General features: G+C 50.1%; 49 protein-coding genes and 1 tRNA gene (1 of these 50 running past the window's edge). 30 read left to right on the plus strand and 20 right to left on the minus strand.

Features of this window, described 5'->3' with window-relative positions; all coding sequences use genetic code 11:
• The first annotated feature begins 364 nt into the window (after positions 1 to 364).
• The 4 genes from ABEA14_RS10740 to ABEA14_RS10755 all read left to right on the plus strand — a co-directional run bounded on the left by ABEA14_RS10740 (position 365) and on the right by ABEA14_RS10755 (position 3084).
• Complete coding sequence (locus tag ABEA14_RS10740) at positions 365 to 733, plus strand: 2Fe-2S iron-sulfur cluster-binding protein (RefSeq protein WP_345339999.1); 369 nt, start codon at positions 365 to 367, stop codon at positions 731 to 733.
• A gap of 173 nt (positions 734 to 906) precedes the next feature.
• Positions 907 to 2280, plus strand: coding sequence for a (Fe-S)-binding protein (locus ABEA14_RS10745; RefSeq protein ID WP_345340000.1), 1374 nt, complete (start codon positions 907 to 909; stop codon positions 2278 to 2280).
• Between the two features lie 50 nt (positions 2281 to 2330).
• The gene (gene hpt, locus ABEA14_RS10750; RefSeq protein WP_345340001.1) at positions 2331 to 2870 is read left to right on the plus strand and encodes a hypoxanthine phosphoribosyltransferase; all 540 of its coding nucleotides are present in this window, start codon (positions 2331 to 2333) and stop codon (positions 2868 to 2870) included.
• A gap of 137 nt (positions 2871 to 3007) precedes the next feature.
• Positions 3008 to 3084, plus strand: a tRNA-Trp gene (locus ABEA14_RS10755).
• A 38-nt stretch (positions 3085 to 3122) separates the two neighbouring features.
• Here ABEA14_RS10755 and ABEA14_RS10760 read toward each other — a convergent pair.
• Positions 3123 to 3518 carry a (deoxy)nucleoside triphosphate pyrophosphohydrolase gene (locus ABEA14_RS10760; RefSeq protein ID WP_345340002.1) on the minus strand — a complete coding sequence of 132 codons (396 nt, stop codon included), beginning with the start codon at positions 3516 to 3518 and terminating at the stop codon, positions 3123 to 3125.
• Between the two features lie 229 nt (positions 3519 to 3747).
• On the opposite strand from ABEA14_RS10760, the gene ABEA14_RS10765 reads away from it, so the two are divergent.
• The 4 genes from ABEA14_RS10765 to prfC all read left to right on the plus strand — a co-directional run bounded on the left by ABEA14_RS10765 (position 3748) and on the right by prfC (position 6959).
• Positions 3748 to 3993, plus strand: a complete 246-nt coding sequence (locus ABEA14_RS10765; protein ID WP_345340003.1) for a hypothetical protein — start codon at positions 3748 to 3750, stop codon at positions 3991 to 3993.
• A gap of 416 nt (positions 3994 to 4409) precedes the next feature.
• Positions 4410 to 4799, plus strand: coding sequence for a hypothetical protein (locus ABEA14_RS10770; RefSeq protein ID WP_345340004.1), 390 nt, complete (start codon positions 4410 to 4412; stop codon positions 4797 to 4799).
• Positions 4800 to 4808: 9 nt separating this feature from the next.
• Complete coding sequence (rimI, locus tag ABEA14_RS10775) at positions 4809 to 5252, plus strand: ribosomal protein S18-alanine N-acetyltransferase (protein WP_345340005.1); 444 nt, start codon at positions 4809 to 4811, stop codon at positions 5250 to 5252.
• A gap of 117 nt (positions 5253 to 5369) precedes the next feature.
• Complete coding sequence (gene prfC / locus ABEA14_RS10780) at positions 5370 to 6959, plus strand: peptide chain release factor 3 (RefSeq protein ID WP_345340006.1); 1590 nt, start codon at positions 5370 to 5372, stop codon at positions 6957 to 6959.
• Between the two features lie 67 nt (positions 6960 to 7026).
• On the opposite strand, the gene ABEA14_RS10785 is transcribed toward prfC, so the two are convergent.
• Entirely contained in the window at positions 7027 to 9144 is a 2118-nt protein-coding gene (locus tag ABEA14_RS10785; protein WP_345340007.1) for a methyl-accepting chemotaxis protein, read from the minus strand.
• Between the two features lie 459 nt (positions 9145 to 9603).
• A complete protein-coding gene (locus tag ABEA14_RS10790; RefSeq protein ID WP_345340008.1) occupies positions 9604 to 10695 on the minus strand; it encodes an alkene reductase in 1092 nt (363 codons plus the stop codon).
• Between the two features lie 297 nt (positions 10696 to 10992).
• On the opposite strand from ABEA14_RS10790, the gene ABEA14_RS10795 reads away from it, so the two are divergent.
• On the plus strand, positions 10993 to 15558 hold the full coding sequence (locus tag ABEA14_RS10795; RefSeq protein WP_345340009.1) for an EAL domain-containing protein: 4566 nt from the start codon (positions 10993 to 10995) through the stop codon (positions 15556 to 15558).
• Positions 15559 to 15630: 72 nt separating this feature from the next.
• Here ABEA14_RS10795 and ABEA14_RS10800 read toward each other — a convergent pair whose 3' ends face one another.
• Positions 15631 to 16185 carry a type II secretion system protein gene (locus ABEA14_RS10800; protein WP_425557249.1) on the minus strand — a complete coding sequence of 185 codons (555 nt, stop codon included), beginning with the start codon at positions 16183 to 16185 and terminating at the stop codon, positions 15631 to 15633.
• Between the two features lie 102 nt (positions 16186 to 16287).
• Here ABEA14_RS10800 and ABEA14_RS10805 point away from each other — a divergent pair, with 102 nt between their 5' ends.
• The 3 genes from ABEA14_RS10805 (at position 16288) to ABEA14_RS10815 (ending at position 19661) form a co-directional block, all read left to right on the plus strand.
• On the plus strand, positions 16288 to 17067 hold the full coding sequence (locus tag ABEA14_RS10805) for a TatD family hydrolase (protein WP_345340011.1): 780 nt from the start codon (positions 16288 to 16290) through the stop codon (positions 17065 to 17067).
• Between the two features lie 148 nt (positions 17068 to 17215).
• Positions 17216 to 18976 (plus strand): SufS family cysteine desulfurase, encoded by a 1761-nt coding sequence (locus tag ABEA14_RS10810; RefSeq protein WP_345340012.1) that lies wholly within the window; start codon positions 17216 to 17218, stop codon positions 18974 to 18976.
• A gap of 58 nt (positions 18977 to 19034) precedes the next feature.
• The gene (locus tag ABEA14_RS10815) at positions 19035 to 19661 is read left to right on the plus strand and encodes a fumarylacetoacetate hydrolase family protein (RefSeq protein WP_345340013.1); all 627 of its coding nucleotides are present in this window, start codon (positions 19035 to 19037) and stop codon (positions 19659 to 19661) included.
• Here the strand turns inward: ABEA14_RS10815 and tcdA are convergent.
• Positions 19658 to 20491, minus strand: a complete 834-nt coding sequence (tcdA, locus tag ABEA14_RS10820; RefSeq protein WP_345340014.1) for a tRNA cyclic N6-threonylcarbamoyladenosine(37) synthase TcdA — start codon at positions 20489 to 20491, stop codon at positions 19658 to 19660. The two genes, ABEA14_RS10815 and tcdA, sit on opposite strands and share 4 nt — an antisense overlap.
• A 199-nt stretch (positions 20492 to 20690) precedes the next feature.
• Between tcdA and ABEA14_RS10825 the strand changes: the two genes are divergently transcribed.
• A complete protein-coding gene (locus ABEA14_RS10825) occupies positions 20691 to 21638 on the plus strand; it encodes a hypothetical protein (protein WP_345340015.1) in 948 nt (315 codons plus the stop codon).
• 3 nt (positions 21639 to 21641) lie between these two features.
• Here the strand turns inward: ABEA14_RS10825 and ABEA14_RS10830 are convergent, their stop codons facing one another.
• Both ABEA14_RS10830 and ABEA14_RS10835 read right to left on the minus strand, forming a co-directional pair.
• Positions 21642 to 22451, minus strand: a complete 810-nt coding sequence (locus tag ABEA14_RS10830) for an ABC transporter permease (protein ID WP_345340016.1) — start codon at positions 22449 to 22451, stop codon at positions 21642 to 21644.
• A 15-nt stretch (positions 22452 to 22466) separates the two neighbouring features.
• Positions 22467 to 23111 (minus strand): AhpA/YtjB family protein, encoded by a 645-nt coding sequence (locus tag ABEA14_RS10835; protein WP_345340017.1) that lies wholly within the window; start codon positions 23109 to 23111, stop codon positions 22467 to 22469.
• Between the two features lie 117 nt (positions 23112 to 23228).
• Between ABEA14_RS10835 and serB the strand changes: the two genes are divergently transcribed.
• Positions 23229 to 24350, plus strand: a complete 1122-nt coding sequence (gene serB / locus ABEA14_RS10840) for a phosphoserine phosphatase SerB (RefSeq protein ID WP_345340018.1) — start codon at positions 23229 to 23231, stop codon at positions 24348 to 24350.
• 15 nt (positions 24351 to 24365) lie between these two features.
• The gene (locus tag ABEA14_RS10845; protein WP_345340019.1) at positions 24366 to 25382 is read left to right on the plus strand and encodes an alpha/beta fold hydrolase; all 1017 of its coding nucleotides are present in this window, start codon (positions 24366 to 24368) and stop codon (positions 25380 to 25382) included.
• A 16-nt stretch (positions 25383 to 25398) separates the two neighbouring features.
• On the opposite strand, the gene ABEA14_RS10850 is transcribed toward ABEA14_RS10845, so the two are convergent.
• From ABEA14_RS10850 to ABEA14_RS10875, 6 genes are all read right to left on the minus strand, one after another.
• Positions 25399 to 25830 (minus strand): DUF6746 family protein, encoded by a 432-nt coding sequence (locus tag ABEA14_RS10850; protein WP_345340020.1) that lies wholly within the window; start codon positions 25828 to 25830, stop codon positions 25399 to 25401.
• Between the two features lie 67 nt (positions 25831 to 25897).
• The gene (locus ABEA14_RS10855) at positions 25898 to 26395 is read right to left on the minus strand and encodes a TspO/MBR family protein (RefSeq protein WP_345340021.1); all 498 of its coding nucleotides are present in this window, start codon (positions 26393 to 26395) and stop codon (positions 25898 to 25900) included.
• A gap of 194 nt (positions 26396 to 26589) precedes the next feature.
• The gene (locus tag ABEA14_RS10860; protein ID WP_345340022.1) at positions 26590 to 26907 is read right to left on the minus strand and encodes a hypothetical protein; all 318 of its coding nucleotides are present in this window, start codon (positions 26905 to 26907) and stop codon (positions 26590 to 26592) included.
• Between the two features lie 114 nt (positions 26908 to 27021).
• Positions 27022 to 27240 carry a hypothetical protein gene (locus ABEA14_RS10865; protein ID WP_345340023.1) on the minus strand — a complete coding sequence of 73 codons (219 nt, stop codon included), beginning with the start codon at positions 27238 to 27240 and terminating at the stop codon, positions 27022 to 27024.
• A 1-nt stretch (position 27241) separates the two neighbouring features.
• Positions 27242 to 27709 carry a Tse2 family ADP-ribosyltransferase toxin gene (locus ABEA14_RS10870; protein ID WP_345340024.1) on the minus strand — a complete coding sequence of 156 codons (468 nt, stop codon included), beginning with the start codon at positions 27707 to 27709 and terminating at the stop codon, positions 27242 to 27244.
• A 129-nt stretch (positions 27710 to 27838) separates the two neighbouring features.
• Entirely contained in the window at positions 27839 to 28381 is a 543-nt protein-coding gene (locus ABEA14_RS10875; protein WP_345340025.1) for a hypothetical protein, read from the minus strand.
• Between the two features lie 238 nt (positions 28382 to 28619).
• Here ABEA14_RS10875 and ABEA14_RS10880 point away from each other — a divergent pair, with 238 nt between their 5' ends.
• Positions 28620 to 29042 (plus strand): GFA family protein, encoded by a 423-nt coding sequence (locus ABEA14_RS10880; protein WP_345340026.1) that lies wholly within the window; start codon positions 28620 to 28622, stop codon positions 29040 to 29042.
• Between the two features lie 29 nt (positions 29043 to 29071).
• Here the strand turns inward: ABEA14_RS10880 and ABEA14_RS10885 are convergent, their stop codons facing one another.
• Entirely contained in the window at positions 29072 to 31531 is a 2460-nt protein-coding gene (locus ABEA14_RS10885; RefSeq protein ID WP_345340027.1) for a PilZ domain-containing protein, read from the minus strand.
• A gap of 181 nt (positions 31532 to 31712) precedes the next feature.
• Here ABEA14_RS10885 and radA point away from each other — a divergent pair, with 181 nt between their 5' ends.
• A complete protein-coding gene (radA, locus tag ABEA14_RS10890; RefSeq protein WP_345340028.1) occupies positions 31713 to 33071 on the plus strand; it encodes a DNA repair protein RadA in 1359 nt (452 codons plus the stop codon).
• Here the strand turns inward: radA and ABEA14_RS10895 are convergent.
• A complete protein-coding gene (locus ABEA14_RS10895; protein WP_345340029.1) occupies positions 33068 to 33220 on the minus strand; it encodes a hypothetical protein in 153 nt (50 codons plus the stop codon). The genes radA and ABEA14_RS10895 overlap by 4 nt on opposite strands.
• A 49-nt stretch (positions 33221 to 33269) precedes the next feature.
• On the opposite strand from ABEA14_RS10895, the gene ABEA14_RS10900 reads away from it, so the two are divergent.
• Entirely contained in the window at positions 33270 to 35291 is a 2022-nt protein-coding gene (locus tag ABEA14_RS10900; RefSeq protein WP_345340031.1) for a DUF3857 domain-containing transglutaminase family protein, read from the plus strand.
• Positions 35292 to 35302: 11 nt separating this feature from the next.
• Positions 35303 to 36460 (plus strand): hypothetical protein, encoded by a 1158-nt coding sequence (locus ABEA14_RS10905; protein ID WP_345340032.1) that lies wholly within the window; start codon positions 35303 to 35305, stop codon positions 36458 to 36460.
• 73 nt (positions 36461 to 36533) lie between these two features.
• On the opposite strand, the gene ABEA14_RS10910 is transcribed toward ABEA14_RS10905, so the two are convergent.
• Both ABEA14_RS10910 and ettA read right to left on the minus strand, forming a co-directional pair.
• Positions 36534 to 36902, minus strand: a complete 369-nt coding sequence (locus ABEA14_RS10910) for a PilZ domain-containing protein (protein WP_345340033.1) — start codon at positions 36900 to 36902, stop codon at positions 36534 to 36536.
• Positions 36903 to 37103: 201 nt separating this feature from the next.
• Entirely contained in the window at positions 37104 to 38768 is a 1665-nt protein-coding gene (ettA, locus tag ABEA14_RS10915) for an energy-dependent translational throttle protein EttA (protein ID WP_345340034.1), read from the minus strand.
• Between the two features lie 233 nt (positions 38769 to 39001).
• Here ettA and ABEA14_RS10920 point away from each other — a divergent pair, with 233 nt between their 5' ends.
• Positions 39002 to 43945, plus strand: a complete 4944-nt coding sequence (locus ABEA14_RS10920) for a PDC sensor domain-containing protein (protein ID WP_345340035.1) — start codon at positions 39002 to 39004, stop codon at positions 43943 to 43945.
• Between the two features lie 56 nt (positions 43946 to 44001).
• Here the strand turns inward: ABEA14_RS10920 and ABEA14_RS10925 are convergent, their stop codons facing one another.
• Positions 44002 to 44142, minus strand: a complete 141-nt coding sequence (locus tag ABEA14_RS10925; protein WP_345340036.1) for a hypothetical protein — start codon at positions 44140 to 44142, stop codon at positions 44002 to 44004.
• A 234-nt stretch (positions 44143 to 44376) separates the two neighbouring features.
• On the opposite strand from ABEA14_RS10925, the gene ABEA14_RS10930 reads away from it, so the two are divergent.
• The 10 genes from ABEA14_RS10930 (at position 44377) to ABEA14_RS10975 (ending at position 52593) form a co-directional block, all read left to right on the plus strand.
• Complete coding sequence (locus ABEA14_RS10930) at positions 44377 to 44991, plus strand: LysE family translocator (RefSeq protein ID WP_345340037.1); 615 nt, start codon at positions 44377 to 44379, stop codon at positions 44989 to 44991.
• A 120-nt stretch (positions 44992 to 45111) separates the two neighbouring features.
• Positions 45112 to 46365, plus strand: coding sequence for a serine hydroxymethyltransferase (gene glyA / locus ABEA14_RS10935; protein WP_345340038.1), 1254 nt, complete (start codon positions 45112 to 45114; stop codon positions 46363 to 46365).
• 188 nt (positions 46366 to 46553) lie between these two features.
• Positions 46554 to 47015, plus strand: a complete 462-nt coding sequence (nrdR, locus tag ABEA14_RS10940; protein WP_345340039.1) for a transcriptional regulator NrdR — start codon at positions 46554 to 46556, stop codon at positions 47013 to 47015.
• Between the two features lie 45 nt (positions 47016 to 47060).
• The gene (gene ribD, locus ABEA14_RS10945) at positions 47061 to 48179 is read left to right on the plus strand and encodes a bifunctional diaminohydroxyphosphoribosylaminopyrimidine deaminase/5-amino-6-(5-phosphoribosylamino)uracil reductase RibD (RefSeq protein WP_345340040.1); all 1119 of its coding nucleotides are present in this window, start codon (positions 47061 to 47063) and stop codon (positions 48177 to 48179) included.
• Positions 48180 to 48203: 24 nt separating this feature from the next.
• Positions 48204 to 48869, plus strand: a complete 666-nt coding sequence (locus tag ABEA14_RS10950) for a riboflavin synthase (RefSeq protein WP_345340042.1) — start codon at positions 48204 to 48206, stop codon at positions 48867 to 48869.
• Positions 48870 to 49037: 168 nt separating this feature from the next.
• Entirely contained in the window at positions 49038 to 50147 is a 1110-nt protein-coding gene (gene ribBA, locus ABEA14_RS10955) for a bifunctional 3,4-dihydroxy-2-butanone-4-phosphate synthase/GTP cyclohydrolase II (RefSeq protein ID WP_345340043.1), read from the plus strand.
• Between the two features lie 85 nt (positions 50148 to 50232).
• Positions 50233 to 50697, plus strand: a complete 465-nt coding sequence (ribH, locus tag ABEA14_RS10960; protein WP_345340044.1) for a 6,7-dimethyl-8-ribityllumazine synthase — start codon at positions 50233 to 50235, stop codon at positions 50695 to 50697.
• 11 nt (positions 50698 to 50708) lie between these two features.
• Complete coding sequence (nusB, locus tag ABEA14_RS10965; RefSeq protein ID WP_345340045.1) at positions 50709 to 51125, plus strand: transcription antitermination factor NusB; 417 nt, start codon at positions 50709 to 50711, stop codon at positions 51123 to 51125.
• Between the two features lie 10 nt (positions 51126 to 51135).
• A complete protein-coding gene (thiL, locus tag ABEA14_RS10970) occupies positions 51136 to 52116 on the plus strand; it encodes a thiamine-phosphate kinase (protein WP_345340046.1) in 981 nt (326 codons plus the stop codon).
• A 3-nt stretch (positions 52117 to 52119) separates the two neighbouring features.
• Positions 52120 to 52593 (plus strand): phosphatidylglycerophosphatase A family protein, encoded by a 474-nt coding sequence (locus tag ABEA14_RS10975; protein WP_345340047.1) that lies wholly within the window; start codon positions 52120 to 52122, stop codon positions 52591 to 52593.
• A 66-nt stretch (positions 52594 to 52659) separates the two neighbouring features.
• On the opposite strand, the gene ABEA14_RS10980 is transcribed toward ABEA14_RS10975, so the two are convergent.
• Entirely contained in the window at positions 52660 to 52881 is a 222-nt protein-coding gene (locus ABEA14_RS10980) for a hypothetical protein (RefSeq protein ID WP_345340048.1), read from the minus strand.
• A gap of 72 nt (positions 52882 to 52953) precedes the next feature.
• A protein-coding gene (locus ABEA14_RS10985; RefSeq protein WP_345340049.1) for a response regulator crosses the window boundary here: on the minus strand, positions 52954 to 57671 show its 3' portion. It continues 514 nt past the right edge of the window; the window shows 4718 of its 5232 coding nt (coding positions 515–5232); the start codon falls outside the window, past its right edge; the stop codon is at positions 52954 to 52956.

The following is a 57671-nucleotide window of genomic DNA, read 5'->3' on the forward strand; positions in this document are numbered from 1 at the left end:
GCCTTCGGGCATAGCCCTCAGGCGTTCAGCCAGTGCACGAAGCGATGCTTCGTCAGCGCACTGTCTTCACCCCCATGTGAGCGGCGCTTCGCGCGGATAACCAAAATACAAACATGTTGCTTCTAACAGCCCTTTCAGGGGGAGATGCGTCTTTGCCCTTGGGCTGCCTCTTCCTTTGCAAAATCCTTTCAACTAGAAGCCCTTCAAAAATGTTTGTCTTCCAACAAACTCACAAACATTCTCCGAAAACCTGCAACAAAGTTAGTGTGCGAACCGCACTACAACAGTCCTTGCGAGTCTGGGTCACTATTTGCAATTGATTGGAATTAGTGACTATCCAATCAACTCAAAAAAGGAAAACGAAATGGCTATCGTATATTTCTCTTCGCCAACGATGACGAAGAATAAAAAAGTGGAGGCGGTTGCGGGTAAACGAACTGCTTTGCTGGGTCTGGCAGAAGAAAATGGCATTAAGATCCCTTGTGAATGCCGTGATGGCGAATGCGGCTCTTGCCTGGTTAAGGTGACTCACCTGGACGGAGACCGTATTAAAGGCGTGATGCTGACCGACAAAGAGCGTTCTGTGCTGAAATCCATCGGTAAGCTTCCCGCCAAAGAAGCTGAGCGTGCTGATTTGCAGGATCTACCACCCACACATCGACTCGCTTGTCAGATGATAGTGACTGATGAGGATCTACTTGTGGAATTCACTGGCGAGCCTGGAGGCGCTTAGCCACAGCTCCCATCTATCCAGTCAAGCCACCAATAATGGTGGCTTTTGCTTTTATTGCACCCCATCGTCCTTCGCCACTTCAACCTCTCGATACTGTTTCCACTCAAAGTGCCTATCCGGCATCGAATTTGAAAAGAGGTATTTATTCGTGGCAACCGTCTTGAGGAGTACAGATGGAGCACAAGTTAGATTGGCAAGCGTACCGTGACCAAGGCATGGGAGATGCTTATGCGGATATTCCTCGTCAGGGAGGGGATTTCGCAAAAGCGGTAGCAGTATGTATTCAAAGCGGTGTATGTGAGCAGCAAACCCGTGGCGTTATGTGTCCAAGTTACAGAGTGACCAATGATCCAGCGCTTTCACCTGGTGGTCGTGTTCGTTTACTGAAAAAACTACTGAATGCCGAACAGTCAGTTGAACTTTCAAGTGATCCAGAACTTAAGCGCGCGATGGATCTGTGCGTCGCCTGTAAAGGATGCAAGCGCGAGTGTGAGAACAACCTGGATATGTCTCAAATTAAAGTTGAGTTTGAAGCTCAGCAAAAACGGGGCCTAAGAAAGTCTTTACGTAATTGGTTGTTAGCCGAATGGGTTTCTCTGTTATATCGGTTTCCTGTTTTGGGTTGGCTTATTCTCCTTCACAATCGATATAGATGGTTTGCCAAGCTATCTGAGATCTTCGTCGGGTTATCCCCTAGCGTTAAATTGCCAGTGCCAGCTAAACAGCGGTTTAGCGCTGAACGTCGCGTTTACTCTCCCTTTTCTGGCAAGATCAGCAGTAAGTCTGTTGTTCTATGGGTCGACGCATTTACTGCGCTGTTTCACCCGCAACATGCCGATGATGCGTTGTCATTGCTGAGGCGTGCCGGGTACACGGTATGGGTCGTACATCCTTTTCAAAGTGGGGGAGATTTGCTCGACTCTGGCCGAAGCCTGATCTCACATGGGCGGGTACAAAGAACTAAACAGGAAGCGCAGCGTCTCCTGTCGATTCTGTTACCTCATGTGAGAAACGGATGGCAGGTCGTTGGACTTGAGCCTTCTAGCCTACTCATGCTTAGAGATGAGTATCTTGTGCTGGGGCTGGGTGATGAGGCAAAACAGGTTTCGGAGTCTGTTCTGCTGTTTGAAGAGTTTGTTGCGCGCGAGCATAAGCAGGGGCGATTCGATATTAAGTTTGACGCCGCAAAAGAAAAGGAAGAGGTGCTAGTTCATGGCCATTGTCACCAGAAGGCAGTCGGTGCGATGAAATCTGTGAGGCGAGTGCTGAGGTTGGTCCCTGAGTTGCGGTTCGACTTCATCGATTCAAGCTGTTGCGGAATGGCAGGATCTTTTGGCCTTCACGCTGAGTTTGCTGAAGTATCACGGGGCATGGCTGAACTGTCGCTGCTGCCACGGCTTTCAGAGAACAAAGAAGCAACCGTGCTGTGCAATGGGTTCTCCTGCTCACAGCAGATCGCGAATCTTGATGGTCGGAAACCACTGCACATTGCCAGCCTGTTAAAGAGTTACGTCCCACCAAGCGAAGATCCAAGTGAAGGAGCATAAGTCTAAGAAATCTATTAAAATCAGTATCAAATAATTTATTTGGTAAAGACATGAAACATCGCATTGATACCCTGTACAGCGAAGCTGAACTGAAGAAGACACTGAATCGCCTTGGTCAGCAGATAAGCCAGGACTACGAGAATACAGAACAGCTATTGATGATTGGCTTGCTGAAGGGCTCCGTCGTGTTTCTGGCAGATCTTTGCAGAGAGGTATCCAGCAGCGTTGAGCTGGATTTTATGGTGGTAAGCAGCTACGGCCATCGTATGCAAACCTCAGGTGATGTTCGGGTTTTGAAGGATATTGAAGTCGATATTAAGGGACGCGATGTCCTGATCGTGGAAGACATTATTGATAGCGGATTTACGTTGAGCAAAGTACGTCAAATGCTTCTGCTGCGCGAGCCGCGCTCATTGAAAATCTGTACCTTACTCGACAAGACGTCACGAAGAGAAGTTGATGTTCCGGTTGATTATGTGGGTTATGAAGTGCCCGATACCTTTGTTGTTGGTTATGGTATCGACTGGGCAGAGAAATATAGAAATCTGCCTTACATTGGTAAAGTCATTATCGAGGAAGAGCGCGGGTAAAGCGGTAGCTGGGCGATCCGGAGCACAGTTTTAATCCGTCGTTTGCGCAAATTGGTTAAACTGCATTCAATCGACTCAATAAGGCCCTTTTGGGCCTTTACCTTTGGCAAGGCTTAGGTATAATCGCGCCCTGCTTTAGGAGTGTAGTTCCAATTGGTAGAACAGCGGTCTCCAAAACCGATGGTTGGGGGTTCGAGTCCCTCCACTCCTGCCATATTCAGAAAGGCCCGCATCATGCGGGCCTTTTGCTTTTCAGCAGTCTATTTCATTCAACTTATCGACCGTGGCGCTATCCGCTGCAGAAATGTGGTAATCCCCGATTGTCTCTCTATCCACCCAAGCGATAGCTTGGTGTTCTTTTGGCTCAATATTTACTGCACCTACAACCAGACTGTAGCTGTGTAGCTTTAGATCTAAGTCTGAGTAGCTGTGGTCCACCGAACAAAGGTGAGTGAAGTGGTTGGTGATAGGCGTGAAGCCAAACTCTTCTTCGAGCTCCCTTATCAGGGCCTGCTCTGGCGTTTCTTCTTTTTCAACCTTGCCACCGGGAAACTCCCATAAACCTGCTCGGACTTTATGGGCTGGGCGCTGAGCAATTAACCATTTGCCTTGCTCGTTAATCAGCACGGCAGCAACGACTTCCAACATTGTTTTTCCTATCTGGCAACTTGATCTAAATCAATTGTGTGAGCCCCTTATCAACTTGGAATTAAACTTAGTTGTAAAAATTGCTGACATATAAGGGCTCTGCTATTGATAAGGGTAAGTGAGTTGCTGGCGGGCAGTCCACTTTGGGAGAAGCTTACCCCCCACGGTAGCTGTAATGGAGTACAACCGACGTATTAAAAAATAAAATTGAGTTGGTTGAGGTGAACTAATGAAGTTAGAAGTATTAGGCAAAGTAGGTTTAATGATTTTAGGTGTTGTGGCTCTGTATGGCGCGTCAGATGCCTTGATGCTGCATAGCTCCAATATGTACGGTTCCCAGTCTCACCAATCTGGCAATATGGTTGTGGGCCTATTATCTGTTCTATCTGCTGGCTTTTGTTTCTTCCTGGCAAAAATGAGTGGTATTGCCAAAGCAGATGAAGAGAGAAGTTACCTGAAGACTTTCACGTCCTGAGAGATAGCCTTTACACATTCCCTTGTGTTTTTGAGCGGTGCCTTGAGCACCGCTTTTTTATGTACAGGAAGTACGGTATGCCGCGGGCACATGGATGTGCAGGAGCGGCGATGTACAGAAAATACGGTCGAAAACTGCTCCATGCGTTTTCGACATTTCCACCATCCCTGGCGGTCGTATGCCGCGGGCACATGGTACCCAAAACACTTGGTGGTGCATGGCAATGTGCAAGAGCGGCGATACCCAAAGTGCACGCTGTGTACAGGAAGTAAGGTCGGAAACTGCTCCATGCGTTTTCGACATTTTCGCCATCCCTAGCGGCCGCACGCTTTTTACTAACAAACGAAATGCTAAGTGGTGTATCAATCGATCGTAATGCTACAATTTCCAACTCCTTTTATTCCAGCCGATAGCCGATGACTCTCACTGATTTACAACGTCAAGTTCTGGCAGAAATGCAGATAGACGAGACCGTTTATGTTAATCACAACGTTGATAGAGCAGACGTGAACTCGGCTGATCATTTGCTCATTATTGCCGATGATCCCAACTCTATCTCTGAGTCCAAACTGGTAAAAGGTGTAGCGGTAGCTTTGTCTCTCGTTGAGATCGATGTTGCTTCAAGCTCTGATGTCGAATCCGCTAATGCCGGCCTGCTATGGCGCATGGATGGTACTGATATTGGTTTGAGTGACAGAGAATTAGTGACGCCTTCATTGGACGTACTTTCAGAGTCAAAAGCTTTGAAGCAAAAACTATGGCAAACACTTTCAACCTCGGCTTTTTACCCTTCAAGTGCTGAATGAGACTATCTAGTGAGCATCCGAGAACTTCAAGCCACTGATCTGGCCAGAGTCATAGAGATTGAGCATCGTTGCCACTCTCACCCCGCTGCAGAATCTATCATAGCTCAGAGCCTCTCCGGACAGGACCTTACCTATGGGATCGAGCTGGATAACACCATAGTTGGTTTCTATCTGGCGTCAGTGGTGCTGGATGAGTTAACGGTGACAGATATTGCTGTAATACCTGAAGCGCAAGGCAACGGCTTTGGTCGCAAACTGTTAACTCATCTTTTGGACCATGCTGAACAAAATGGGGTGAAACACCTGTTTCTTGAGGTCAGGGCATCGAATGTATCCGCACAGGGGCTTTACCTCTCTGAAGGCTTTAATCAATTGGGTGTAAGAAAGAATTACTACCCTGCGGCAGAGGGGCGGGAAGACGCTTTGGTCATGGGACTAAGCCTGGCCATGTAGATTATTGCATCATCGTTTAATCAGCGTTCAATTCGTTGTTAAATCCTTTATAATCCTCCGCCAATTATCTGTTCTCTATTGAATACCCTCATATATTGAGGTCGAGGTCTCTTTTTCATGTCCAATGACATTCAGTTGAGTGAGGTGAACAAACGCCGTACGTTCGCCATCATCTCGCACCCGGATGCGGGTAAAACCACCATTACCGAAAAGGTACTGCTATTCGGACAGGCTTTGCAGAAAGCCGGTACCGTAAAAGGCCGTGGTTCGGGTCAGCATGCTAAATCTGACTGGATGGAGATGGAGAAAGAGCGTGGTATCTCGGTGACCACCTCGGTGATGCAGTTTCCGTATAACGATGCGCTGGTAAACCTGCTGGATACACCAGGACACGAAGACTTCTCGGAAGATACTTACCGTACGCTGACGGCTGTAGACAGTTGCCTGATGGTGATTGATTCAGCAAAAGGTGTAGAGGACCGTACCATCAAGTTGATGGAAGTGACTCGCTTGAGAGACACGCCGATCCTCACCTTTATGAACAAACTTGACCGCGATATCCGCGATCCCATCGAGCTGATGGATGAAGTCGAAGACGTTCTTAAAATCGCCTGCGCACCTATCACCTGGCCTATCGGCTCAGGCAAGTTGTTCAAGGGTGTTTACCATATCCTGCGTGACGAAGTGATCCTATATCAAAGTGGTCAGGGCCACACCATCCAGGAGTTGCGCACAGTGAAGGGGTTGGATAACCCTGAACTGGAAGAGGCAATTGGTGAAGACTTTGCTGAACAGCTGCGCGAAGAGATGGAATTGGTGCAGGGGGCGTCTCACCCATTTGATCTTGAGATGTTCCTGGCGGGCGAGTTGACGCCGGTTTACTTCGGTACCGCATTGGGTAACTTTGGTGTCGACCATATGCTGGATGGCTTGGTTGAGTGGGCGCCTAAGCCACAGGGGCGTGCTACTGAAGAGCGTGATGTAACGCCTGACGAAGACAAGTTCAGCGGCTTTGTATTTAAGATCCAGGCCAATATGGATCCTAAACACCGTGACCGTATCGCCTTTATGCGTATCTGCTCTGGTAAGTACCAGAAAGGGATGAAGATGCGCCACGTGCGTATTGGTAAAGATATCTCCATCTCTGATGCGGTAACCTTTATGGCTGGCGACAGAAGCCATGCCGATGAAGCTTATCCGGGCGATATTATTGGTTTACATAACCATGGCACGATCCAGATCGGTGACACCTTCAGTCAGGGTGAAGCGCTGCGCTTCACGGGTATTCCTAACTTTGCGCCGGAAATGTTCCGTCGAATTCAGCTGAAAGATCCGCTGAAGATGAAACACCTGCAAAAAGGCCTGCTGCAGCTTGCTGAAGAGGGCGCGGTTCAGGTGTTCCGCCCATTGCGCAACAACGATCTGATTGTGGGTGCTGTCGGTGTGCTGCAGTTTGACGTCGTAGTGGCACGTCTGAAAAGTGAATACAAAGTGGATGCTATTTATGAGCCGATCAGCGTTGCGACCGCGCGCTGGGTTGCGGGTGATGATAGCAAGAAGTTTGAAGAGTTTAAGAAGAAGGCTCACGACAACTTGGCCTTGGACGGTGGTGATAACCTGACGTATATCGCCCCAACCATGGTTAACCTTAGCTTGGCGCAGGAACGCTTCCCAGACATTAAGTTTATGAAGACCCGCGAACATTAAGCGTCTGGCTTAAAAGAAAAAACGGCTCCAATGAGCCGTTTTTTTATGGGTGAAGAGGGGTTAGTGATTAGTCACTTTTCAGCTGGCTCAACTGCTGGTCCAACTCCCCAACAATATCGTTTACCGTCTGGCCAATAGCCTCAACTTTGCCCGCCATATCGGCAATTGAGCGGCTGGAATCGCCTATCAGGGTGACGTTTCGGTTGATGTCTTCCGTTACGTGGCTTTGTTCTTCCGCTGCCGTGGCCACCTGTGCCGCGTTATCATTGATGCCAGCGATCATGCCGGTGATCTGCTCCATGCCCTGATAGCTGCGTTCGGTTTCCGTGACCGTGTTTTCTACCCGTTGTTTGCCTTGTTCTATCTGTTCGACGGTGGAATCGACCTCTTTTTGCAGGCCTCTGATCAGGGTGTCGATCTCCTCGGTGGAGTCCTGTGTTCGCTTAGCAAGATTTCTCACTTCATCTGCCACTACGGCAAAGCCTCGACCCTGCTCACCTGCTCGTGCCGCTTCAATGGCCGCGTTTAGCGCCAGCAGATTGGTTTGTTCTGCAATGGCACGAATGGTATCTAGAATCCCTGAGATCTCATTGCTTCGTTCGGCGACCTGACCAATACGCTCACTGGCCTGGTCCATATCTTCAGCGACGGCTCTTACCTCACTCACTGTGTCGGAAAAGGTTTGGCTGGACTCCTTCAGTACGCCGTCGGCATTTATCGCTTCATCCAGCGTGTTTTGCGCCAACGCTGATACCTCTTGCGCCGTGGTCGACATTTCATGGACGGCTGTAGCGACACTCTCGGTCTCGGTGAACTGTACCTGTGCCGCACTGCTGGACTCTCTGGCCGCTTCTCCTAGTTCGGCAGACTGTTGGTGCAGGTTACTTGTCTGCGTTTTCATGGTCGCAATCATGGTGCGTAACTTGGTGGTGAACAGGTTAAAGCCGTCAGACATCTCGTTGAGCTCTTTGTGTTTCTGACGGTTTAACTTGATGGTTAGGTCGCCCTCCGCGCCCGCTAGGTAGGTGAATCGACGGCTCATTTCGGCCAAGGGGCGAATAAATCCAGTAATGATGATAGAGACAATAAATACGGTGATAACGGTGCCGATGATGCCAAACAGCACCATTTGCCAGAGTGTTGAATCAAAGGCTGATTTGAGCTCGCTCTGGAACGCAATGGAGTCTTTTAGTGCAACCGACTTGGGTAGCTTGAAAATCAACTGCCATTTGGTGTTTGAGGCGTTTACGACAATATCTCGAGCAATGATCAGGTCCGTCTCTGTTTCCAACTGGCCTTTGTCTAATTGAGCGATTTGTACAGCCAGCTCCGGATCTACCTTCTTGAGCGATTGGCCTAAGCTATCTGGATGGCGCACGCTGGCAACTAATAACCCGATTTCACTGATTAACAACATCTCACCCTGACCACCAAACAGCTCATTACTGACTTCAAGGATCCGTTTTTGCACAACAGGCAAATTGATATCGATACCCACCAGACCTCGAAATTTGCCGCCGCCAAGGACTGGCCATGACAGTGTCGTCATCAGCTCCTGTACGCCCTCCTCAATCTCGTACAGGTATGGCTCGATGGTGCAGGGCTTCAGGCTGTCTCTGCTACACAAGTACCACTCCGCTTCCCGAATGCCATTTTCATCTTTTTCAGAGAGGTACTTATCATTCGGGTCTCCGGTTTCTTCATATACCAGTTTGTTGCCATCCCTGAGCCAATAAACCTCTAAGGTGCCAATATTGCTGCTGTGTTGCGGATTGTTTTTGTGTTGAGCGTCCCTGCCATCGTAGCCATTCGGTTCAAATTGGGCGTAAATTGAGCTGATATCAGGGTGCGAGGCGAGGGCGTGTTGCGCCATCTTTTTTACTTCATCCCGTGTAAACGGCTGGCCTCCGCTATGTACCGACGTATTACTTAGAAAGGCCGCCATGGTTTTCGGCAAGTCAAATGCACGATTGAGGTACCCGGATACCTCCTCTGCCGCACTTTGTGTAGCGAACTGCATGGTAGAAACAACTTCAGACTTAAACGCATCGGCTGCTGATTCGCTTGAATCCTGCCCCGTCGAACTGAGCGAGACACCCACCAGGGTCGAGAGCAGTCCCTGCATTAACAGCAGTATGATTGCGATAATCCAGAGTAACTTCCGTCGCAGTGACCAGTTCGCCATGCCTGTTCTCCATAGATTTGTTTTTACCAGGGTCTGTTGACCTTTCGTGTGTGTATTTTGTTCGAATGAAACACGTTTTGGGCAAGAAGTTAGCTACGTAGCTTAGCGAACTAAGTAAGTAGTGAATGACGCAGCTCAGAACGTGTTTCAACGAACCCCATTTCCTTCAAGAGAAGGGGCAGCATTTGTTGGTGATTTATGCTTCGTTATCGGCTATTTGTTGAGGGCCACTCAACTTCACAGCCTCTGTCTCGCTTAAATCACCAACATATTGCTGCAAAAACAAACTGCAAAGGTCAACAGACCCTAATATTAGGCGGTTTTTGGTTGCTGAAAGTGGAAACAGAGATTTTTGTAGGTATTGGTTATTGGAAGGTGAGGAAGCTCACTCGCTGAATCAGAAAAAGAGGGCAGTGGAATCTGCCCTCTCGGTAGGTTTTTTCTGTTAACTGTAAAGAGTTAACGCTGAGCCATTGGGTAGTCGGTATAGCCTTTTGCACCCCCACCATAGAAAGTGCTGTGGGCGTCATAACCGATCGGCGTCAGTTCAATGTTCTGTTGCGCGCGATAGACAAAGTCGGGGTTGGTAATAAATGGCTGACCAAACGCGACCAGGTCCGCATAACCCTTTCTCAGGATCTCTTGGGCTGATTCCACCGTGTATTTACCCGCCACCATGATGGGGTGAGGGTAGATCTCTCTCACTTGCTGGCGATAGCTTTCTGGCATCTCGGTGTAGTTGGAGATGTTCTCGGAGAAATGGATATAAGCCAGCTGCAGTGGTGCCAGTTTCTCAATCGCTTTCAACGTCAGTTCGGTGATCTCCGGATCTGGAGTGGCGTACCCTTCGGTCACGAATGGTGAGATACGAATAGCGGTTTTGTCACCACCAATGGCTTTGGCTACGGCCTGGGTTACTTCCAGCATAAAGCGCATTCGGTTTTCCTGATTGCCACCGTACTGGTCGTCACGCTGGTTGCTGTATACGCGCATAAACTGATCTATCAGGTAGCCATGAGCCCCATGTAGCTCTACACCATCAAAGCCTGCTTCCATCGCGTTTTTGGCTGCCTGGACGAAGTCGGCAATAGTCTGCTGAATGTCATCTAGTGTCATGGCACGTGGCATATCGGTTTCAATCATACCGAAACCACCTTCAGAGAGTGGGCCAAATACCTGATCAGGATGCTTCACTGCCGACGCTGATACCGGCTGCTCTCCAGCAATACTGGTATGGGAACGGCGGCCTACATGCCACAGTTGGATAAAGATCTTGCCGCCTTCTTTGTGCACCGCCTCAGTGACTTTCTTCCAACCGTCGATATGTGCCTGGGTGTAGATCCCGGGCGTCAACGAGTAACCACGAGCAACCGCTGATATTGGTGCACCTTCAGTAATAATCAGGCCGGCACTGGCACGCTGGGCATAATAGGTAGCCATTAGGTCGTTAGGCAGATCACCCGGCTGATCCGTGCGAGAGCGGGTCATGGGTGCCATGGCGATCCGGTTGTTTAGTTCGATAGAACCAAAGTGATGAGGGGTAAACAACATAGCTTTTTCTCCCACTGGGCCACCTTGTTGGCCAAGTCGATTAACATTTGATGGTGGCGATTCTATGTGCTCTTTTACAAGAGAGTTAGGTGCAAAAGTAGAAATGATTTTTGCAATAAATGATAGTAATGCCGAGAGGTCCTACCCCTATGTTTGGATGTTGTTTAATCAGTTAAATTGCTGTAAATTTCGCCACAATAAGTGCAGGGATTTGCTACCTAAGAGTCGGCCTCGTGGGCCGATGTCGCTTGAAGTTGTTTTGCTGTAAAGCAAGTAAGTGGATTGGTGGAGTCTCGTTTGCCCCCTGTTTCTGGCTTTCGCCCTTTCTGGCGAGTATTGCTTTTGTTGACCCTTTGTTTGTGGTCAATCTCTTCTGTGCGCGCCGAACCTCTCTACAAAGATCCCAGATTTAAGCGTCTCAACGTTACTCAGGGCTTATCACAAAGCACTGTCAATGCGCTGCTGATTGATCGCAGTGGTTTCCTATGGGTTGCTACCGAATGGGGACTAAACCGCTATGATGGTCACCAGGTGCGATTGGTGACCGAGGGTAACGTGCTTGATCGCACCGCCATCTACGAGTTGTTTGAAGACAGTGAAGGGCTAATTTGGGTAAGCACGCTGTGGGATGGCATCTTTGTATTAGATCCTGACAGCGGGGATATCAGGGCCGAGATCTCAGAAAAATCAGGCTATTTGGATAATCCAAGCCAGTCCGCGGAGTTTATTACCGAAGGGCCAGATGGCCGTATTTGGTTGGCATTAGATGAAAAAGTGGTGGCGTACAACAAGCAAACCGCTGAACTAACCACCTACTTTTCATTGGACCAAGACCAGATCAAAGCGCAGCACAGCGTCAGGGCCTTAGTGCATTATAAGAACTCGTTGTTCGTCGCCACGACACTGGGGCTGTATGTCGTCGATATGGATTCCCTCAAATCTCGTCAGGTACATTACCTGGAACCAGAACAGCGCTCAATGGACGCAGTGAATACCAAAGTATTTGAGTTTGGTGACGATGGCGAGCTATATATCGGCACGGTTGAAGGCCTTTACCGATTAACGCCTGAGCAGGTTGAGCAGCTAAGCCAGGGTAAGGATATTGTGGCCCAAGCCGCTATTCCTTCAATTAATACCTGGGCTATGGTTCGCCGCAAACATCTGTATTACCTTGCAACTGACCTTGGACTGTTTAGTTACGATCCAAACACAGATCAAAGCATCCATCTGTTAAACCCTGAGTTATCGATTTATCACATATCCAGCGATCAACTGTACGACCTGACTTTGGACCGAGAGGGTAATCTCTGGCTGGGTTCAGATACTGACGGTGCGCTGTATTGGCAAGTCAGGCCAGAATTATTTACTAACATGACTCACCAAAGTGCGGGCCTGAGTAATGATGTGGTTTGGGGACAGTGGCAGGAAAACCCCGAAACGCTCTGGGTAGGAACCGACAACGGACTTAACCGGGTCGATCTGGTTAGCGGAAAGGTAAAGAGTTTTCTGGTTAATCCCGATGACAAAGCGGTGAGGTCTTCAAGTTCTATTTACCAAATCCTGGACGCTGGAGAGGAAAAGCTTTGGGTTAATCATGGTGAAGGTACAGGCCTGTTCGACAAACTGAGTGGCGAGCTCCGCTCACTTGAAGCCTTGGCTGTTAACCCTGAAATGCTTGAAGGCGGAGAGCATTGGGGTATTCATGTCACTGCAGAGGGTAAGCTCTGGTTTGTGCATGAGCAGGGTTACTTTAGTTACGACCCCACCACCAGGCAGCTCTCTCCAATTGATGACCTGAATCGGAGTGCACTGCTTCCAGAAATGTCATGGGGATTTATCGGTCAGTTACCCGGAGACACAACCGGGGTGCTAATGAGTGGCACCTACAGCCTTTGGTATTACGATTTCGAAACCGGCGAAGTCAAAGAGCTCCACAATATTAGGCGCGAGAAGGCGCAACGTTACGTTTATGCGGAAAGCTGGGCGCTGGACGATAACGGACTGCTATGGGTCTCTTATCCTGGTGTCGGATTAGTGGCGCTGGACGCAGAAACTTACCAAGAGAAGTTCTTCTATAAGCGTCATCAGGGGCTGCCCTCTAATGAAGTTTACAGCCTTCATTTTCAAGCCGGCGGTGCGTTATGGATGAGCTCGATTAAGGGCATTTTGAAGCTCGATACCAAAACACATCATGTACGTCGTTACACCTTGATGCATGGCCTGGCCACTGAAGAGTTTGCAGAGTTTGCGGGTGTTCGCCTGTCAGATGGGCGGTTTAGTTATGGTGGGTACAAGGGGATCACACTCTTCGAACCCAATGTCGTCAGCCAGTCTGCCATTACTAATCCGGGCGTGGTGATTTCTGGTATTAATTTGATGTCGAGAGAATTGGCTCTGCCATATCGAGATCTCAATGGCAGCACAATCAAACTTAATCATGATGATGTGGGTTTGGCCGTCGACTTTTCTGCGCTCTCTTTCTCCGAACAGGAAAACGTCACCTACACCTATCGATTATCAGGAGCCAAAGAGGTTGAGTATCCGCCATCCGCGGAGAGTAGAGCAACGTTCGCTTCGTTATCTCCCGGTTCCTACACTCTCACGGTCTGGGCATTATCGGCCGAAACCGGCGAGAAAGGACAGCCAGCAAAGGTCTTCATTAACGTCGCTTACCCACCGTTTGCATCGCCAAGGGCCATATTTGCCTACGGCGCTTTCGTTTTGGTAGCTGTTGGGTGTTTTTGGCGGCGAAGAGTCGCTCACAGGCGGCAGATTTTGCGAGCTCATCAGGCAACGGAGCAGAGTGAGAAACGAATGCAGCTGGCGTTGCGTGGCAGTGACAGTGGCATCTGGGAGTGGGAGAGCCGCTCTGAGGTATTGATTCAGGACCGCCCGAGTCGTGTACTTGGCTATGAACATGCCCCTGTGCTCAACATTTTGCAGTTCAGTGAATTGGTTCATACAGCTGACCAAACACGTTTTGTTAATGCTTGGACACGCTACACCAAGGGAGCCCGTAAAAGTCTGGATATTACTTATCGCCTGCGCCACAAAGAAGGGTACTATCTCTGGTTCAGAGATATAGGCAGTGGTATTGCCAGTGATGGTGAAGTGCGATTGCTTGGTACTTACACCAACGTGACTGATATCTATGCGACTCGCGAACGAGCCAGCTTGTTTGGCCGCATTTTCGAGCACTCCCATGAATGGGTGTTAGTACTCGAACAGGACTTCCGCGTCATGGACGCTAACCCTGCAATGCGTAAGGTACTCGCTTGCAGTGATGACCAGGAGTTGCAGGCAAAGGTAAATGCATTGTTTGCGCAAAATCCAAGCAGCAAGGCTCTAATTCTTGAGAAGTTAAATACGCTTAAACAAGGCCAGCAGTGGAATGGGGAAACAAAGATCACCACGCTTGCGGGAGAGCGTTACGTCGTTGAGGCTGATATCTATGCGGTAACTGAGGATAATGGCATCAGTGAAGGCAACCAGTTTGCCGTGACGTTCAGCGATATCACAGCACAAAAGCAGGCCACCGCCCAATTACAAAAGATGGCTAGCTTCGATAGTCTGACCGGTCTGCCAAACCGAATGTTACTTCTGGATAGGCTAAGCCATGCTATCGACCAAGCAGAAAGGGCCGAGAAGAGCTTGGCGGTGATGTTCCTGGATCTGGACCGGTTCAAATATGTGAATGACAGTTTGGGGCATGAAGCTGGTGACTCCTTGCTAAAGGTGGTTGCTGCCAGGATCTCAGCCAGCTTGCGCAAGGTAGATACTGTCGCTCGATTGGGCGGTGATGAGTTTGTAGTTTTGATCGAAGACGCTGGCGCTGAAGCTGTCAGTCAGGTTGCCGAACAACTGGTGGCAGCAATTGAGCAGCCGATTGTCATCTCTGATCAGCCTGTCAGCATTTCTACCAGTATCGGTATAGCAATCTACCCTGGTGACGGCGCCAATGCCGCTGATCTGTTAAAGCACTCAGATATCGCTATGTACCATGCTAAGCAGGCTGGACGTGGGGTGGTAAAGTTCTTCCAAGAGCAGATGAACCAGCAGGTTCAGGACAGATTACAGTTCGCCAATGCGCTCAAGGACGCCGTTGCTCGCCAGAAGTTTATCCCTTACTACCAGCCAATTGTTAAGTGCAGCACAAGTCAAGTGGTGGCATTTGAAGTCTTGATGCGCTGGCCAACCGAATCTGGATTTATCTCTCCTGATCGCTTTATTCCGAAGGCGGAAGAGCTGGGCTTGGTTGCAGCTATGACCCGTGACTTGTTGCAACAGGCATTAGCCGACCTCTACAGATGGCGAAAAGCTGGATACATGGTCGAGTTATCGGTCAACCTATCGGCCAGGCATTTTGATGAAGATGGGCTGGTCGGAGAGTTGAGTGAGTTGATGTACCAGTTCAATTTGCCAACCAATATTCTGTCGTTGGAGATCACCGAAGGTGCCTTGATGGCTGACCACCAACAGGCCAAAGAGATGATGTCCGGTTTGAACGAGGCAGGATTTAAGCTGGCATTGGATGATTTTGGTACCGGTTACTCGTCGTTGCGTTATCTGCAGGAGTTCCCCATCGAGATCCTTAAGATTGATCGCAGCTTTGTTTCGGAAATTGGCAAATCAGCGAATGCTGAAGAGATTATCAACGCGACATTGAGATTGGCAGAGACTCTCCACATGCGCTGTGTTGCAGAGGGTATCGAAGAGCCGCATCAGGCGGAGTTCTTCAAGCAACGAGGTTGCCAGTTCTTACAGGGATATTACTTCTCCAAGCCTTTACCTGCTGATGCGGCATCCACATACCTGGCGGATGTTGTTTCGGCCAATGATAAACAAGCACAGGTGCTGAATTAGCGCCTGAAATCATCGCGAAATTTTCTGGTTAAAGCGAAAGTAGGGCTTGTTGGGAGGCCTTGACGGAAAAGACTAAGGCACAAAAATGTACTCGACTTCGCCGTTATCAGCATCGTAGATAAAGCGGTATCTGGGGTCATTCTTATACACGTACAGACACTCCTGGTCCCCCAGGTAATTGACCTGATAATCCCCCGATTGGGCACTGCCGCGGGCAACGGTTTGGGTAGAATCCATCAAACCTATCCATACCTGAGCACAATCATCCACAGTGTCTAAATTAATCGCACCATATGTACCGCTGTCTTCAGGGGTATCAATTGGTGCGCTTGCGAGAATGTCTTCCCACAGCCCAGTCGGCCAACCATTGCTGTTGATATCAATGCCACTGGTGCCTCGGGAGGCATAGTTTGGGTCTTCGCTGTAGGGCAGAGAGGATAGATTGTATAAACCTGAGTTGGCGTTTTTAGTGCGCCAGCCTTGATTGGCCAAGTTAACGGCTGTTTGAAAGGCTTTTACTGTGTAGCGAATGGTAGATTCAGTGGCTTCATCATTCAGGTTAATAAACTTGGACAGGGCGGTGACAGCCAGTATGCCGAGGATAATCAGCACAATGACGAGCTCCACGAGCGTGAAGCCTCGACTAACGCGATTTGATGAGAAGCGCCTGATATTCATATCAGCTATCATAGCTTTGTTTAGACATGGTACAACCTGAGAACTATCAATGTGTTAATTGACTCTCACTGTCATCTGGATTTAGCCCCTTTGGTCGATGATTTGGCTGGGGTAATTGACCGAGCCAAACAGGTCGGCATCGGACGCTTTGTTGTTCCTGCAGTATCGGCTGCACATTGGCAGCCGCTGTTAGCTTTGGCTGAGCAGTACGAAGAGATCTATGTGGCTTTAGGCCTGCATCCCTATTTTCAAAATCAACACAAAGAGAATCACCTGACTGAGCTTGATGAGTTGCTCAGCCAAGGCCATCCCAAGCTGGTGGCGGTTGGTGAATGTGGCTTGGACTGGGTGATCGAGGACGCTGATAAGCCAAAGCAACTGGCACTGCTGAAAGCGCAACTTGAACTCGCCAATCGACACGCGTTGCCCGTTGTGTTGCATGTACGAAAAGCTCACCCTGAACTTCTGGCCCTGCTTAAAACGCACTCTCCGCACTATGGCGCCATGGTGCATGGGTTTTCCGGGAGCGAACAGCTGGCGTGGGACTATGTACGTCAGGGCTGCATGCTGGGTGTTGGCGGTACAATCACCTATGCCAGAGCGGCTAAAACCCGACAGGCTATCGCTGCAATCCCACTGGAACATCTCCTGTTAGAGACCGATTCCCCCGATATGCCACTGCATGGTTTTCAGGGGCAGGCCAATGAGCCCGCCAGGTTGCCTTTGATTGCAGAAGTATTGGCAGAGCTTAAACAGGTCGCCGTTGAAACTGTCACCGCCGATACCGCCGATAACGCCTATCGTCTGTTTGGTTTTGCCGAGGCTGAGTGAGCAGAGAGAGCTTAATTGAATACGTTCGATTTGCCAGGAATAGCACCTTGAGTGATCATAGCTATCCACAAACGAAGTTGATTGGCGATTAGCTTCATCCAGTTGATGAGAAAAAACCTCAAACCGCGAGATGCCACAGATAAGACCTATGCATTCAGATCCAGTTAAGGCTTCACTTACCGATGAGCAGTTAATACGTATTCGCAGTCAGTTTGGTGGATTGCAGCATCATCATGAAGGTCGTCCTCTGGTGTATCTCGATAACGCGGCGACCACCCAAAAACCATCAGTTGTCATCGATGCCATCACCCATCACTGGCGGCAGCACAACGCTAATGTTCACCGAGGAAGCCACCTGCTCAGCCGTATCGCTACATCAGCATTTGAGGCGGCAAGAGAGACTGTCGCTAGCTATATCGGCTCACAAAGTGCTGAACAGTTGGTTTGGACACGTGGCACCACAGAAGCGATAAATCTGGTGGCATCAGGGCTGACCGACCGCCTGAATGCCGGAGATGAGATCCTGCTGGCGACAACGGAACACCATGCCAACATTGTGCCCTGGCAGCTTTTAGCCGAGCGCACGGGTGCCAGCATCCAGGTTATTCCCTGTGATAAACATGGTCAGCTGGATATGACCATGTTTCATCAACTGCTGTCAGATAAAACCAAGCTCTTGGCTATCGGCCACGCATCCAACGCATTGGGTGCGGTTCACCCCATTAAACATATGATTACAGCCGCCAAAGCATTAGGTGCAATAACGCTGGTGGATGGTGCCCAAGGTGCGGCGCATCTGCCTGTCGATGTTGTGGATCTCGATTGTGATTTTTATGCTTTTTCCGCACACAAGATGTTTGGGCCAACCGGTATTGGCGCGCTTTATGGCAAAGTAGAAGCATTGGCATCACTGCCCCCTTGGCAGGGTGGCGGAGAGATGATTGAACATGTCAGCTTTGCTGGCACCCGCTTCCAGCCACCGCCATTTCGGTTTGAAGCAGGCACGCCCAATATTGAAGGGGCGATCGGTTTCGCTGCTGCCATCGAATTTATCAATAAACTGCCCGAGGGCTGGCGAACTCACGAACAGCAGTTACGCCGCCGAGCTTATCATGGCCTGAGCAAGCTGCCAGGGATCTGTCTCTACGGACCCTCTGAAGAGACTAACGATGTTGTCAGTCTGGTTTCTTTCACCCATGACTCGGTGCATAGCAAGGATATCGGTGCGCTGTTAGATCAGCAGAATATTGCAGTACGGGTTGGCCATCACTGCGCCATGCCGCTAATGGATTCTCTGGGCATTCATGGCACCGTGCGTGCCAGTTTTACTGTCTACAACACACTCGACGAGGTTGACCGTTTTGTTGCTGCCATAGCGCAAATCATTCAGGAGCAAACAGATGAAGCTGAGCCTGTGATGGTCGATAGCGCTGTGCCAGCTTCATCACTTTCTAGAGGCTCATCTTCTACAACTTCATCTTCACCTTCTGGGCTGTTTGATACCCAAGCCTGGCAGTGGCCAACAGGCGAGGTGACAGACAAGGTCCTGAAAGCCAAAGGCTGGGAGGGGCGTAACAGGCAGTTAATGCTTATGGCAAAACGGCTACCGGGCCTTGACGAGCAATTCAAACAAGAGCCATATGCGGTCGCGGGTTGTGAAAGCCGAACCTGGCTGGTTCACCAACAAGTCGATGGCCAACACTGGTTTGCCGCAGATTCTGACGCGCGGGTGGTCAGGGGCTTATTGGTGCTGTTGCTGAGTGCGGTGAACGGCAGAACCAAGGAACAGGTTGCGGCGTTTGATGCGCGTGCCTACTTCACTGAGCTGGGATTACTAGAGCATCTGAGCCCTTCGCGGGGCAATGGTTTGTTGGCGATCGCAGAGGCGATACAACAAGCCGTGAAGTGATAATTTAAAAAGAAAAATTACAAGACTAAAACGACAGATTAGCAATGGGGAGAGGGTGTTGAACAAGGTTCGAGTTGTCCATAAAAACGGTGAGCGTTCAGACGTTGTACCTGCCAAGGTGGTATGTGTCGGCCGTAACTATGCCGATCACATTAAAGAGCTCAACAACGAAGTGCCTACGGCGCCGGTTATCTTCTGCAAGCCCAATTCTGCGATCACTGAGCAACTCAACAGTAAGCATCAGGAGCCTTTGCATTACGAAACCGAGATCTGTTTTTTGTTGGAGCGTGGCAAACTGAGCGCTGCGGGAGTAGGTCTGGATCTGACCAAACGTGGTTTGCAGAGCGAATTGAAAGCTAAAGGACTGCCTTGGGAGCGAGCAAAGGCCTTTGATGGCTCTGCGCTATTCAGTGATTTTGTCGCCATCGATGGTGTGAGCTCGGAATTGCAGCTGAAGCTTTGGATTGACGGTGCCTTAACCCAACAGGGTGGCGTCAGCCTGATGTTGAATCAGCCAGATGCGCTGGTAGACGAGATCAATGGCTTTATAACGCTCCAGGATGGCGACATCCTGATGACGGGCACACCCAAGGGGGTGGGCGAAATTCCTGCCGGGGCCGAGCTTTGGGCGCAGCTGTTCGATGGTGAACAACTGCTTACCGAGGCGAGATGGGCCGCTAGTTAGTCTTCGTTGTTCTGCGCCAGTGCCGCTTTTCTGGCTTTCGCCAGTACTTTATCGAGTGCTCGAGAAGCCGCGATAAAACCAAAGGTCGCCGTGACCATGGTGGCCGCACCAAAACCGCCAGAACAATCAAGACGCGTACTGCCGTCACTCATCGACTTCTGCTGACACACAGAGCCATCGGCCTGCGGGTAAACCAACTGCTCTTCTGAAAACACTGCTTCAATACCAAACTTACGCTTCGGATTTTTGCTGAAGTTGTGTTTACGGCGCAGGTTATTGCGCACCTTAGCCAGTAAGGGATCGTTAAACGTTTTAGCCAGATCGGCGCTGGTGATCAAACGTGGATCGGTTTGACCACCCGCGCCACCCACGGTAATCAAAGGGATCTTATTGCGTTTGCAATAAGCGATCATTGCTGTCTTGGCATTGACGCTATCAATGGCATCGACCACGCAATCAAAATGACTACCCAGATACTCAGCCTGGGTCTCTTCGGTGACGAAGTCTTCAATGCACTCTACCTGACAGGCTGGGTTAATGGCGCGAATTCGTTCCGCCATCACTTCAGTTTTGTCTTTACCTATGGTGTCAGCGGTCGCGTGGATCTGGCGATTGGTGTTAGTCACACAGATGTCGTCGAGATCGATTAAGGTCAGTTTGCCCACGCCACTTCTTGCCAGAGCTTCTGCAGTCCAGGAGCCCACGCCGCCAATGCCAATAACACAAAGGTGAGCATTGGCCAGTAGCGTCGCAGCATCATTGCCATAAAGGCGGTTAATGCCGCCGAAGCGAAGTTCGTCCACTACAACGCCAGATGAAGGTTGAGACATATCGGTACCAAGAAAAAAACATCAAAGACAAACACACAGATGGGATCAGCGTCGCCGCAGCCCAGTTTGGCGGCATTATACTTATCAGTCAGGCATCCTGCCATTGAGCCGGAGAGAAACGCTTAAGAGAACCCCGCGGCTTCTCGCTGAGATAGGCGAGAGTGTAATAATCACTGACTGATTTTCAAAGGATGAAAGATTGAATCAGGCGATTAAACATTGTGTTGTTCTGCTGCTCTGTTTTGGGCCGTCGATACCCGCCACATTAGCCAGTGAGACGGCCAGTGAGATAGCCAGTGAGGCTGCTGGCGAAATTGTTGCTGAGTCCAACAAAACCAAAACGATGCCAGACACTGTGCTGATAAACCGGGGCCACTCCCGGCTCGACATCCGCTATCAGTATCCTAAAGCCTTGCTGAATATGGCGCTGGAGAAAACAGAGGACCAATACGGTAGTACCACGGTTGATGAATCAGCCAGGGTGATGAACCGCGAGCGGGCGCTGCTGGAGCTTGAGCTGGGTGAAAAACTGCATGTGATGGCCGAAGCGGTCAAACCGGAATGGGAGCAGAAGTTAATCCCGGTGAGGTTTCCTATTCGCAAAGGGCTGCAGGGATATCGGCTGTTTTTGGTGCGCAGGCAACACCTGCCGCTTTTTGCCCAGGTTCAAACCTTCGAACAGTTTTCACTAATTCCGACTGGTTCAGGGGCGCACTGGTCAACACGCTGGGCAATGGAGAAAGCCGGCATGGAGGTTGTGACTGGCATTGATTACGAATCCCTGTTTCGTATGTTATCGCGAGACCGCTTTCTCAGCTTTGGGCGAGGGGTTAATGAAGTATTTGACGAACTGAAACAACATCAGCGCCTGTATACCGACCTCGAAGTTGAGCCGACGTTGGCGTTATATATCCCGTTACCAACCTACTTTTTTGTCTCACCCAAGTACCCCGAGCTGGCGTCACGTATTGAGCAGGGATTAATGCGAATGCTCGACGATGGCAGTTTTGACCAGCTGTTTATGGAGTATCACGGCGACGATATTGCACGCGCAAAACTTTCACAGAGAAAGATCTTCAGAATTGAAAACCCGAACTTGTCTTCAGATACGCCACTAACTAACTCGAGCCTTTGGTATTCACCCTAGACGTCACTCTTCATTCTGGCGATAGGCCTTCATCGCTGACGGATTCACTAGCCCTGTGGGTGTGATAAGCAGTTTCACAGCCAGCAACAGTGATACCGTGACCGACAGCCACAACATCACAAAGATCGCCAGTAGGATCACCCATTGATATTTCACCGCAAGCATAGGGTCGGTACCGCCGAGTATTTGGCCTGTCATCATGCCGGGTAGGGTAACCATGCCGGTGGTCGCCATAGAGGCCAGGATCGGCGCTAACGACTGTTTTAGCGCCGATTGCACAAAGGTAAAGCTGGCTTGTTTGGGGGTAGCGCCAAGCACCAGCGCGCCTTCGTACTCGTGAACACGCTCGGCAAGGCCGGTGAATAAGCGTTGTAGCGCGACGATGTTGCCACTCAAACTGTTGCCCAGCAGCATCCCTGCTAGTGGGATCAGGTACTGTGCACTGTAGGTCGGCGAAGGTTGTAGCAGTGTGGTGAGCAAAATAATCAGCAGGGGACTGAGCCCTATAAGCAATCCCAGGGTGACCGGCATAAACAACGCACGATAGGGCAGTTTGGCCTTGCTGATGATCGCTTCACTGCCCACCAGCAGCATCACTGTCAGCCAGAGCAGGTTCAGCCAAAGACTATTCAGCTTAAACAGGAATTCGAGATAGAGGCCGACCAACACCAGTTGAATCGACATTCGGGCAATGGCCAGGGCACTCTCTTTGGCCAAACCAAGTTTTAACCAGGCGTTCAGCACCAGGGGAAGCAGCAGGATAAGACTGAATCCCGCCAGTTGTAGCCAGCTGATGGCAATCACTTGCTGCATCAGAGCTGGCCCATGTTAATGGCGCCTTTTCAGCACTTGCGCCAGCATAAATCCGGTCAGGCCGGTTAGCAGCAGTAGGATCCTGCCCTGGTCGTAACTGGTCTGTTGCACTTGACTGGCTTGATCAAGCAGGCGCTCCATCTCCAGCGTAATGCGAATGTAGCCCAGGGTTTCGTTTTCATGGACCACTTCAGCAATGTAGGGTTTCAAATCCCGCTTGGGGCGGCTGGCTTCATCGACATCACCAAAGCCAAGCAGGGCAGTGATATCCAACGCATTGGTTGAGCGCGCCAGCGCGATACCCTCAACATCATAGATAGAGGCGTCCAGAATGTAGGGATCTGAAGCCAAGTGTTCGGCCATCGCATGCAACCGTTCCTGATCCTGCTCTATTAACAGTTTTACTGCTTCGAGTGCCGCCTGGTGGGTGAGCATGCGAGACATTACCTCGGTCTGCTGCTGAATCAGCGCGTTAGTACGCACTGACATGGTGACCATCAACTGCATAATGACCAGCACCAACGCCACCGTCATCGCGATAAAGAACAAACGCCAATAGATATAGCGGGTGTTGCTCTTTAAACCCGAGGGCTTTGTTTTGTCTGAGCTTTCCGTACTGGTAGAGCTGCTTTCCGGTGCGACGTCGGCCGTATTACTCATGTTTCCTTGCAATGCATATTTGCGGCTTCGGGATGACACAAATACTATAGGCGTCCAGATTTGTGAAGCGACCTTTGGTCGACAATGCATTCGAATACGAAATTTAAGGGATAGCCTGTGAAATTAGTCACCTTTTCGCTAGTTCCTGCCGCCTTGGCATGGGAAAGTCGTGAAGCGCTCGGCAAGTTGTTGAATGAGCTTCGTCAGGGCCAAAGCATGCTGCAAGATGTGGCATTAACGGATGACGGTGCCACCCTGGGGATCGCCACTGAAACCATGGACAAACTGACCAAGGCGCTTGAGGCATACCCAGTTGCCGAAAAAGAGCAGGTTACCCATATTCCACGTCTGGGCAGTCGCCTGGTGGTATGGGGTGAAGGATTGCACCTTAAAGGCCTGTCGCTGGTATTGGATTTCCTCAAGCAACACGATATCCCAGTTAATGGCATTCGTAAGATCGATGCTCTTGAAGACGCTGATGCACTTGGTGCAGTGGTGGTTGACCTGGCCAACGCCGAATATCCTGATCGCGCTACGCTGGCAACCGTGGGCCAAAGTCTGGGACTGGATCTGAATCTACTGTCTCAGTCAGCGCCAGTGATTGACCAGCCAGGTCTGCTGCTGATGGATATGGACTCGACCGCGATCCAAATCGAGTGCATTGATGAGATCGCAAAATTAGCCGGAGTTGGCGAGCAGGTGGCTGAAGTTACTGAACTGGCCATGCAGGGCAAACTGGATTTTGCAGAGAGCCTGCGTGGCCGTGTTGCGACGCTGGAAGGTTCCAGCGAGTCTATTTTGGCTGACGTGGCTGGCAGCATTCCGTTAACGCCGGGTCTGGAGCCGCTGCTTAAGGTACTTAAAGACAAAGGCTGGAAAGCGGCCATCGTTTCTGGTGGCTTTACCTACTTCACCGGCAAACTGGAACGCGAGTTAGGCCTGGATTTCACCCGTGCCAACAACTTGGAAATTGTTGATGGCACGCTGACCGGCAAAGTGCAGGGCGATATCGTCGATGCCAAGGTAAAAGCGGTTACGCTAAACGAACTGCAGGCCAAGTTTGGCATTGCTGATTCTCAAACCGTGGCGGCTGGTGATGGTGCCAATGACCTGTTGATGATGGATGAAGCTGCCATGGGTGTGGCGTTTTATGCCAAGCCTGTAGTACAGGCAAAAGCGGCGACAGGCATCAATTATGGTGGCCTGGAAGGCGTTTACTATCTGCTGGCCAGCGACTAAAACAGGCTGCCAGCGATGAGTGAGCTGCGGTTTGAATCTCTCGAAGTGACGCCCGTTTCGGGTGTCACTTTGCATCTGCGCCATATCGTCGCTGAGGACCAACAGCCCCCACAACGAGTGCAGCATGAGCAGCAAGAACGGCAAGAACAGCGAGAGCAGCGAGCTAAGAAAGGCGCCGTGCTGTTTATTCATGGCTCGATTGAGAACGGCCGCATCTTCTATTCAAATTCAGGTCGCGGTTTAGCCTGTTACTTAGCCCGTCTGGGCTATGAGTGTTACGTCGCGGATTTGCGTGGACGCGGAGACAGCAAGCCGAAAGTCGCCCGAGGCGCAGACCACGGTCAGTGGGAATCTGTGGTCGAAGATATCCCCGCCCTGCATAAATTTGTTTATGACAGGCACCCCGAAGGAGTGCACTGGGTCTCTCACAGCTGGGGTGGCACGCTCACGTGTGCCAGCCTGGTTCGATTCCCCGAATTACGTCCTCAAGTTCTCAGCCAAACCCTGTTTGGCGTAAAGCGACGGATCACCGTGCGCAGCCCTGAGTACTACTTCAAAATGGGCGTGGTGTGGCAGGGACTGGCTCCTCTCACGTGCAAACTACTGGGGTATTTTCCTGCCAAACCGATGAAAATCGGTGCCGACAACGAGCCGTGGGGCGCTATCTGGCAGGTCACCCAATGGACCAAGCAACTGCATTGGCGCTGCCCACTAGATGGTTTCGATTACGCTGACGCACTGCAATCGCAGCAGGCAAGTTTAGCTTCAGATCCTGATTCCAAATACCAGTTACCGAGAGCACTCTTCCTGGCTGGTCAAAACGATCGCGTGTTAGGCCACCCTACCGATGTACAGGGCTTTGCTGATGAGTTAGCCGGGGTGCAACAGCAAGTGACGATTCTGTCTCGCCAGAATGGCTTTAAAAACGATTATGGCCATATCGATATGCTGGTGCACCGTGACGCCGAACAGGACCACTTTACCCACGTTGCAGAATGGTTGGCGAACAGCGGTTTACGAAGGCCTGACTAGACCAACGCTTAAGCAGCTAAAAGTAAGCCATCATCTGCTGGGCGAGCGAAAAGTAGCGGTCTAAGTGTTTTTTCGTTTCTGTCTGCCGGTTGTTCTCTGAATCCAGATGAATATCCTCCACCACGACAGCTATCTCATGTGCCAGACGTTGTTCATCGCCGGACGTGTTGTCAGCCAGGTAGGCGACACTTTTTTCCAGTGAATAAGTGATGATATGTATCTGCTGCAACTCAGCAGGATCAAGCTGCTTCATCGCCTGCAGCTCGGCGGTTTTTTGCTCGAATATCTGCTGTGCCGAGTCCATGGAAGCCACATCTTCCAGCTTCAAATGTTGAATGGGCTTTTCGTCACCGTCGCTGCTTGCGGACGCCTGCGAGGTCAACAGCAAGCCTGTTAAACCAACCAAAAAGATAAATGCAGTACATAGTGTCCGGATCGCTTTTGCCATGGTGGTGACTCCTCCTGAGCTAATATATGAAATTATAGAAGTTTTCCCGAATTGATAGCGTCAAATATCAGCCTAAAATTTGAGGGTTTAACTGCCAAAGGGCGTAATTAAGTACGCCTGCAAAACTGACCCACAGCAGATAGGGCACAAGCAATATCCCGGCGATAGGACGCACGCGCCAGAACAAAACCAGCGTGGCTGAAATCGCTAGCCACAACACCACAATATCTGCCAGCGCAACAGCGCCCATCTGCCAGGCAAAAAACAGCCAGCTCCAAATGGCATTCAGAACCAACTGCACCAGAAAACAGCTCAGTGCCAAGCGGTTGGCGCTAAATCCGCCTGTGCGCCACACCAACCATGCTGCAATTGCCATTAATCCATACAAGGTGGTCCAAACCGGGCCAAATAGCCATGGTGGCGGTGCCCATTCAGGCTGAGCTAACGCACCATAGAATGACTTGGCCTGAATCGACGCGATGGCCCCAATGGCAGAAGTGGCATAGCTCAGCAGCAGCCAGCAAAGCAGCCCAAAGGCTTGTTTAGGTTTGGAATAGGGCGACATAACAACTCCGTAGCCTTGCTTCGACAACTTTCCGTGGATAAAGGATGGCTCAGTTTTAGAAGGGTGTTTTACTGTTGCTGGCGTATTTTGGATCTTAAGGGGGCTTCAATTGGGGGGCTAAGTGGGTTCATAGAAGTGGGGTTGATGTTGATGGCTACTGAATTTGAGCAACTACATGTCCCAATCAATCATCGTTATGAATCTCTGAAATCAACCTCTTTAATCATAGCTTTCCCAACTAGTTTGGACCCTTCCTTAACATCCCAAGAATTTCCAATTACCAATAAGTGTTTCATTCCAGGCTCAAATAGGGAATGGACTTGTGCTCTTACGGTGTCACCTGGTTCGCAAATACCATTTTCAAAATCGATAAACCCAATAAAAGTAGAAGTGTAATTCCGAAACTGATGATTAGGCCTGTAAGCCGCTGTTCCCATTGACCTTCTCGCCCCCTTCACGTCAGGAAAGAGTGTGAAATCAATCAAAATTTCCGCTTCGATACAATCGTCCATTTACGTATACCTAACGCTCCACAATTGGAACACCAGCGGCGGCTCAGCCACCTCATCGCTGGTGTCCCTTACTGCATTTCTCAGCACATCTTACAAGATGCTTTTGTTAGCCATCTATTCCGGAATTACCTGCTCAAGCTTGAGACCATATTCGTCTTCTTTGCTTTTGTATTCCTCCTTGAGGTACTCAAGGAACTGAGTCAAATGAACCAAGTGTTCCTCGTAATCATCCCGGTTTCGAAGAGTTTCGCTTGTAAGCAATTGTTCATTGTACAAAACAGCATCGCGAACAGCGCCAAGCAGCATTGGTACGTATGGCTTTGGTATGTTCATGTTAAACGGCCTCTTTTACTACAGATTTGGCAAGCTGGCTTAGTAGCACTTTGAATTTTGCCAGTGGCATATCGTAAGCAGGGGCAATCGTGTAGTGATACGCTCCCACCCTCGGGTTGTACTGGTCTTTTACAATAGCCAGCCCTCTAGGCAAAGGTGTGCCAGAAGGGATGCGGTAATGCTCCCAGTTGGGACCTTGAGGTATGCCAGGTTTATCAAATGTACTGATTCCACGAGGACTATCTTTGACCATGACTTTTGCATTGGCACCAGAACCACTGATCGTTATGTCTGCAGGTCTAGGCCGCCCGTTAGATAGCATGAAGGTATCTTCGATAAGCTCGAACAACCCCATGTTTTTTCTAACGTTAAGACCTCGCCAAAGGTTTAGTGGTACCCGCCCTTCGTAGTATTTGTGAATCTGTCCTTTATCCAGAAGGATATCCTTTAGCAACGTAACACTTTCCATAGTTTTCTCCATTTGCATTAATACTTCGTGAGTTAAAATTCCTTTGATGGCTAACGCCGCCAGCAGGGGCCAAAAAAACAGAGCGAAAATGCTGTTTTTTGGCTCTTCTGACTGGCCTTGTTAGAAGTTTTATTCGCTACTTTGTTCGACATTTTCATTCCATGATAAGTCTCGGGTCCATACTTGCTTATTTTCCCCTGGTTTTGTAACAGCTTCCAAGCGACAAACAATAATATAGGAGAGACCCTTTTCGAGAATAAAGTGGCTTTGCAGTTGGCTATTGGTTGCGGGTTCAAGTACTGCCTCTGGCCAATGCTGCCATGGCTTGTTATCCGCATAAACAACGAGATTACCATGCCTCGTGTTGATGGCTATATTTTCAGACGTTTCTGGTAGTTTATATACAGTAAACCTTGTTTCTTGTGTGTTCACAGGCAGTGCAATTGGGCCAACATTTCTCCAAACACATGAAACGGAAAGAATATTCTGATTTTTTGAGTAAGGGGCTACAGACCATGACATTTCACCATCGAAGGATGGCATGTCATGCCTATGCCTAAAATATTCAGACAGCGACCATTTCCAGAAAGCCCAGGCCCCGCCAAGTACTATTCCGATAGCTGTTGCTAGCTCTCTTATTATTTTTGCTTGATCAAGAGTAGGCCACTCCATCTTCGATCCTTCGTTTTTCTAACAACGTAATAGGCTTAACTCTGCCTAAACAGCAGCATCCCGCCTTTAAATGTTCACTCACTATAGCGGCTCAAGTTTCGCTTTATCAATGCGATACATCACGGCTTTAAATCCCTGTTACATAATCCAGTAGTTATCGGCGTGGCAGACTTTCAGCGCTTATACCAGACTGATGGCTTATGCCTTTTGGTCTTTCATTTTTACAGGGAGAGATAAGATGCCAGCAGAATCCAAAGTAACCGGGCAGTGTTTATGTGGGAGTATTAAGGTGACGGCCAATACCCAACCCACCCACTTTGAGGCGTGCCACTGCAACATGTGCCGTAACTGGGGCGGGGGGCCCTTGTTGGCGTTTGATGGTGGCACTGAGGTCAGCATTGCGGGTGAGCCAAAAGTATTTGATTCGTCGGAGTGGGCGGAGCGCGGCTTTTGCGGTGAGTGCGGTACACATCTGTTCTATCGCCTAAAGCAGAACCAGCAATATATTTTGCCGTTAGGACTGTTCCCCGAGCTGACGGATATCGAGTTTGAGCAAGAGATCTTTATTGATCAGAAGCCAGACAGTTACTGCTTTGCCAATAACACTAAGAAGATGACCGCGGCAGAGGTGTTTGCCGCGTTTGGTGCGCCAGCAGAGTAGTTGGTATTGGCTAACGTTCGGAGCAGAGGTTATGAAAGGTTGGGGTAGCGCCCAATCACCTCTGCTGTGACATCCACTAGCTCACCCACACCCACAACATCCCATAGCTCCATTTCCAGCTTTTTCGCCTTATGGATGGCGTACATGCTGATGTACTTGAGTTCGTCGTTAACGAATTCGATATCTGGTCGGCCGGTACGGGAAAGCTGCACTCGCCATGCGCGGAATACGCCCTGATTCTGGCTATCCAGAATAAACATGCGACGCTTTACTTCGTTCTCAAATTCGTCGGCGTAGCGACATTGCGCAAAGGTGGGTTTGCCTTCCTGGTCTGTCTGCATGCGGATATAGAGCTCGAGCGCTATCGGCGGGTCTTCCCGTGTCATGGTTTTTAGCGGCACCAGCAAGTGTTCATGGAAGTGTTCCGCTTTGACCAACGGGTAGAGGTTAATCTTGCTCTTATGATCTGGGTCTGCCAGCTTTTTAAGCAGCTCGCACACAGGCGAAAAGTGTTCGCTGGTAGCAACGGTATCGATGGCGTATCGCGCCCCACGTTTATGGACATAAAACGGTGTGGTGGTAACCGCATGAGCACATATGTTGCGCAATGAATTGGACATGCCGTCTACCAGTTGCGGTGAACGCAGGGCCGGCAGTTTTTTGCGATTGGATTGGATCACCTGCGCCAGAAAACGTTTGGCCTCCTGGCTACCCAGCTCGGTTTTAAGCTTAAGGTGGAGCACGGTATCGGTCGCATTATGCCCCACGATCTCATAAGCCAGCTCTTCCAGACGCACCTTCTTGGTGAGTTTCTGCAGTTGGGGGAGGGACAGTTTCAGGGTGTCACCTACTTCGCAGGGGGTTGGCTCTTCCAGCTCTACCTGTAACCCAGCCGACGAGATATCACGGGTAAAACCTTCTATCTCATGCTCGCCTAATTTGCCCTGTACCAGGGTCTTGTAGGCAAAACGGTTTTCACGGCGAAGGTTTGAGAAACTTAACGCGTGCAGTTCGATCTCTGACTGTTTAAATCGCTTATGACCAAATCGCTTAAGTGCGTTGACCTGGCTGCGGTCCCACTCATGTGTTGAGTAGCGCATCACTCCGATTTCTGATGTGATATTGCTGATCTGCACGACTTGGCGCAGCGAGCTCAGGCGCCCTTCCACTCTTGGAGGAGGCGACTGCTGGTCCAGCTCAGGGCCATCTTTGCCATCTTTTAACGTGGTGAGGTTGGCGTGCGCCGGGTGGATGTTGGACATCGACAGATGGAACACATGCCAACTGGGTTTGTTGGCACCAAATCCCATAAAGATCTGTTCCTGCTCTGCAGACTCAAACTCATGTTTTGCCGCCGAGTAATAGAACAGCTTGCCTTGAGCACTGTGGGTAAAACAGTAAACGATTAGCGGTGTATGGGGATCTTTTCGTAACTTGTTTAATCGGCTTTCTGACAACAGTGGATCTATCTGCAGACGGTACTCTTCGTCCCGCCAGTAATGGATCACATCGCGGTTGTTTTCTGTCACCAACGCCAGCTCTGGTTTAAGCGGCTCTTCTCGGCCACCGCTGCAAAAGATGGGGAGGGCGCACATCCGGGGGAAGAAATACTGTTCGTAGCCTTTGCAAAGCACGGCATCGACGGCATGGTCCAGGTTGACCTTGTAGCGGCGCTTGTTACCACGGATAAGGCGCTCGAGGAACTCATCAAATACTGCTTCGCTATTGGCTCGCATCAGGCGCAAGCGCTTTTGGCCATTGATATGCTCATCACTACCCATGATGATGTACTCGATGCCATCACCCATCTCGCCGAGCACATAGTCATCTTCCAGCCCAAGCAGTTTGACCTTGATATGGTCGCCGTTTTCAAACGGGGTTCTCTCATCTATTTTGATGCGGGCGCCGCTGACGGAAAGATCTGTGGTGTTTCCTTCGACCACCTGGCCATCAGCCAATCTGATTTGGATCGGCATGGCGTAGTGCATACGCTCTTCTGAGCGCATCACATAGCGACCAAAGTTAACCAGTTTACCGGGATAGTTAGGGACTTTTCGGTTGGCCAGTAACAGCGCTTCATCTTCGGCAGACTTTCGGCTGCTGGCCTGAAGTTCATTAAGCTGTTGATTCTGTTGTTTGCGGTGCAGAACACGGTAGTTATTTTCCGTGTTCATGACGTCTTCATAGACGCCCATGGTGTACTTGCCGCGATAATCCTTCAGGCTGCGCTGGAAGGATTGTACCGCCATATCGTCGAGATAATGCAGACGGCCTTCATGCTCAAATGGTGCACAGTTGCCGTCCACTCGGCCACGGAGGTCGATGACTCGCACACAGGGTGCCGCCAGCCGTTTCAGCTCCATCTTTATTAAAAAGCGGGCAGAAGGGGACTCTGACCGGGTCAGACGTGCCAGCATATCTTCAAAGTCTGGCTCTGATACCAGTGGCTTTAGCTGATCGATAATGGCGCTATACGCTGATAATTCCATGCGCGACTTGATTAACCTACCGTGCTACCTACTAACTGACATTTGGAGATACTGACATTAGAGTATCCCTCATTATGATTGTGGCGTACATTTGACGCCTTACCCTAATGACAAGCTAAAGCAAATTCAATGCCAGCCAACCAAAAGTGTGGCTCGGCTCAGACCGGAGAGACATCGAATCATGGCAAAGGCGAAAACAGCCTACGTATGTAACGATTGTGGGGCTGATTTTCCCCGCTGGATGGGGCAGTGCAGTGAATGTAAAGCGTGGAACACCATCAGTGAGGTGAGGTTGGCGGCAGCGCCCAGCCGTTCTGCAAGAGATGGTTATGCCGGGGCGACTCAGGCTCAGGTGCAAACCCTCGCGTCGGTTGATTTGAGTGAACTGCCCCGCTTCAGCAGCGGTTTTAACGAGTTTGACCGTGTATTAGGCGGCGGTATTGTGCCGGGCTCTGCCACCCTGATTGGTGGTAATCCGGGGGCTGGTAAAAGTACGCTGCTATTGCAAACCATGTGTCATATGGCCAACACCATGGGTGCACTTTATGTCACGGGTGAGGAATCATTGCAGCAGGTAGCTATGCGCGCCAAGCGGCTGCACCTGCCAACCGATAAGCTGAAAATGCTGTCTGAAACCAATGTTGAAACCATCTGCCAGTTGGCTCTAAAAGAGCAACCCAAGATCATGGTGGTGGATTCGATCCAGGTAATGCATATGGCGGATATTCAGTCGGCGCCGGGCAGTGTGTCTCAGGTGCGAGAATCTGCTGCATATCTGACCCGTTTTGCTAAGCAGCACCAGATTGCGATTTTGATGGTGGGGCATGTGACCAAAGATGGCTCACTGGCAGGCCCCAAGGTTCTGGAACATTGTGTTGACTGCTCGGTATTGTTGGATGGCTCTGCTGACAGCCGTTACCGTACGTTACGTGGACATAAAAACCGTTTCGGTGCCGTTAACGAGCTGGGTATTTTTGCTATGACAGGCCAGGGCTTGAAAGAGGTGAGTAACCCGTCAGCTATTTTCCTGTCTCGCGCCGAAGAACATGCGGCTGGCTCTGTGGTGATGGTGATTTGGGAAGGTACTCGCCCTCTGCTGGTAGAGCTGCAAGCCTTGGTAGATACCTCACCTCTGGGTAACCCGCGTCGCGTTGCCGTGGGCCTAGACCAAAACCGTTTGAATATGTTGCTGGCGGTGATGCATCGCCATGGCGGTTTGCAGATGTCGGATCAGGATGTATTTGTGAACGTGGTGGGTGGTGTCAGAGTTGCCGAAACCAGTGCTGACCTGACGCTGTTACTGGCATTAGTTTCCAGCTTTAAAAACCGCGTGATCCCCGAGCAAACCGTGGTGTTTGGGGAAGTGGGGCTTTCCGGTGAAATACGCCCTGTGCCCAATGGCCTGGAACGTATCACCGAAGCGGCTAAACATGGTTTCACCAGAGCCATTGTGCCCTATGGCAACAAACCCAAGCAGGTGATTGAAGGTATGGAAGTACACGCGGTGAAAACGCTGGCTGAAGCCTTGGAGTTGCTTTAGGCAGTAAATCGGTAACCAGAGAACTCTCCACTCCATGGTCGGCATATCCCGAGCAACTGCTTTACTATTGAATGCTGCTCGGAATAAGGCATCAGAAACTCAGGGGTATTCAGGTCACCTTTCTTGCCAGCGCTGCTTTGTTCGACCATGGAAAGCTTTTATACTCGAATGCTTAAATAATGCACTGGAACGGCATCGATGTATTTAAAATGGATGGCTGGCCTAGCTCTGGGTCAGCTCTTATTATTAGTATCCCTTCAACCTGCACTCGCTGATACGCACTGGCGAATCGATAAGGCTCCCGACTGGGTTGAACCTGTCTCTGCTGACCTGACATCTGCTCCCTCTACTGAGGCTGTTGATTACTTAATGACTGACAGTCAGGTGAATCTGACCTTAAAAGAGCCGGTTGAATATCGTCACTTCAGCTACCGAATCAATGATTCTCTTGGGGTTGAGGAGAACTCAGATATTGAGATCGCCTTCAATCCGGACTTTGAAACTGTGGTGCTGCACCATGCGCGTATTCTTCGTGATGGCAAAGAGATTGATCGTCTGAGTACCGATGATATCCGGGTCACGGACCTTGAGCCCGAGGCAGCAAACCGGATCTACTCAGGCTACAAGCAGATAGGACTTTGGCTCAAAGGCGTGAGTGCCGGAGACGTCATCGATTACAGCTACAGCCTGGTGGGTGAGAATCCGGTATTTGATGGCCATGCCAGTTATTTCTTCGACCTGGGGTGGGGGATCGAGGTTGGCAAAGTCAGTGTAAAGGTGATTGCCAGTAAGCAGCGCCCATTGAACTACCGCCTGATCAATAGTGACGTGAAAGTCAGTGAACAGGTTCAGGGCAGCAAGATTATCTACAGTGTGATGCTGCGAAATACCACCGCAGTGCTTGAAGAGGGTGACAACCCCAACTGGGAAATTATCTACCCCTACCTACAAATGACTGACTTCAATAGTTGGAAAGAGGTAACGGATTGGTCTGTCGCTCTGTTCAAACGAGGCAAGGGTAAAGTAAGTGGCGAACTGGTTGAGTACATCGAACAGCTGAAAAAGCTGCCCAAGAAGCAAGCGATTGAAAAGGCCATTGGTTTTTCACAGGAAAAAGTGCGTTATCTGGGAATCGAGATTGCTGAAAACTCCCACTTGCCCCATAGCCCAGCTGAAGTGTTTGAAAATCGCTATGGCGATTGCAAAGATAAATCGCTGCTATTGGTGACCATGCTGGATGCTTTGGGTGTCGATGCGTCTCCGGTATTGGTGTCTACTCATCAGACCAAAACCGTAGGGGACTATCTGCCGACCTATGGCTTGTTTAATCACGCCATTGCGTCTTTTGTATATCAGGATAAACGCTACTGGGTAGACCCGACTCTGACCCATCAGGGCACGACATTAGAGAGCTTCTACCAACCAGATTATGGCGCTGCGCTGTTAGTGAAAAAGGGTAATGACCAGTTGACCATGATGCCTTCGCACTCTGCGGAGCAGCACACCGTCTCGGTCATTCAGCAATATCATGCCTCTGATTACATTTCTCCGGTACGTTGGCAGATTCAAGCAGAATATACCGGCCGCGAAGCAGAGCGTATGCGCTACCGGTTGGCAAAAACAGGCCAAAAACGACTGTCACAGGAATACCTGAACTACTATGCGCAATTGAATGAAGGCATAGAATCTCTTGGAGCCATTGAAATTGAAGATGACCGGCTGATAAATAAAATTGTGGTCAAAGAAGAATACCTGTTGCCTAAGTTTTGGAAGTTGGATCAGTCCAGTTCCAATTCCAACTTCCATTTCTATTCAGATCTCACCGATAGTTATCTTAAATTACCTCAGCAGGTTAACCGCAGTCAGCATCTCAACCTGTATGGGCCGGTGACCATCACGCAGCGCTCTGAACTGTGGTTGCCGAAACATGTGTACTTCATCACCGAGGACGAACAGGAGGTGGTTGAGAACGATTACATTCGCTACACCATCGACCTGACTTCTGAAAATCGCAAACTGATATTGAGTCATCAATACGTAACAAAGCAGGAGACAGTGCCCCCTTCCGCGTCTGCAGAGCACATCGCGATATTAAGAGAAGCGCGGAAGTACCTGGAGTACAGCAGTTCAGTGAACAATGTCACCAGTGACCCTTCGATGGATGCGGTGAAAGCGCTATTGGGTCACATTCATCAGCAGCAAACACGACTGGCGAAATAGGAGGATTTGGAATGAAACATCTTTTACCTCTTGTTTTGGTTTGTTTGGGTCTTGTTGGCTGCGCAACTAATGGCAATCAGTCTGCTGGATCACAAACCATTACTAACGATGTAACGGCTCATCGGGCTGAGCTTATGGCGCCAGCTAAGTTTGGTAGCACAAGGTTCTTCAGAGAGTTTGGTGAAAAAGCGACGCAATCTTCTCAGGAGGCTTTTGAGCAGAACGCCAATGCTGAAGCGATAGAGGAATATATCTACTTTCTGGCCGGTAGAAATGGTTTTCTTGACCAGGCAAGAAATGGCTTCTTGGGGAGCGACTGGAAAACGATTGGGTATAACGTTTTACAAGACAGGTATTCATCCGATAAACAGCAGATTGAGTGGGAATTCCTGCATGTTGAACGCAGAGACGGGTATGTACATAGTTACTTTGCCGTCCATATATCAGGTCACATCAACTACCTGAATGTCGTGTGGTCTGAGAACAGTGAGACTATCGTTGAAATGCACAAAGTGCTCTATAAATACGGAGAGCTAGAAGCACTTGTTTCTATCGATCAACTGTTGGAATCAGAACAGTATTCGCAAATTGAACGCTCTTACTTCAGGCATACGATGCAAGCTATCAATCGTAGCGACTTTCAACAATTTAAGATTCGTTTTAAAGAACTGCCTGATGATCTCAAGTCACATCCACTCTTGATTGACAACCTGGTTCAGATCGCTGCAACTGATACATCAGGTATTTTGTGGAATCAGTTGATTAGAGAGCTTGCCAGGGAGCATGAGCCTCATAGTCAATACTACAAACACTACCTGATCTCTGAGCAGGACGAAAAAGCCCTTGAGGCGCTGGATACACTTCCCGAGTTTATTCAACGTCACGCAGGTGTTCTCATTGAACGCGCTGCTATCTACTATGATCTGGACCAAATGGATAAGGCCACCTTGATGGCCAATCAGGCGATTATTAACGATCCCTATCTTGTGATGCCTTATGTGGTGAAGCTGATGGTGGCATTGAAGAGCGATGACAGTGAAGGGGCGTTGTTAACTTTGCAGGTGCTGAAACTGCGCTTTGAAATTGAGTACGACAAGGCGGGATTGCAAGAGCTGGAAGGAGCAGATCGCTTTCTTAAGACCAGCTTCGCCGAGCAGTACTTTGGTTAAGCTGATTGTGTGTCATGAAAAAGGCGAGTCACTGGACTCGCCTTTTTCGCCATATATCCGAGAGTTTTAGCGTTTACATTTCGGGTGGGTGGCCCAGATCAGCTAGCTCGCGGTGCAATAGGTCATCATCTCCGACATTTAGCTCAATCAGTCGCTTCAGGTGAGAGGCGCTGTCGATGTCGATATGGTGGCAAGCCCAGCCCAGGTAATGGGCTCGTTGATGTGACAACTCGACCTCCATGGTGATCTCAATATCTGAGCCTTCCAGTGTGAATCTAAGCTGATATTCGGCATCTTTGTCGAAGGTCCAGTTTTTGGGTTCGGCGACCAGGGCACCTTTCAGAGAGAGATCGATAAGCTCTGACACTTCCTCAGTTTCACCATTCACAATGGTCACTGGCGTGGAGAATACAATGCGAGTAAATCTACGTTTTTCAATCATCTTCATTGGTCCAGATCTGTTCTACAGCAATCATAGTCAGCAGATGTGCGCTTGAGAAGCCATCGGCCGGATTGAGTGTTGTTTAAGATCACAGGCTTAAACATCTTTGGCGCTGGCGTTCACTGCTTGTACAAATAAGCCCGGCAAAACCGGGCTTATTTCTTTCAATGAGACAGCATCGTTCAAAGAGACAGCAAAGAATTAAGAGATTTTCTTGTACTTAATTCTGTGTGGCTCAACGGCTTCGGGCCCCAAGGTCTTCTTCAACCATGTCTCATAGTCTGAGAAGTTTCCTTCGAAGAAGTTCACCTGACCTTCATCGCGGTAATCCAGAATATGGGTCGCGATACGGTCGAGGAACCAACGGTCGTGCGAAATCACCATGGCACAGCCAGGGAAGTCCAACAGGGCGTTTTCCAGCGCACGCAGGGTTTCGACGTCGAGGTCGTTGGTTGGCTCATCGAGCAGGATCATGTTACCGCCGGCCTTCAACAGCTTGGCCAAATGTACACGGTTGCGCTCACCACCTGACAGTTCGCCGATGCGTTTGCCCTGTTCTGCGCCTTTGAAGTTAAAGCGGCCGACATAAGCACGGCTGTTAATTTCGACATTGCCGACGGTGAGAATATCTGCACCCTCGGAGATCTCTTCCCAAACCGTCTTATTGTCATCCATCTGATCGCGGAACTGCTCTACTGCTGCCAGTTCGACAGTGTCACCGACGGTAATGTTGCCGTTGTCAGGCGTTTCCTGTCCGAGCAGCATGCGGAACAGGGTAGATTTACCTGCGCCGTTGGCGCCGATGATGCCAACGATGGCGCCCTTCGGCACACTGAAACTCAGGTCATCAATCAGAACGCGGTCACCGTAGCCCTTACGCAGATTTTCAACTTCGATCACCTTGTCACCCAGGCGTGGACCCGGTGGGATGTACAGTTGGTTGGTCTCGTTGCGCTTCTGGAAGTCTTTGTTCTGCAGCTCTTCAAAGCGGGCCATACGGGCCTTGCTTTTCGCCTGGCGACCTTTGGGATTCGTGCGCACCCATTCCAGTTCTTGTTCGATTGATTTCTGGCGAGCTTTCTCGGTGGCCGCTTCCTGAGCCAGACGTTGGTCTTTTTGCTCCAGCCAACTGGAGTAGTTACCTTCCCAAGGAATACCCTGGCCACGGTCAAGTTCGAGGATCCAGCCTGCCACGTTGTCGAGGAAGTAACGGTCGTGGGTAATGGCTACCACGGTACCGTTATAGTCGTGCAGGAAGCGCTCCAGCCAGGCCACAGATTCGGCATCCAAGTGGTTGGTTGGTTCGTCGAGCAGCAGCATCTCAGGGTGAGACAGCAGCAATCGACATAGTGCTACACGGCGGCGCTCACCACCTGACAATACTTCAATCTTGGTGTCCCACTCTGGCAGGCGCAGTGCGTCTGCAGCGCGTTCCAGCGAGTTTTCAAGGTTGTGGGCGTCGGCCGTAGCCAGAATCGCTTCCAGTTCACCTTGCTCTTTTGCCAGCGCGTCGAAGTCAGCATCTGGCTCAGCGTAGGCTGCATAGATTGCATCTAGCTTGGTCATCGCGTCTTTGATGTGAGCGATAGACTCTTCCACCACTTCGCGAACAGTTTTGTTGGGATCCAGTTCCGGTTCCTGAGGCAGGTAACCGATTTTCAGGCCAGCCATTGGGCGGGCTTCACCTTCAAACTCCGTGTCTACGCCAGCCATGATGCGCAGCAGGGTCGACTTACCGGCACCGTTAAGGCCGAGTACACCGATCTTGGCGCCTGGGAAAAAGGAGAGTGAGATATCTTTCAGGATGTGTCGTTTGGGCGGAACAATTTTGCCCAGACGGTGCATAGTAAAGACGTATTCAGCCATATCTGCCTGACAGCTCTTTTGAGTAGTTAATAGAAGGATTACGGCGCGATAGTTTAGCCTAATCTGCGGGTTATAAAAGTGATTTACGTTAAGTGACCGATACGCACTTTTAGCCATATATGCAGTGCATAGATTGGTTAAAAACGCTCCCCTTGACTAAAATTCAATCACTTAACTTGATTTTATAGATCCAGGTTACAACGCAAGCCGTCACCGACCACAGGAGTGGGAAGATGATCGTAAAGGTCAACCGGACGACTACGGCGCTGTTGTTCACCCTGTCGTTGCTGTTAATTGGGGCGCCCGTCGCTTGGCTGTTATACGCCAAGTTTCAAAGTAATGAGCGTTATCTGCAGCAACGTTCGTTTGCTGTTCTGCACCAGACTCGCACTCATTTAGATAATAAATTTAAAGCCTTGGCAGGCTTGTTCAAACGTATCCCTGAAACCACCCTGTGTACATCAGAGCTTTCACCTGCCCATGAACAGTTGATTAGAAATGCTGATCCAGAATTCAAACGTGAATTGACAGATTTTCTTGATGAGGGCGGGACCTACGTCACCAAAGAGTTTGACGAGGAAGTGCTGGATAGCATGACCTGGGAACTCAGGTGGGAACATGAGTGGGATACGTTAGAAGATGTGAAGGCAATGTCCTGTAGTAGGGACAGTGGCGCTTACGATGAGACGTTGTGTGGACTATCTACGTCTTTTTCTTTAGTCGAAAAGCCCTCCGCATCAGCGACGTTCGGCAGTGATGACTTTTTAATTGAGGGTGTCAATGCTCTGGGTTCCTGGGGGTGCCGTATCGGCATATTTGCCGAGAGCTCAGAGCTGAGAAGCTCCGGTCTGTTTGAGCTTCCCAGTATTCTGCAGGAGGTCAGGGCGGAGCTATTTTCTATTCTCGACGAGATAATTCCGAGGATAAAAGAGCAAACGCTGCTCTCCTCCATGCAGGTACAGCAAAGCAAGCGATTCACAGCGCCAGAGGAAGACGATGCTTTAGGAGAGGTAAGTGACAGCTTCGCCTCTGGTCAGCAGGATATTGAGTTAGCTAGAGAAGAGTTGTTGCTTCGGGTCAAAAGAAACAAGCTGCTTGATGGGACTAGCTTGCGTAATGCCAATGAACAGCAGGGCTGGTTTCCCATCAGCGTTGATGTAGGCAAGAAAGCCTGTACTGGTAACGACGGCGCGCCATTTGTGAGGTTCATGGCGGGAGCCAGAGGCATGTATATGATGCGCTGTCTTGATGCCGACAAAAAAACTGCGGGCAGCTCGGTTGTTGATCGTAACTACTTTCAGCTGGATATGACCAAGTTGCTGTTGGACAACCCGACAGTTTCACCATTTGACTTGATGATGGTCGTGAACATTGATGGTGGTGTTATCACTACGGTGAAAAGCCCCATCGAAGATGTACAGGCATCCACATCATTTAACAGTTCCCATTTTGCCCACATTAACGACTTTCTGAAGGGCGCTGATGACAAGTCCAAACAACAGTGGGAAGAGGTAATTAAGCCGCTGTACGAGGCGTTGAAAAAATCCTCCAAAGAGTTGGGAAAGGGAAGAAAGGACAGCACGTTGGAGCGGTTACCAGCAGGCGCCGCGACAAGTCTGAATATCACTATCGGTGAAATGCCATTTCGCCTGTATCTCATGCCTTATGAGTTGCCCTACCCAGTCGTTTCCAGGAATCGACTTCAGCAGGCATATTTAGTGCTGGCCGGGTTGATCCCAATGGAAGAGGCGCGAGCATCCAAATTCAGTTTGTCTCCCTCAATGGCAGCCTTGGCCTTGGCCATCGTATTACTTCTGGTAGCCGTTTGGCCCATTCTGCGTTTTCGATTTATGGGCATCAATCAGGCGATGGGGGCCAATGAATTCCGTATTGCACTTGCTGGAGTGGCGCTGTTCGCGCTTACCATTACGTTGGCAGCCACCGATCTATTGGTTTATAGCAATGCCAAACAGCATATACAGCGCCAACTGATGGAACTGGCGATACAGGCTCGAGACCAGGTGGGTGATGAATTTGCTAGTAAAAGACAGTTGTTAAAGCAGATATGGCAGGTGCAATTAGACAAGAAAACCAGTGGTGATAGCAGCGAGGTTCTACGGTGTATCAAACCGCTTACCGATGCCAGCAAGTCGCAATTTGATGCGGTTAATTGCTCGCGAGACGACGTCAACAAGTTATCCGAAGTAGAGCACTACTTTTTATTAAACAGGGCGGGGCGACAGGTGGGGCCATTCTACACCTGGTATCCATTTAACCTGCTGGACAAGGGCGCGCTTGAATTGGCGCACCGGGATTATTTTAAGAAATTACACCTTGGTAAAGGATGGATTTCGCCGGAAGGTGAACCCTTCTATCTGCAGCATATTTTCAGTCATTCTGATGGGCTTAGGAGCACGGTTGCTTCGATCAAACTGCCACCTAATGACTGGGGAGCGGATGTTGCTGTTGCTGAGTTTCATGTCCAAAACTTGCTGGAGCCTGTGCTCCCCTATGGTTATGAACTGGCGGTGGTTGAGAATAAAAGTGGCAACGTGTTGTATCACTCGCGCCCCGAACTTAGCTTGCTGGAAAACTTCTTAGTGGCTACGGACCACGATCGTGACCTTAAGCTTGCACTCAGTAGCAATCAAGACATGACTCTCCGAGTCAGATATCAGGGCAAACCTCACTACATTGCAACGTTATCCCTGGCCTCGCAGGGGATCCCTTGGAGTGTGGTGGTGATGTATGACCACAGTCTGCTGCAGATCGTTAATTTTAATGTGCTGCTGATGGTGTTGGTAAGCATGTTGATGCTGATGTTATGTCTGTCGCTACTGCTGTGGGCTGGCAAATTATTCACGCCTGCACTCAGCTGGTTGTGGCCAAACTTTTATCGGCGTGACGTGTACCCTTGGCTGATTGTGACCGCTGTGATCAGCTTGCTGCAAGGAGTGATGTTTGGTTTTGGCGTAGAGCATGCCACTGTGCTGACAGTGGTTTACTGTCTGGTGTTGCTGATGTTCAATTGGGCCAACTTATGCCTTCAGGTCGCCCATGGACCGCTTACCACTCGGTGGCGAAGGAATACCTTGGTGACAGTGGCTTTGCTGGCTGCGCTAAGTGACATTGTCGTCACCTGGATTGTCTGGCACCAAGAGCAGATGTGGAATCCCACTACCAACTTCCATTGGAATGCCGCGGTAGTCACGATAGCGATGGTGTTTCAGGTGGTGTTGATGCTTCAGCAATTAAAACGCTTCCCACCGGAAGACTGCAACTGCTCAGACAGCATTGGCCGTACATGGGCACAGCGACTACATCCACTCCATGGCGGTCTGATGCTCTGTTTGGTCGTTGTACTGCCAACATTGATCCTTTACCACCAGATATCCAAGCACCAGATATATCTGTATGGAGAGTTGTCTTCTGCGCAGATTGGTAAACAGATGGACCAGCAGTTTGGGAAAAGTCATTGGCTACTGGAAACTCTATATCCCAAGTTAGATGGTTCACGCAAAGATAGGAAGTACCCCGCTGTAGACAAAAAAGGTGTATCACTGCAGTGGATACAACAGCGTTTTCAGCAAGATCGAAAAAATGGTTGTGGGCCCGGTGTGTTTGGCCTGGCCTGCGTTCAGGACGCCGAGAGAAACTTGTTTAATGTTAGTTACGCGGCTTATTCGGGTGCAAGAACTCCTGCTACTGCGGATATCAAAGAGAAGGGGTTTTACGACTATTTGATCAGCTTAACGACGCCATTATCAGAGTTTGCGGCTCGGATCGGGTTCCGAGCGGCATCTAAGCCAAAATTACATGCTCCTCAGATTGAGCGCTGGGCCATGAAGGAGTCTCAGGTTGCGCTTGCAGGTTTAAAGGCTGCTGGAGCCCAAAATTCGAATGCTACCGTGGTACCGGTATTGCCCACTGCGTTTGCCATGGCGATGGAATCAATTTGGCTAATGTTACTGGCACTTCTGCTGATCGGTGGTTTGTTATACAAGGTGTTCCGCTCTCTTGCTGAAAGAAGTTTGGGACTATTGATCCCCAGGGTGTTGGAGCAGCGTTTCCCGCATAGAGGTTTGATGCGTCAGGTGCTGCACAAAGCAACCAAGGTGCCCGGAGGGGTGTTGATGATCTGGCCTGGGCAAAGAAAGTTGATGCGATATCGTCGTTGGCTTGGCTCTGAACACGGTATTCATTGGTTGGACTTGGCAGATCCCAATGCTGAATTACCAATGCGTTATGGGCAGGGAGTCTCCTCGCCGCTGCCAAGACTAGAAGGTTGGGAAGTCGTAGTGTGTTACAACCTGGAGGTGGCTGCTGCAAGTGATGAACTGCGTGGTCATGCCTTGTCTTTATTGCAGAAACTGCTAGAGCGCCGACAGTCGCTTGATGCCATGGGGTTTGTTCTGTGCTGCGAACGTTCTCCGCTTTACCGTTTGATTAGAAATCAGGCTTATGAGCAGCCAGCAATCGGGAGCAGTGACAGACATTACGATAATGAAAACCAGCAGTGGGCTCAGCTGTTTAGCTGCTTACGTAAGTTCTACGCTTGGAGTCCTCAGCATCAAGGATTCGGGCTGATGCCTGATGAGGATATCAAACAACACTGCTACTGGCTGAGTAAAAGAGAAGCGGGAGTATGGCCTGATCTTCGTCTTATTCACTTCGAGTTCAAACGCTGGTATACCCGCCATGCGCCCACATCATTTGAGCCTCAGGATCTGGAAACCTGGTATATCGCCAATGCAGGAAGTATCTATCGGCGAAAGTGGGAGCTGTGTACCCGAGATGAGAAAGTAGCACTCTACCAATTGGCGACAGGCAGCTTTATCAACTGCCACAATCTCGAAGTAATCGAGCACCTGGAGCGGGGTGGATATGTGGTACGAGACCCAAGGCTGAGAGTGTGCAACCGAAGTTTCGAACGGTTTGTACTGGCCGCCGAGCGTAGTGAAGTGATGGAAGAGTGGTTACAGCAAGCATCTGTTAGTGCATGGAACCTTATTCGGATCCCACTGCTGACGCTAATTTTGGTTGCAGTTGGCGCGGTGCTATATCTATTCAACACTGAACTGGAAAGCTTGGCCGCAGCACTCGCGGCAGCGCCAGCAATTATTGCTTTGCTAGCCAGGGGGATGGCATTCGTGCGAGGCAGTCCTGTCAGTGACTAAGGGCTGACTGGACGTGGGCATCCAGCCCCGAGCTTCTGTAATTGAGAATCTGGCACCTAGAATTCTTTGGTGTAGACGGATTCACCAGTGATGTGTGAGGGCTCTCCAGCCATCAGATTGATTAGCAAGCCGGTGATCAATAAGCCGCAAAAGCCGCTGCCAAGTAGTGCCAGTGTTGCTATCAGTGCTTCAAACATGGGCGCTCTCCTGTTGTTCTCTGCATCCAGAAACAAGCAGAAGCCAGGCCAGTCTTTGTTTTTATCCCGTCTACGCTATGTAACCTGTTGAAAGCTTTTTGATTAAAGTTTGTTCATGGCTGTTTTTGAGTAGGTTCTCTGCGGCCAACTTTTCGCTTATTTCATGGATTGCTATTTTTTGGTGATCCATTATGGTTCGCGCTTTGGTTCTATTCCGTATAACGGGCCGAGAAAATGATGTCCCTGACCGCGTGGTTTTCTGTCTTTTTAATCTGTTTGTTGGGCGCGGCTACGCCCGGACCAAGCCTGGCCATTGTGATGCGGAACTGTGTTCACCGCAGTCGTACCCATGGCTTGGTGGCAAGCTGGTGTCATGCATTAGCTATCGGTCTTTATGCTTTGGCAGCCATTTTGGGGTTGGGGTTGGTGATTCAAAAGTACCCCACAGTGTTTCAGGGCATTATGTATCTCGGCGCAGCCTACCTGGTCTGGTTGGCGAGTAAGGCGCTAAGAGCAGGCAAGAGTGGATTTAGTCTTGAAAAGAACGGCGACCCAGAGCCGCTAACAAAAGCAATGGTTGAAGGTTCTACCATTGTATTTCTCAACCCCAAGATAGCGCTATTTTTCACGGCGCTGTTCAGCCAGTTTATCTATCCAGATATGCCTTGGCAGGTGGTGGCTATTTTAGTTGCAACTGTCACCATTGTTGATGGTTGCTGGTATACCCTGGTCTCTCTGGTGCTTTCCCACCATGGCTTACTGCCATGGTTGCAGCGTCATGGTCACTGGATAGATCGCATCACGGGCGTGGTATTTTTGCTGGTCGCCGTGCGGGTTGTACTGCAATAACTGCTTTGTTTGAGGTCAATTAAGCGACAATAACTAGGCATTAAGTCAGTCTCAGGGTAAAATACGCCGCCTTAAAACCACCAGTTAGTCCATTTTTTATGGCACCCGCCAGGAGAAACCATGCTCAAGCGTGATATGAATATTGCCGATTTCGATCCTGAACTGTGGCAGTCGATGACCAACGAAGTTGCACGTCAGGAAGACCACATCGAACTGATTGCGTCTGAAAACTACTGCAGCCCACGAGTACTTGAAGCACAAGGCTCTCAGCTGACTAACAAGTACGCTGAAGGTTACCCTAACAAGCGCTACTACGGTGGTTGTGAGCACGTTGATGTATCAGAGCAGCTGGCTATCGACCGCGCATGTGAACTGTTCGGTGCGACTTATGCGAACGTTCAACCTCATGCTGGTTCTCAGGCCAACGCGGCTGTTTTCCAGGCTTTGCTGCAGCCAGGCGATACCGTTCTGGGCATGAGCCTGGCACACGGTGGTCACCTGACTCACGGCTCTCACGTAAACTTCTCAGGCAAGACTTACAATGCAGTCCAGTACGGCATCAATGATGATGGCAAGCTGGAGTATGAAGAAGTTCGCAAGCTGGCACTTGAGCACAAACCAAAGATGATCATCGGTGGTTTCTCTGCCTACTCAGGTATCCTGGATTGGGCTAAATTTCGTGAAATCGCTGACGAAGTAGGTGCTTACCTGTTCGTAGATATGGCTCACGTAGCTGGTTTGGTTGCTGCGGGTCTCTATCCTAACCCTCTGCCTCATGCACACGTTGTGACTACTACAACTCACAAGACGCTGGCTGGCCCTCGTGGCGGTCTGATCCTGTCTGCGTGCAATGACGAAGATATCTATAAGAAGCTGAACAGTGCCGTATTCCCTGGTGGTCAGGGTGGCCCTCTGTGTCACGTGATCGCTGCTAAAGCGGTGGCTTTCAAAGAAGCACTGCAGCCAGAGTTCAAAGAGTATCAGAAGCAGGTTGTTGCCAACGCGAAGACCATGGCGAAAGTGTTCATGGAGCGTGGCTACAAGATCGTTTCTGGCGGCACTGATAACCACCTGTTCCTGGTTGACCTGATCGATAAAGATATCACGGGTAAAGACGCTGATGCGGCGCTGGGTAAGGCTCACATCACTGTGAACAAAAACTCTGTGCCAAATGATCCGCGCTCACCTTTCGTGACCTCTGGTCTGCGTATCGGTACACCGGCTATTACTCGCCGTGGCTTCACTGATGCTGATGCTGCTGATCTGGCCGGCTGGATCTGTGACGTGTTGGATAACATCGAAGATGAAAGCGCAATCGCTGCCGTTCGCGGTAAAGTAGAAGCGATCTGCAAGCGTCTGCCTGTTTACGCTTAATTCTTTAGCGCAAACAAAGCACTAGCTGGTCACCCTTACACGGGGTGGCCAGTTTTTTTATACCCAAAACGCTTCGCGGGGCACGCTGTGTACAGGATGTACGGTATGCCGCGGGTGCATGGAAGGACAGGAGCGGCTGCAATTTACGGCCAGAGTTGCTATGGTGGGCGGATGCCCGAGGAGAGCCTATGCATTGTCCATTCTGTTTTGCCCCTGACACCAAAGTTATCGACTCCCGTTTAGTCGCTGATGGTAGCCAGGTACGCAGGCGTCGTGAATGCACTAATTGCCACGAACGATACACTACGTTTGAAACTGCTGAACTGGTGATGCCACGACTGATTAAGCGTGATGGCAGCCGAGAGCCGTTCAATGAAGATAAGCTGCGCAATGGCTTGTTGCGAGCTGTTGAAAAACGCCCTGTTAGCGCAGAACAGCTTGAGCAAACTGTCGCTGATATCAAGTCTAAGCTGCGCGCCACCGGTGAACGCGAGGTTGGCAGTAAGTTTGTTGGCGAACTGCTGATGGATGCACTGAAAAAACTCGATAAAGTGGCTTATATCCGTTTCGCTTCGGTTTATCTCTCTTTCGAGAGCATCGGTGAGTTTGAAGACGCAATCGCTAAACTAAGCAACAACCATACGAGCTAGCGTGCCTGCTAACTCGTAGTTTCTATCTGACGCAAGAGTTCTAACATGTCTCAATTCAGCGTTGATGATCATCGCTATATGCAACGCGCTATTTATCTGGCGGAAAAAGCGCTCTTCACCACGTCACCCAACCCCAGGGTCGGCTGCGTCATCGTCAAAGATGGCGAAATCGTTGGCGAGGGTTATCACAAACGCGCAGGACAAGCACACGCAGAAGTGAATGCACTAGCCGCGGCCGGTGAAAAAGCCGTTGGCGCTACCTGTTATGTCACCTTAGAGCCATGCAGCCATTATGGCCGCACGCCGCCCTGTGCTGAAGCGCTGGTGCATGCGGGTGTCCATGAAGTGATCATGGCGATGGTTGATCCTAATCCGCTGGTAGCGGGTAAGGGCATTGGTTTGCTGGAAGCCTCTGGTATTCGGGTACGATATGGGCTGCTGGAAGCGCAGGCCAAGGCGCTTAATCCCGGCTTTATCAAACGAATGCAAACAGGCATGCCCTATGTCCGCTTGAAAATGGCTGCAACGCTAGATGGACGTACCGCACTAAGTAACGGTAAAAGTCAGTGGATCACAGGGCCAGACGCCAGAGCCGATGTCCAGCATTGGCGGGCCCGTAGCTGTGCAATTTTATCCGGTAGCGGTACGGCACTGATTGATAACCCATCGCTCAATGTAAGGCCAGAGCAGTTGTCGGAGCCCTATCCAGGGGACGTTCGTCAGCCTGTTAGAGTGATTGTCGATGGTCGCGCTCAGCTGACACCAGATTTGAAGATGTTTGATCTGCCCGGTGATATTTGGGTTGCACGTAAAGACGGTGCTGAGTTATGTGAATGGCCTGCACAGACTGACCAACTGGCGATTACAGAATCAAACAACAAGCTGGATCTGAGGGTATTGATGGCCACGTTGGCGAAGCGTGAAATCAATGAGATTTGGGTCGAAGCTGGCAGCCGCCTGGCTGGTGCACTGATTGATGCCAAACTGGTAGATGAATTTATCCTCTATCTGGCGCCCAAATTAATGGGGAATAGTGCACAAGGCTTGTTGGGTTTGTCAGAATACACTGAGATGAACCAGTTGCCTGAATTGGTATGGCGAGATGTGCGCCAAGTGGGGGACGATATTCGTATTATTTCCCAACCCATTGCGCCCAGCCCATAGTGAATAGAAAAGCAGATCTAATTTATGTTTACAGGAATTATCGAAGCGGTAGGTCATATCCGTCGTGTTCAGCCCAAAGGCGCTGATGTCACGCTTGAGATCGCGACCGGCAAACTGGATCTCTCGGATGTGAAGTTGGGCGACAGTATTGCCTCGAACGGCGTTTGTCTTACCGTGGTATCGCTGACCAGCGACAGTTTTTCGGCTGATTTATCAACGGAAACACTGTCTCGAACCGGTTTTAGTCAGCTCGGCAAAGGTGCCAAGGTTAACCTGGAAAAGGCCGTCACACCGACCACGCGCTTAGGTGGTCATTTAGTCAGTGGTCATGTCGACGCACTGGCAGAAGTGGTGAGCCGCGAAAGTGTAGGCCGAGCCATCGAGTTCTGGCTGGAAGCACCTGCGCATCTGGCCCGTTACATCACCGAGAAAGGTTCTATTTGTGTGGATGGTATCAGCCTCACTGTGAATGCGGTGGATGGTGCGCGGTTCAAGCTCACTATCGTGCCACATACCGCAGATGAAACGACGATCCAATCGTTCCAGGCCGGTACCAAGGTGAATCTGGAAGTAGACCAGATCGCACGCTATCTGGAGCGATTGATGATGGGTGATAAAGTGGCTGACAGCCACAGTGATAGCCAGGGAGTGTCGCTGGAAAGTCTGGCGCGTGCAGGTTTTCTCAAGTAGACATCCCTGAAATCGTAAAATTGCATGAGCAGATCATTGAATTAGGCTTGTGTAACCCCATTTAATGGGCAGTGCATTCTTTCTTTGTATTCCCTTGTTGGTATCGACAGGCCCTGATACCAGCGGTACTCGATAATCGAGTCTCAAAATAATAAAGGCAGGCATCTAATGGCATTAAACAGCATCGAAGAGCTGATTGAAGATATTCGTCAGGGCAAGATGGTCATCCTGATGGATGATGAAGACCGTGAGAACGAAGGTGACTTCGTGATGGCCGCGGAAAAAGTGACGCCAGAAGCGATCAACTTTATGGCAACTCATGGTCGTGGTTTGATCTGCCTGCCGATGGATAAGAAGCGCGCCATGCGCTTGAACCTGCCGCTGATGGTAGACAACAACAATGCTCAGTACTCAACGGCATTTACCGTCTCTATCGAAGCCGCCGAAGGGGTAACTACCGGTATTTCAGCTGCAGATCGCGCCAAGACAGTACAGGCTGCGGTTGCTCCTGATGCCCATGCCAGCGACTTGGTTCAGCCGGGTCATATTTTCCCATTGATTGCCGAAGAGGGCGGGGTTCTGACCCGCGCCGGGCATACCGAGGCCAGTTGCGATCTGGCCCGGCTGGCAGGCTTTGAATCGGCGGCCGTGATCGTAGAGATCCTGAATGAAGACGGCACCATGGCTCGTCGTCCTGAGTTGGAAGTACTGGCGAAGAAGCAGGGTATCAAGATGGGTACCATTGCTGACCTGATCGAGTACCGTAACCTGAATGAAACCACCATTGAGCGTGTTGCTCAGTGCCACTTGCCAACCGCCTACGGCGAATTCGAGCTGATTACTTACCGCGATATCATTGATGACCAGCTCCATTTTGCCTTGGTCAAAGGTGAAGTATCACCCGACGAACCAACGCTGGTGCGTGTGCATCTGCAGAGTTTTATGAATGACATTCTGCTGAGTGATCGTGCGGCGACACGTAGCTGGCCACTGGAAAAAGCGTTTTCGAAGATTTCAGAAGAGGGTGGGGTGATTGTGTTGCTCGGACGTGAGGAGAGTAACGAAGAGCTTTTGGCCCATCTGAAAACCTTTGAAAAAGAGGATAAGGGTGAGCAGCCGGCGGCAGCCAAGTGGCAGGGAACCTCTCGCAGAGTAGGTATTGGCAGCCAGATCCTGGCGGATCTGAATGTTCACAAGATGCGTTTATTGAGCTCGCCGAAGCGTTATCACGCCTTGGCAGGCTTCGGTTTAGAAGTGGTGGAATATCTACCAGAGTAAATTCCCGACATGACCCGGTGTTGTGCTATCATTACGCGGTTTTTCTGCCGGTCACCCGGGTCATCTATCTTTTTAAGGAAGATCCATGAAAGTAATTGAAGGCGCTATTGCAGCTCCCAACGCGAAAATCGCGATTGTTATCTCGCGTTTCAACAGCTTTATCGTAGAAAGCCTGCTTGAAGGCGCGGTCGACACGCTGAAACGTGTGGGTCAGGTATCTGACGACAACATCACTGTTGTACGTGTGCCAGGTGCTTATGAACTGCCACTGGCAGCCAAGAAAGTTGCTAACAAAGGTGAGTTTGACGCCATTATCGCACTGGGTGCGGTTATTCGTGGCGGTACACCTCACTTTGATTACGTGGCCGGTGAATGTAATAAAGGTCTGGCTCAAGTGTCTCTGGACTCAGAAATTCCAGTCGCATTCGGTGTACTTACCACTGATACCATCGAGCAGGCTATCGAGAGAGCTGGCACCAAAGCAGGCAACAAAGGTGGCGAAGCTGCCATGGGTGCCCTGGAAATGGTGAACGTGCTTTCTGCGATCTAATTGGAGTTACCGTGAAACCTATTGCACGCCGTAAGGCAAGACGCATTGCGTTGCAAGCCATCTACCAGTGGCAAATGACCAACGACAGTATTGCTGACATTGAATTGCAGTACGTCACTGATAATGATCCGACACAGGTAGATTTTGACTACTTCCGCGATCTGCTGAGTGGTGTATCTTCTCGCTTGAGCGAGCTGGACAATAAACTGGGCGATTTTGTTAGCCGCCCATTTTCTGATGTTGACCAGATCGATAAAGCGATTCTGCGCCTGGGTGCATATGAGTTGCTGCATCGTAACGATGTGCCATACCGCGTAATCATCAATGAGGGCATTGAACTGGCAAAAGCGTTTGCCAGCGACGATAGCCACAAATTCATCAACGGTGTGTTGGATAAGTTAGGCAACAGCCTGAATCGTCCGGGATAATCCGAGAAACATGACTGAGTTTGAACTGATCGCCCGGCACTTCGCCGGGCGTGGCGCAGGACGTAAAGACGTGCTGCTTGGCATCGGCGATGATGCCGCCCTTCTGGAAGTACCAGAGTCTCACGCCCTCGTAGTTACCACCGATACCCTTGTATCCGGTGTGCATTTCCTCCCCGATGTTTCTCCCCATGCTCTTGGCCACAAAGCGGTCGCGGTAAATCTAAGCGATTTGGCGGCAATGGGTGCAGAGCCGGCATGGATGTCATTGGCGATCACCTTGCCAGATAGTCGCCATGACTGGCTGGATGCGTTTGCGCATTCGGTGGCCGATATATGCGAGTACTACGGCGTATCTCTTATCGGTGGTGATACCACGCGTGGACCGCTTTCAATCACCATGACCGCGCAGGGCTTGGTTCAGAAAGACAAAGCAATGAAACGCAGTGGTGCCAAACCGGGTGACTGGCTCTATGTCACAGGCACGCCTGGCGATGCCCGTCGAGGTTTGGAACTCCTGCAAACGCCTAGAGCTGAAATCACTGAGTCTGCAGATGTGAGGGACGCATTGGAAAAACGATTGCTGTATCCCACACCTCGTGTCGCAGCTGGCCAGTCTTTAAAGGGGTTAGCCTCTGCTGCGATCGATATTTCTGATGGCTTGTTGCAGGACCTACAACATATGACATCTGCGTCTCGCTGTGATGTGGAAGTCATATCAGAGCAGCTGCCTTTGTCTGCTGCATTAAAAGCCAGCGTGCCAGATCATCAACGTCTCAAGTATCAGCTCGCTGGTGGTGATGATTACGAACTACTGTTTGCCGTGCCCGAAGAGAGCCGTGGCTCTGTGGATACAGCACTTCAGCACTTTGCGGTACCGTTCACCTGCATAGGCCGCTTTAAGCCTGGCAGAGGTGAAGTGGTGGTGACCTGCGGTGGCGAGCCACTATCAGAGCAATGGCAGGGGTGGGACCCATTTAGGGATAACGACTGAATTATGTCGAGTGCACAGTTTAATCTCAAAGATCCTGTACACATCTTAGCGACTGGCTTTGGCTTAGGGCTCGCTAAAAAGGCGCCAGGCACCTGGGGAACACTTGCGGCATTCCCATTCTACTTCTTGATGCTACCTTTGGCTGACTGGCTATATCTGGCAATTGTGGCCGTGATGGCGATTGTCGGCATCTGGATCTGCGGTAAAACCAGCGACGACTTGGGTGTGCATGATCACGGTGGCATCGTCTGGGATGAAGTGGTCGGCATGCTCATCACCCTGTTTTGGGTGCCCGTTCAGTGGCCCTGGATCCTGGCCGCATTTGTGGCGTTTCGCTTTTTCGATATTGTTAAGCCCTGGCCTATCCGTTGGCTCGATAAGCGCGTATCCGGCGGCTTCGGCATTATGATTGATGATGTGATCGCAGGTGTGTTTGCCTGGGGTGTGTTGCAGGTGGCACTTATTTACTTGGGCTAGATTTCGCACATAAAAAAACAGAGGCTGAAGCCTCTGTTTTTGTTTTTAACCCGCTAAATCGAGTGACTACTTGCTGGAAAATGATTCTAGGGCTGCCGCATAGGCCTCGTGTATTTCCTGCTCAAGGCTGCGCAATGCCTCTCTGAGTTCAGGAATATCACGCGCTTCACCAAAACGTTCTACCATCGCTTCGGTCAGGTGAGAATTGGGCTCGCAAACCTCATGGATCGCTTCGGCAATGCGGCTTTCCTTGCTACTTTGCTTATTTGGTGACGCCGTTACTTCCATACGAATCTCCTCAATTACTCCTTTAACTTATAGCATCCGGAGCAGGATTTCGAGCAATAGCAGCATTAACTTTTACTCAAGCCGTGACACTAATTTGTTCAGCGCTGTTTGCGCTTCATCGTAGTCATAGCCTTCGACAAATTTTTGCAGCTCTCGGGCCTCGCTCTTAAGTGGACCATTTTCTAACGCTGATACGATCAGATCGCAGGTTTCATTGGCCGTCAATTCATAGTTCTCTATTTCGTTTGCTAACTGTTGGAGCAAGCTTGTGAGCTGTTCGCTATCGATAGGCGCGTTATCAGCGAGCACCGCATCTCGATCGGCATTGTCCTGAACGGATTCCAGCGCTTTGGTGATGGTCTCTATGGTGCTGTTTAGGACCTTTTTTGCATTTTCAAGCAGGGGGTTAACCTTTCGCAGCAGTTCGGTTGGCTCACTCTCTTCACGCTCATTTGATTCCCGCAATGCCTGTTCAAGCTCGCTAGCCGCCTTGGCCAGTTGCTCTGCACCGATATTACCGGCCAAGCCTTTGAGCGTGTGTGAAGTACGCTCTGCGGTCTGGGTATCACTCTGCTCTATTTCCGTTTCTATTCGCTCAATCGAATCTTGTTCTGTTTCGATAAAGCGTTGCAGCATCTTCACGTAAGTATTTACGCTACCAGCCATTCGGGCGAGTGCACTTTCAGTATCGAAGCCTGGCAGGTCTGGTACATCAGTTGGAGTCTCTGATTTATCTCCACCTTCCGATTGTTTGTCCAACCCGGAAGTATCGAAGTCTCTCTGTTTTACCCACTTCAATAGCGCTGTGAAAACTTCGTTTGGCTCAATGGGTTTGGCAAGGTGGTCATTCATGCCCGCAGCAAGACACTTCTCTCTGTCGCCACTCATGGCGTTTGCAGTCATCGCAATGATGGGCAGAGACTGGTATTTCGGGTTTTCACGAATGATTCGGGTAGCGGCGTAGCCATCCATGACTGGCATCTGCACATCCATAAGTACAGCGTCATAATCCGCTTGTGCCAGCATATCTAAGGCAATCTGGCCATTGTCGGAAACATTGACGCGCAGGCCTACCAGTTCCAGAAGTTCAACCGCTATTTGTTGGTTTATATCGTTGTCTTCGACCAAAAGAATATTTGCCCCTCGTATCGGAGCTACCGCATCAGGATCCAGTTTATGCTCTTGTTGAGCTGGTGCGGTGGCACCTTCTCGGCCAAAGGCGTACATAATGCTATCGAGCAGTGTTGAGACGGTAATGGGTTTAGTCAGGCTGCCATCGAGCACTAAATCGCGAGCCTCTTCCTGCATTTCATCACGGTCGAACGCCGTTATCATGATCACTTTGGGAGGCCGCGCCAATGCCTCATATTGCTGCAGGGTTCTGACCATCTCAACACCATCCATGGTCGGCATTTTCCAGTCAGCAAGCACCAGTTGGTAAGGTGTCTGCTTAGTGTCGGCGAGTCTTATTTTTTCAATGGCTTCTTCGGCGGATGAGGCCAGGTCAGCATGCAAGCCTATTTCTGTTGCCATCGCGTAGAGGATTTCCCGCGCTGCGGCACTGTCATCCACGATCAACATTGGCATCTCACTCAGATCGGCGATCTGGTAAGCCACGGCTTTTTCGTGCTGTTCAGAAAGGCCAAACTGGGCGGTGAAATAGAAGGTGCTACCTTTCCCGTGTTCGCTTTCCACCCATATCTCGCCCTGCATTAACTCCGCCAACGATTTACAGATCGCCAGCCCCAGGCCGGTACCGCCATGAGTGCGGGTGGTTGATGCGTCTGCCTGGCTGAAGGATTGAAACAGTTTTGCCATCTGTTCCTGGGTCATTCCAATGCCAGTATCCTGCACAGAGAACTGCAGCATGGTTGAGTCATCGTCTGAGCTTAATGGCGCTATTCGGATGATGATTTCGCCTTGTTCGGTAAACTTGATCGCATTATTGGCAAGGTTGATGAGTACCTGACCTAAACGTAGCGAGTCGCCGATAAGATTCAATGGCAGTTCCGGCGCAAGGTCGATAAGCAGTTCCAACCCTTTCTCTTTGCTCTTCACTGAAATGATCTGAACGACCTGATCAATGGTGTCTTGCAGGAAAAATGGCGCTTGCTCCAGTTCCATTTTGCCCGCTTCAATTTTTGAAAAGTCGAGAATGTCATTGATGATGCCGAGCAATGAGTTGGCCGACCCATGGATCTTGTTGACGTAGTCTTTTTGTTTGCGATTTAGATCGGTTTGCAGTGCTAGGTAGCTGATACCAATAATCGCATTCATGGGCGTACGTATTTCATGGCTCATATTGGCAAGAAAATCACTCTTAGCTCGGGTCGCCTCTTCGGCCGCTTCCTTCGCCATGGTTAACTCACGTTCAGCCTCTTTGCGAGCGGTGATATCTCGGATCATGCCAGTATGGATCTCGCTGTCTCCCAACTGCGAATGGCTGATGGCAACCTCCATATCAAACTGCTGACCATTTTTTCTTACGCCGACAGTCTCGACAACGGAGTCATGTAGTGTGCTATCCGGTTGTGGTTGTGTACCTGCAGGAGAATTGGGTAGATGGAAGGGAGCGTCCATCAAAAGAGTCAGTGGCTGTCCCTTTGCTTCTTTAGCGCTGTAGCCGAAAATCGTTTCGGCAGAAGGGCTGAACTCTATGATTTCTCCTTCACTGTCTACCACGACGATGCCATCTGAGGCGTTTTCTATAATTGATTGAGTACGGGCTGAGGTGTGTTTGAGTTCGTGAGTGCGTTCCTCAACCAATACTTCGAGTTCAGCTTGAGAGCGTGATAGGGCTTGCGTTGCACGTTTACCTAATGCCAGAGTGAACAGAGTACTGCCGAATATCAAGAAAAGAGCAGCGCTGAGAATGCCGTATACTGTTGTCTCAAATAGCGCAAACTGTTCAAATGATTCTGCGACATCGACTTCGGTTACTAGACCTAAGCTCAGCTTGTGGTCCCATTGCCAACTGCCTACCACCATTACCCCGCGATAGTCTCGATAGCCATTCAGGTCCGTGCCATTAATGAACTTAGTCAGTTCTTTGGCCATTTTTGTCAGCGGCCAATTTGCCTGCTCGCTAAAATCTGCCTGGGATTTACTTAGCTCTGTGCCGGGGTCGGCTATTCGCAAGTTCAACACGGGGTCTTTCCCCGCTTCAATTAGACCAAGGTCTCTTACTTGCTGAGTAAAGCGCAGTCTGGAAAGTAACAAGCCTTGTTTATCTATGGCGTAGGTTTCACCGCTCTTACCGGTAAAGCCAGCTGAGAGGACTTGGGAAAACTTCCCTTCAGGGTTAATGCGCTTGGTCAGAATCGCGATCACTTCGCCTTGTTTGGTCACCGGAGAAGCGAAAAACATGGTGGGTGGATTTTTGTCACTTCGTGATTCCAGTGCCACGTCGGAGCGAATCGGTGGTATGAAAACGCTTTCGCCATTCAGCACGCGTTCCAATAGCTCGGGACGCCGCTGACTGATGAAGTTTATGGTGCCGACGTTAGTATCGCGTTTGGAGGCCAGGCTTATCATTTCTGGGGAAATAATAAAGAATCCCATTCTGCCGAAGTTATCCTGAATTTCTTCGAAGAAGCGTCTGGCATCTCGTTGCGCCATTGCGTTGACTAGGGAGGATTTGTCTTTTGGTGTTGCGAGTAAATCCTCGGTAATTGCCACCATCTTTGGACTTCTGGCAATAATCTCCAACGTACTGATCTCGTCTTCCACCCAACTGTTCAGGCGCTGCTGGGTCGATGTAATCAACGATGTGAGGTTGTATTCGATACTATCAAATGTCTTCGCTTTGACTCGCTGAACATAATTGTTGGCGATAGCGAACAATAGAATCGACAGGATCACCAAAATGGCCAGGGCGAAGTATTTAAACTTCTTAGAGCCAAATCTGGCCGCAAACTTATACTCATCTGCGCCTAGTGTCAGCCGGGTAATTGCCGCGCCAAAGATCGTCAAAGCTACGACTAAGGCAGCGATTATCCATATCGGCTCCAGCTCTAAGACACCGGTTTGTTGTCCGGCATTCGCATTTTCTTCTGGTGGGCGTATCCAATCTTGCTGGGTTTCAAGGAGATCAACCGCAGAGATGGACGCAATCGATTTTTGTAGTATCTGATGGAGAATCGGTTCTGTTTTGACTGAATACAGGTGGATTAACGAGGGAGGGATCGCGTCTTCATCAAGTGCGCGTATTCCTACTATTTCGCGTGCTTTAATTCGGTCTTCAATGATGAGTTCTGCGTCAATGATCGCGTCGACTTCACCCGTGGTAAGCAGATTGATGGATTCTTCAATGTGCTCGGTGGAGACAATCTCTATGTTGGGGTAGCTCTGTGCGACTTTTGTGTTAGTGATGTAACCCTGAGGGATAGCCACGCGAGCGAAGGACAGGTCGTCATTGGATTGAAGGTCTACACGCTCGTCCAGTACGTAAAACAGCTCTCGTATTTTGAAGTAAGGAGCTGAAAAGAAGCCGTTTTCTTCACGCTCTTCACTGTAATACGTAACCGGGAGTAATTCGATGTTGCCTTGGTTAAACTCCGACAGCAGAGTGTTCCATTCGCCAGAGACGATTTCGAATTCTAAACCTGAGCGTTTGCTTAACTCTTGAAGCAAGGTACCTGCTAAACCTGCGACTTGGCCATTGTCGATAAAAACGATAGGTGGCCAGTGCTCAACGCCGATACGAACAACATTGTTTTCGATCCATGCTTTTTCTTCTTCAGAAAAACGAAGGATGTCGCTGTTCAGTTGGTTTTCTTCCTGCTTGTATC

Origin of the sequence: Corallincola platygyrae, from assembly GCF_039544265.1 — a bacterium.
GTDB lineage: Bacteria > Pseudomonadota > Gammaproteobacteria > Enterobacterales > Neiellaceae > Corallincola > Corallincola platygyrae.

Excerpts from the sequence above, each read along its gene's own strand:
- ABEA14_RS10740 (WP_345339999.1), top strand. The coding sequence starts at position 365 with ATGGCTATCGTATATTTCTCTTCGCCAACGATGACGAAGAATAAAAAA.
- ABEA14_RS10745 (WP_345340000.1), top strand. The coding sequence starts at position 907 with ATGGAGCACAAGTTAGATTGGCAAGCGTACCGTGACCAAGGCATGGGA.
- hpt (WP_345340001.1), top strand. The coding sequence starts at position 2,331 with ATGAAACATCGCATTGATACCCTGTACAGCGAAGCTGAACTGAAGAAG.
- ABEA14_RS10760 (WP_345340002.1), bottom strand. The coding sequence starts at position 3,518 with ATGTTGGAAGTCGTTGCTGCCGTGCTGATTAACGAGCAAGGCAAATGG.
- ABEA14_RS10765 (WP_345340003.1), top strand. The coding sequence starts at position 3,748 with ATGAAGTTAGAAGTATTAGGCAAAGTAGGTTTAATGATTTTAGGTGTT.
- ABEA14_RS10770 (WP_345340004.1), top strand. The coding sequence starts at position 4,410 with ATGACTCTCACTGATTTACAACGTCAAGTTCTGGCAGAAATGCAGATA.
- prfC (WP_345340006.1), top strand. The coding sequence starts at position 5,370 with ATGTCCAATGACATTCAGTTGAGTGAGGTGAACAAACGCCGTACGTTC.
- ABEA14_RS10785 (WP_345340007.1), bottom strand. The coding sequence starts at position 9,144 with ATGGCGAACTGGTCACTGCGACGGAAGTTACTCTGGATTATCGCAATC.
- ABEA14_RS10790 (WP_345340008.1), bottom strand. The coding sequence starts at position 10,695 with ATGTTGTTTACCCCTCATCACTTTGGTTCTATCGAACTAAACAACCGG.
- ABEA14_RS10810 (WP_345340012.1), top strand. The coding sequence starts at position 17,216 with ATGCATTCAGATCCAGTTAAGGCTTCACTTACCGATGAGCAGTTAATA.
- tcdA (WP_345340014.1), bottom strand. The coding sequence starts at position 20,491 with ATGTCTCAACCTTCATCTGGCGTTGTAGTGGACGAACTTCGCTTCGGC.
- ABEA14_RS10830 (WP_345340016.1), bottom strand. The coding sequence starts at position 22,451 with ATGCAGCAAGTGATTGCCATCAGCTGGCTACAACTGGCGGGATTCAGT.
- ABEA14_RS10835 (WP_345340017.1), bottom strand. The coding sequence starts at position 23,111 with ATGAGTAATACGGCCGACGTCGCACCGGAAAGCAGCTCTACCAGTACG.
- ABEA14_RS10845 (WP_345340019.1), top strand. The coding sequence starts at position 24,366 with ATGAGTGAGCTGCGGTTTGAATCTCTCGAAGTGACGCCCGTTTCGGGT.
- ABEA14_RS10850 (WP_345340020.1), bottom strand. The coding sequence starts at position 25,830 with ATGGCAAAAGCGATCCGGACACTATGTACTGCATTTATCTTTTTGGTT.
- ABEA14_RS10855 (WP_345340021.1), bottom strand. The coding sequence starts at position 26,395 with ATGTCGCCCTATTCCAAACCTAAACAAGCCTTTGGGCTGCTTTGCTGG.
- ABEA14_RS10860 (WP_345340022.1), bottom strand. The coding sequence starts at position 26,907 with ATGGACGATTGTATCGAAGCGGAAATTTTGATTGATTTCACACTCTTT.
- ABEA14_RS10865 (WP_345340023.1), bottom strand. The coding sequence starts at position 27,240 with ATGAACATACCAAAGCCATACGTACCAATGCTGCTTGGCGCTGTTCGC.
- ABEA14_RS10870 (WP_345340024.1), bottom strand. The coding sequence starts at position 27,709 with ATGGAAAGTGTTACGTTGCTAAAGGATATCCTTCTGGATAAAGGACAG.
- ABEA14_RS10875 (WP_345340025.1), bottom strand. The coding sequence starts at position 28,381 with ATGGAGTGGCCTACTCTTGATCAAGCAAAAATAATAAGAGAGCTAGCA.
- ABEA14_RS10880 (WP_345340026.1), top strand. The coding sequence starts at position 28,620 with ATGCCAGCAGAATCCAAAGTAACCGGGCAGTGTTTATGTGGGAGTATT.
- ABEA14_RS10885 (WP_345340027.1), bottom strand. The coding sequence starts at position 31,531 with ATGGAATTATCAGCGTATAGCGCCATTATCGATCAGCTAAAGCCACTG.
- radA (WP_345340028.1), top strand. The coding sequence starts at position 31,713 with ATGGCAAAGGCGAAAACAGCCTACGTATGTAACGATTGTGGGGCTGAT.
- ABEA14_RS10895 (WP_345340029.1), bottom strand. The coding sequence starts at position 33,220 with ATGGTCGAACAAAGCAGCGCTGGCAAGAAAGGTGACCTGAATACCCCT.
- ABEA14_RS10900 (WP_345340031.1), top strand. The coding sequence starts at position 33,270 with ATGTATTTAAAATGGATGGCTGGCCTAGCTCTGGGTCAGCTCTTATTA.
- ABEA14_RS10905 (WP_345340032.1), top strand. The coding sequence starts at position 35,303 with ATGAAACATCTTTTACCTCTTGTTTTGGTTTGTTTGGGTCTTGTTGGC.
- ABEA14_RS10910 (WP_345340033.1), bottom strand. The coding sequence starts at position 36,902 with ATGATTGAAAAACGTAGATTTACTCGCATTGTATTCTCCACGCCAGTG.
- ettA (WP_345340034.1), bottom strand. The coding sequence starts at position 38,768 with ATGGCTGAATACGTCTTTACTATGCACCGTCTGGGCAAAATTGTTCCG.
- ABEA14_RS10920 (WP_345340035.1), top strand. The coding sequence starts at position 39,002 with ATGATCGTAAAGGTCAACCGGACGACTACGGCGCTGTTGTTCACCCTG.
- ABEA14_RS10925 (WP_345340036.1), bottom strand. The coding sequence starts at position 44,142 with ATGTTTGAAGCACTGATAGCAACACTGGCACTACTTGGCAGCGGCTTT.
- ABEA14_RS10930 (WP_345340037.1), top strand. The coding sequence starts at position 44,377 with ATGATGTCCCTGACCGCGTGGTTTTCTGTCTTTTTAATCTGTTTGTTG.
- glyA (WP_345340038.1), top strand. The coding sequence starts at position 45,112 with ATGCTCAAGCGTGATATGAATATTGCCGATTTCGATCCTGAACTGTGG.
- nrdR (WP_345340039.1), top strand. The coding sequence starts at position 46,554 with ATGCATTGTCCATTCTGTTTTGCCCCTGACACCAAAGTTATCGACTCC.
- ribD (WP_345340040.1), top strand. The coding sequence starts at position 47,061 with ATGTCTCAATTCAGCGTTGATGATCATCGCTATATGCAACGCGCTATT.
- ABEA14_RS10950 (WP_345340042.1), top strand. The coding sequence starts at position 48,204 with ATGTTTACAGGAATTATCGAAGCGGTAGGTCATATCCGTCGTGTTCAG.
- ribBA (WP_345340043.1), top strand. The coding sequence starts at position 49,038 with ATGGCATTAAACAGCATCGAAGAGCTGATTGAAGATATTCGTCAGGGC.
- ribH (WP_345340044.1), top strand. The coding sequence starts at position 50,233 with ATGAAAGTAATTGAAGGCGCTATTGCAGCTCCCAACGCGAAAATCGCG.
- thiL (WP_345340046.1), top strand. The coding sequence starts at position 51,136 with ATGACTGAGTTTGAACTGATCGCCCGGCACTTCGCCGGGCGTGGCGCA.
- ABEA14_RS10975 (WP_345340047.1), top strand. The coding sequence starts at position 52,120 with ATGTCGAGTGCACAGTTTAATCTCAAAGATCCTGTACACATCTTAGCG.
- ABEA14_RS10980 (WP_345340048.1), bottom strand. The coding sequence starts at position 52,881 with ATGGAAGTAACGGCGTCACCAAATAAGCAAAGTAGCAAGGAAAGCCGC.